This is a genomic window from Bacillus cereus, from assembly GCF_002577405.1.
GTDB classification, from domain to species: Bacteria; Bacillota; Bacilli; order Bacillales; family Bacillaceae_G; genus Bacillus_A; species Bacillus_A cereus_AU.
In genome coordinates this window covers 115,190-172,860 of the sequence record NZ_NULR01000016.1, presented here as the reverse complement: position 1 = coordinate 172,860, position 57,671 = coordinate 115,190, and the positions used below count along the sequence as shown (strand labels likewise).

Here is a 57,671-nt window from a genome sequence, read left to right as displayed (position 1 = left end):
GTCTTTGTTGAAATTATATTATTTATATATTGGAGCAAAGAATAAAGTAACTATTCAATATAATAGGATTATTACTATGAAAAGGAAGCCTCCAATAGTGAAAAGTGTTGATGAAACACTTGACTATATTATAGAGAATAATTGTTCAGTAAGTAGATTTGGTGATGGTGAATTTGCTCTTATAAATGGAGAAAATTTAATTTTTCAGCCGTATTCAAAAGAATTAAAGGATAGACTGGATGAAGTTATTAAGAGTAATAAGATGGACCATTTGGTTTGCATTCCAAATATTTTTGGGAATTTAAATTGGTGCACGGACAAATCAAGAGGATATTGGGAAAAATATTTAGAGTTAAATCGTAGCAGAATTTATAAGAGTATACGTATGAATAAAGAGTATTACGATGCATTAGTTACAAGGCTATATATAGATCATCAAGATAAGAGTATGGTTGGAATTCGCTTTGATAAAATAAAAGATATTTGGAATGGTAGAGAAATAATCATTATTGAAGGGGAAAAAAGTAGACTAGGGATAGGAAACGATCTTTTTAAAAATGTTAAAACCATTGATAGAATAATATGCCCATCGAAAAATGCTTTTGCGAAGTATAGGGAAATTTTAGAGTTAGCAAAGAGTCAAAAAAAATCGAAATTAATATTAATTGCACTAGGTCCAACAGCTACGGTATTAGCGTATGATTTATCTTCTGTTGGATATCAAACGTTAGATATTGGTCATATTGATATAGAGTATGAATGGTTTTTGAAGAAAGCGACAGAAAAACAACCTATAAAAAATAAGTATATCGGTGAAGTAGATGATGGAACTAATGTGAATGCAATTAGTGACTTGAATTATGAGAGTGAGATTATTGCCAGGATAATATAACTTTATTGTTATGAGGATTCTTTCTACTTAGAAATGATCTAGTTAATGAAGGGGATTAATCATGCGAACGATGTATTCAATTAAGAACATAGCAATAAGTATATTTTCTCAAATAGTTATTGTTATTCTAGGATTTATATCTAGGAAAGTTTTTTTGGATAGTTTAGGAATAGAGTATTTAGGGATAGATGGTTTGTTAATTAATGTATTATCCATGTTAGCGTTAATTGAGGCTGGTATAGGAGCGAGTATAGTATACAATTTGTATAAACCATTGGCAGAAAATAATCAGTATAAAATTATAGCCCTTGTTCAATTGTATAAAAAAATTTATCAAATTTTAGCAATCATTATTCTAGTAATAAGTGCTATGATATATCCCTTTTTAAGTTATTTAATGAAAGATGGGGAGTCTATATCGAATATTACGATAATCTATTCGCTATTCGTAGTGAAAAATGTAGTTACCTATTTAAATGCTCATAAGAGGTCTTTAATACAAGCTGATCAAAGAGGATACATATTGGCTAGGGTGGATCTCTTATTCCAAGTGCTAACTACAATATTTAAAATATTTATACTAATGTACACAAAAAATTATATTTTGTATTTAACTATAGAGTTAACTATATATGTAATTCAAAATGTGGTAAACGGTAGGATTGTGAATAAGAACTATCCTTATATAAAGACAAAAAAGAAGTATTCCATAGATAATGATACGAAAGAAAGATTAATTATAAATGTAAAGGCGATGTTTTTGCATAATATTGGAGGATATATTGTATTTGGAACGGATAATATACTGATTTCATCTTTTGTAGGTCTTGCTATGGTCGGGGTATATTCAAACTATACAATGATAATAAATCAATTATCAGCCGTAGTAAATCCTGTATTAAATGGTATTGAAGCAAGTGTAGGAAATCTAATTGCAACTGAGAATAATGACAAAAATTATGCAATATTTAAAGTGACTTATCTAGTGAATTTTTGGGTTTTTTCTTTTTGTACTATATTTTTATTTAATCTGTTAGAACCATTTATAGCGTGGTGGCTTGATAAGAAGTATTTATTAAATAACATAGTTTTTGTAGTGATACTAATAAACTTTTATTTAACAGGGATGCGGACCGCGATAGCTATTTTTAAAAATAAAGCGGGATTATTTGTACAAGATAAGTATGTTCCATTAGTTGAAGCGATAATCAATTTAGTTTTATCCATTCTATTAGCTAAAATGTTTGGATTGATAGGTATATTTATAGGCACGGCGATTAGTACAATTGCTACTGTACTTTGGATTCAACCTTATATTGTATATAAAAATCTTTTTAAGAAATCGGTTTTGAAGTATTTTACAACATATGTATTTTATATACTTTTAACTGTCGTTACAGGTTTCATTACTACAAGTATATGTAATTATTTTATAGAAGGAAGTACCTTTATTTCATTAGTCGGAAAAGGTGTGATTTGTTTATTAGTACCAAATGTAATATACGTTTTAATTTTTTATAAAAGCACAGAATTTCAATATATAAGGAATATCTTTAGTATGATGTTTTTACAAATTAAAAAGAAGCAAAACGTTATTTAGGTATAAAAAAGTATGGATAGTATATTGATTTGAATTATTAAGGAAGTTTAGTGTTGTTGAAGCCTGTTAGTATGAAATGAAACCGGATTTTAATTAGAAAACGTGAATCATTAGCCCTAACATAGTATTTATACAATGCATAGTATTCTATTAAAGGGATACGTATTTAAGCAGAATATAAGATATTTATCCCCATGTACTGATATAAGTTAGAATTTTTAAACAAAATTCAGCTTACATCTTAGATGGAGGTTATATACAAATTATGGCGAAATTTCAGGTGACATGTGTTTTGAAAAGGAATCTTCCTGTGTTAAGCGAAGGGGAATTTTGTTTTTGTACAGATAGCTGTGAATTGTTTATTGGGACGAGAAAAGGAAATGTTAAAGTATCAACAGAGAATAAATTCGAGAGTTTAGTAAGTAAAATCAAAAGTAATACATTGGAGGGATTCTATAACTTTAAGTCTAGTAAATCACTGATTGGAGAAACAGAAGCCGCTAATGTGGTTTCGGGCACGTATTTTCTTGAATTAGAAAGATGGAATGTTAAAAATGATGGAACGGACGCTGATAATACTTCTAAAGGGATTAATAATGCATTATTATGGGCATCTCAACAAGGATTTATAGAAGTTGTTTTACCTATGGGGATATATTTAATTGATGAAAATACTCCAATTGAGCCACAAAGCTTTATGACTTTAAATTTAGGTGGATCAACTTTAAAAATAAGAAGTAATGGATTAGTTAAATATGCAATCGTACGATATCAAAGAAATCAAAAGTTTTCTCGAGTTACAAATGGAAGGATTGAAGGGGATAAAGATACACACGATTATACAACGATTCCTCATACTCATGAATGGGGATATGGAATTGAAGTAGGAAATACGACTCCTGCTGAGGGGAGTAATATGAATTATATTTCAATAGATAATATGGAAATATTAAATTGTACTGGCGATGGTATAGCAATGGAAAGTACATGGGGACAAATTGGAGAATATGATTTTGCTGGTACATTTGAAGTGGGGGGGATTAGTGATGTCAATGGTTCCCTAATAGTAGATGATAATAAAATTAGATCGAATTTAAAAATAGATTTACATCATGATAGCATTATAAAATGGGGATATTTCGGGTTGTATGGAGATGGCTATGGTGGAACTGGTTTAGAGATATACACAGAATTATATGATGTGTTATTTTATAGAGCTGATAATACTTTTGTAACGGCTACTAAGAGAGTAAAGTTTTTTGAAGAAGTGAGTGTTCCAAAAGAAGCAGATTATGCGAAAATAGTTCTTCACCAAGGTACAATACCTACGGAAAACGGTTGTAAAATAACTGTTAGAATTCCGGAATTCTCTAAAAATGTATTTGTTGAGAAGTGTAAAATACATGATTGTAGAAGGCTTGGGGTAAGCGTATCTGGAGCGAAACAAATTTATATTAGAGATTGTGAAATTTACAAAATGAAAGGTACAGCACCTCAGGGAGCAATAGATATTGAAGATGGATATCGATTAAATCAATATATAAACATTGAGCGTAATAACATATATGATAATCAGGGATATAACATTGTTGTAGTCGGTGGTAGGTATATTAATATTATTCAAAATAAATTAGTGAATAATTCATTAGTAGTAGGCGAAAATGTAGAGAAAGTGATTATAAACTATAATCACTTAAGAGAAGTAAACTGTGTTTTAAGCGGGGAAGTAACTTTTACGAATAATCAAATGTATGCTACTCGAGTCACGATAGATCAAGGGGATAAAGAAGCGCTTATTAGTAACTGTATTTTTCATAATAGCGCATTGTTAATGGGAAGAGATAAAGCATATTGTATTCAAGTTAACCAATGTGAATTTTTTAGTGATCAAGATTTATTTCATTCATTTTCACAGTTAGGTTCAATAATTGGTTTCTCAGCAGAACCGCAAACTATATCAGATTGTGTTATTAAAGGAGGGGCTGTAGAGGGTACAAGTTTGACAGGTGTATCACCTGGTATGAAAAATGGATGGAGATTAAATAATATTTCTTTTATAGATACGAAACACCCGCAAGGAATCATTACGAATTTACCACCAGGAGTATATACAGGATGTAATTTTGAGAACAGTGGTACAATATCATTTGTTACAAAAACACCTCAAGCAGAATATGAGTTTAACGGATGTTCATTTAGTTGGGATGCTTATAATCTTTTTACCGTAGAGTCTTCTCAAAGGATAGCGATGTTAAAAGTGAAAAATAGTAATTTTAGAGGGGGAAGATGGGGCTCAGCATTTTTTTTATGGGACATTGGAGGAAGAATAGAATTTAATAATAATGCATTTGAATACCTTAATTCGGAATCGACAGATAGTATAATTAATTTTTGGAATGAAACATTTATGAGTGAGTTTATGTTAATAGAAAATAATATATTTAGGTCAAATAAAAATATGATAGGCATGAATGCAAATCAGATTTCACCCTCAATCACTTTGATTTTTAAAGATAATATTGTGGACACAGTAATTATAAAGTTAAGGGATGAACATATAAAAAAAGATAATTATATTAATGGCGTCTTTGATCCGTACGTGTAAAGTTATAGGAACTAATAGAATAACAGATCCTTCGTAAGTAAATAGTGATACCGCATGGAAATATTCACATGAGCTAGTTATGTTTAAACTATTTGATGAGATAGAATTAATGATAGATGACGTAATTAGACAAAACAAGGGGTAACTAACTTTAGTTACCCCTTGTTTTGTTTAATTACATATAAAGTTTCAAAAGTTACTTAGTGTTAGGAGTATTAAACATGAATGAGTAAGGAGGATAGTACATGAAAAGAATTTTTGATGTATGTATTTCTTTATTGTTATTATTTGTATGTTTGCTTCCTATTCTAGTAGTAGCAATCTTAGTTAGGCTGAAATTAGGATCTCCTGTACTGTTTAAACAACAGCGTCCGGGAATACATGGAAAACCGTTTAATCTTTATAAGTTCCGAACTATGTTAGATAAGAAGGATAGTAATGGGGAATTACTTCCGGATCAAAATAGACTGACTAATTTTGGGGCAATTCTTAGAAAATATAGTTTAGATGAGTTACCGCAGCTTATTAATGTTGTAAGGGGGGATTTAAGTTTAGTAGGTCCACGACCATTATTGATGGAATACTTACCCCTATATTCTAGTAAACAGGCTAAAAGGCATAATGTAAAACCAGGAATTACGGGATGGGCACAAATAAATGGTAGGAATTTGATTACCTGGGAAGAAAAATTTGAATTGGATGTATGGTATGTGGAGAATCGTTCGTTTTTATTAGACTTGAAAATAATTGTACTTACAATATTGAAAGTATTTAAAACAGAGGGAATAAATCATGTAGGGCATGTAACAATGGAGAGATTTACTGGAGGGAAAATAGAAATAAAGGGGGAGGGGAAATGAAAATTTTGATAATAGGGTGTGGTGGGCATAGCAAGGTTGTGAGGGATATAATCTTATCAAATGAAGGATATGAAATAGTTGGTTATTTAGATGATTTGTATACAGGTATAAATATTGTAGATAATCTTTATTTTGGAGCAATTGCAGATGCAAGGGAAATTATCAATAATTTTCATGATGTAAAGCTCGTTATTGCTATAGGAAATAATAAAATAAGAAGGAGAATTGCAGAAATATTAAATCAACAAAGTAGCATATATGCTACTTTAATTCATAAAACAGCCGTTATAAGTTCAAATGCTTATATAGGAAACGGAACGGTAATTATGCCAAATGTGGTTGTTAATGCGGATACTTTCATCGGTAACCATACTATAATAAATACGGGCTCAATAATAGAACATGATAATATAATTGATGATTTTGTTCATATTTCACCACATGCTACACTTACAGGTTCTGTCACTATAGCAGAGGGGTCACATATAGGAGCATCAGCTACTATAATTCCAGGTGTTCAAATTGGTAAGTGGTCGATTGTTGGAGCTGGTTCTGTTGTCATAAATGATTTTCCATCTAATTGTACTGCTGTTGGTATTCCAGCAAAAGTTATTAATGTAGTAAATTAAGAGGAGATGAAGAATGATGATAAAAAATAAGGAGAAAATTTATCTTTCCTCTCCACATATGAGTGGGAATGAACAAAAATATATTCAACATGCATTTGATACAAATTGGATTGCTCCTCTTGGACCGAATGTTGATGGGTTTGAAAGGGAACTTGCATCATTTGTAGGTGTTAAAGGTGGAGCTGCAGTCAGTTCGGGTACTGCTGCTATTCATTTGGCTTTACGATTATTAGATGTCCAAAAAGGAGATATAGTATTTTGTTCAAGTTTTACTTTTGTAGCAAGTGCAAATCCTATTATTTACTTGGGAGCTGAACCGGTGTTTATTGATTCAGAACCAGAAACATGGAATATGTCACCGCAAGCGCTAGCAACTGCGCTACATAATGCTGATAAAGAAGGGAAGTTGCCAAAAGCCGTTATTGTTGTTCATTTATATGGGCAGAGTGCTAAAATCAATGAAATCCTTTCAATTTGTAATCAGTATGATGTTCCTATAATCGAGGATGCAGCGGAATCTCTTGGCTCTACATTTAAAGGAAAAGCAAGCGGTACGTTTGGAAAGTTTGGAATATATTCATTTAATGGAAATAAAATTATTACTACTTCAGGTGGTGGAATGCTAGTTTCTAATGATATGGAAGCGATAGAAAAAGCGAAGTTTTTAGCAACTCAAGCAAGAGATTCAGCACCCCATTATCAGCATAGTCAAGTGGGTTACAATTATAGATTGAGTAATATTTTAGCTGGTGTTGGGAGAGGGCAATTAGAGGTGTTAGAAGATAGAGTGAGGGCTAGAAGATGTATTTTCAAACGGTATTACGAAGAATTATCTCGCATACCGGGATTTTATTTTATGCCTGAATTAGAAAATACGCACTCGAATCGTTGGCTTACAACCTTGATGATTGATGAAAAGGAATCCGGAATCTCTATTGAAAAATTATTGAGAATCTTAGCTGAAGAAAATATTGAGGCACGTCCAACTTGGAAACCGCTTCATATGCAGCCGCTTTTTAAAGAAAGTAAGTATTATTCTCATCAGAAAGATAATGATGTATCTAAAAGATTATTTGAAAAGGGGATTTGTCTTCCTTCGGGGTCCAATATGATGGAGGAGGATCAGCGGAGAGTTATTCAGGCTATTATAAACATTATATAACATGGAATAATTCAAAGAGAAATAAATAGAATAAAAAATGTTGGACTCATATATTTGTTATATTAAAGTTCATTATAATGAACTTTAACGGGGATGTTTTGGTTATAATTACCATTATCAGATTGACGTAGAGAAAATATAATGATAACTTTAACATATCTATACCCCGATTCATTAGTGGATCAGAGAATGTAATCAATTAGGTGTTGAAAAACCTATTTGTTCTTTAAAAAGAACAAATAGGTGAGTTGCATGAAATAAATAAAAAAACATTTGCAGTAACTTGTTGTATAAGAGGAGGGGAAAAATGAGCGCTATAACTGGCATTATTCACTTTAATAATGAACCTGTATCAATTGAACATGGCACACGATTAATGAATGACTTACAAAAGTACCCTGCTGATGATATTCAAATATGGCATAAAGAAAACGTTTTTCTAGGATGTCACGCACAATGGATTACACCAGAGTCAGTTGGTGAACAATTACCCTTCTATAATTATGAAAAACAACTGGCAATTACAGCAGATGCTATTATTGATAATCGTGATGAGTTGTTTGAAAAATTACAAGTGGATTATGCAGATAGAAAAAACATGACAGATAGTGAGTTAATTTTACTCTCTTATCAGAAATGGGGGGAAGCGGCTCCAAAATATTTGGTAGGCGATTTTGCCTTTATGATTTGGGATGAGAAAAAGCAAACCCTTTTTGGAGCCAGAGATTTTTCGGGAAGCCGAACCCTTTATTTTTATCGTGGTGAGGAAAAGTTTGCCTTTTGCACTAATATAAACCCGTTATTTACTCTACCATATGTTGAGAAAAAACTGAATGAGCAGTGGCTTGCTGAATTTTTAGCCATCCCGGTGAATTTTGAATCGATAGATCCTTCTTCAACGGTATATAAAACTATTGAGCAAATCCCACCTTCCCATTCTGTTATTGTGAAAAATGGGAAAGTGAAGTTATCGAGATACAATACACCAATCGTTGGAGAAAGGCTTCAACTCAAATCAAATGAAGAGTATGAAGAAGCGTTTTTAGAAGTGTATCAAAATGCGATAAGATCACGTTTACGTACTCATCATCAAGTAGGGGCTCATTTGAGTGGAGGACTTGATTCTGGTTCTGTAGCTAGCTTTGCTGCACGGGATTTAAGAGCAGCAAATAAACGTCTACATACATATAGTTATGTCCCCGTAAAGGGTTTTGTAGATTGGACACATAGAAGTAGAATAGCTGATGAACGACCTTTTATTCAATCAACTGTACAGCATGTAGGAAATATTAAGGAGCATTATTTGGATTTTGAAGGAAGAAGTCCTCTATCAGAAATAGATGAGTGGCTTGAAATTCTAGAGATGCCGTATAAATTCTTCGAGAATACTTTTTGGCTTAGGGGAATCTATGAGGAGGCACGGTTACAAGGAATTGGAGTACTCTTAAACGGACAGAGAGGAAACTGGACGGTGTCATGGGGCCCAGCTGTGGACTATCAAGCTATGCTTTTGAAAAAGATGAATTTACGTCGCTTTTTGCAAGAACTATATTCGTATAGTAGAAATATTGGTGTAAAGAAATCACGAGTATTTTCAGTAGTGAAAAAAAAGGCATTTCCGTTTTTGAATCGAATATCTTCATCAAAAAATCAAATTGTTTTCCCGAGATTTATTAATCCAGAATTTGCAAATAGAATGAATGTGTTCGATAAACTTCTAGAGCATGATGTTGATATAACAGGAACCTCTATAACAGATGTATATGAAATAAAAAAAAGGCAATTTGAACAGTTATATTATTGGAGCATAACTGGTGCATATGGATCCAAATTATCATTGCGTTATTCTTTATGGGATCGCGATCCAACGAATGATTTACGGGTTGTTCAATTTTGTTTAGCTGTTCCAGAAGAGCAATACGTTCAAAATGGTTTAGATCGGGCACTAATTCGAAGAGCAACAAAAAAATTCTTGCCTGATAAAGTAAGGTTGAACCAGCTTACTAGAGGTGTTCAAGGTTCTGATGGTGTTTACCGTATGGCGCATCAATGGAGTGAATTTATTGAAGAGCTTGAGCAGCTTAGTAAGGATCCTATAATTTCAGAATACTTGGATATAGAGGTTATTAGAACTGCGATTTCTAAGATTAAAGAAGAACCCCATCCAGAATATGCATTTGATTTAGATTTTCGAATTTTAATGCGTAGTTTAATAGTGTATCGATTTATGAAAAAAATTATTTGAAGGGAGGTGACATCATGAAAAAAGATTGGACAATGCCTACATTGGAAGTGCTTGATATCAATATGACAATGGCTGGACCGGGTATTAAAATACCTGATGCTGCCCAACCAGATGTTGATGAAATGATTCACCATAGCTAATTTATCAATTAGGATGCACATTGTTATCCCCTTATACAGTAAAAGTATAAGGGGTTTTTATAAAAATTTTGAAAGCTATTTGGAGTGAGAGAGTTGATGGAAACTACAAATAAAAATGTATATAAAGTTTTTGGGTTAAGAGTGTTGAGTGAAATGAAATTGCCGGAATTACCTCAAATTAATGAACAAGAAGAGAATGTAGAAATTGTAATTCGATTAACTGATTTATCTCAGAAGTGGAGTGAACTTGCTAGCGCAAAACAAAACTTTGTAGTTGATAAAAACGTAGTTATGATTCGTATACCTGATACTGCTATATTTTCTATACAAGGAGGAAAGCAAATATTTGTTTCACCAATGAAGGACGCTTGTGAAGATAAGATCCGTCTTTATATACTTGGAACTTGTATGGGTGCCTTACTAATCCAAAGGGGAATATTACCATTACACGGTAGTGCAATAAATATTGATGGGAAAGTTTATGCCTTTGTAGGTGATTCAGGAGCAGGTAAATCAACTCTTGCAGCGGCTTTTTTAAGTAAAGGATACAAAATTTTGAGTGATGATGTAATTGCTGTGACAGTTTCGTCAGATAAGACTCCAATTGTGATTCCATCTTATCCGCAACAAAAATTATGGGCGGAGAGTTTGAATGCTTTTGGAATGGGAACGGCAAGTTATAATCCATTGTTTGAGCGAGAAACAAAGTATGCTGTGCCTGTACAATCTCATTTTTTCTCTGAACCATTACCTCTTGCTGGTGTTATTGAGTTAACGAAAACAGAGGATGAGAGTGTTGAGTTGATTCGAATTGAAGGACTTGAACGATTGCGCACATTGTTCTTTCACACATTTCGTAAGTTTTTAATTACGCAATTAAAATTGACAGAGTGGCATTTCACTACTTCTACAAATGTGATAAACAAGGTAGATATGTTTCATTTGAAACGTCCAAATAATAGGTTTACAGCGCATGAACTTGTATCAATTATATTGAAAACTATACACGGAGGAGGAGTAATAGATGATGTATACAGAGAGAATTTCTCTAGAGTGTCAGATTGTGCAAAGTGAAGAGAATATTGTGAGTGATATGGATGGGGAAAAAGTAATGCTAAATGTTCAAAAAGGGAAATATTATAATTTGGGAGAAACAGGGGGAGAAATTTGGGAACTAATAAAAACTCCAATTATGGTTACTGAACTCGTCAGTACATTGTTGTCAAAGTACAACATTGAACGGGGCGATTGTGAAGAGCAAGTTCTGTCCTTTTTAGAGTGTTTATTTCAAGAAGGTTTAATTCAAATAAAAGATCAATCTAATAGATAGATTCGTAATTTCAAGAGAACTGTTAGGAAGGGATTAATGAATATTGTGAAAAGGTTAAGGGTATTTTTATCGCTGAACATGGAAACAAAGCTTTTATTTTTAGAGGCTTTTATTTTTTTAGGGTGGGCGCGTGTACTAAAAAGTATTACCTTTTCCAAAGTTGCACCTTCTTTAGGGGATTACATGAACGAAACATCAGTTTCCCAAATTCAGCCACACGGGGATACACTAAAGAAGGTGTCTGAAGCTATTTCTATTATGAGTCGTTATACTTTTTGGGAAAGTCAGTGTCTTGTTAAAGCTATAGCTGGGATGAAAATGCTCGAAAAACGTCACATTGAGAGTACTCTTTATTTAGGAACTGCTAAGGATAGTCATGGGGAATTAATTGCGCATGCATGGTTACGGAGCGGTTCTTTTTATGTTACTGGATCAGAAGGAATGGAGAAATTTACTGTCGTTGGATCATTTGCAAAGAGGCTAAGTGAGGACATTATTAAAGGAGAATAAAATGGAGAAAGATTTTGGTCTTAATGTAGAGTTCATGTCTAAGGAATTGAAACTTCTTTTTGCAATTTTGAAGTTACAAGATGACGAAACAGTGCAAACTTACAGTAATGAATGGTTTTCGGATATTGATTGGGAGGTATTTCTTGAGCAAGCTGTGCATCATCGCGTTTATCCGGTGATATATCAAAAACTTAAACAGGTGGATGAGGAACTAATTCCTTCACATATTGTACAAACCTTGAATAGAAAATATAAAAAAAATACATTTCAAATGCTTTATTTAAGTGCTGAAATGGAACGAATAAATAAACTAAGTAATGAAAATGAGATTCGTATGATTTTTCTAAAAGGACCTGTACTATCTCAGGACTTATATGGGGATATTTCTTTACGAACATCCTGTGATTTGGACGTTCTAATTCCGATGCAAAATTTAGAAAAAGTAGAAATGCTACTTTTAGAGCAGGGGTATGTAAAAGACGATTATATTCAAACGATATTAAATGATTGGAAATGGAGGCATCATCATATAACATTTTTGCATCCAATAAAGCGGATCAAAGTTGAAATTCATTGGAGGTTAAACCCCGGACCGGGTAAGGAACCTGGGTTTGAAGAGCTTTGGGGGAGAAAGAGAAAAAGTACCCTTACGAGTAATTCTGTATATATGTTAGGAAAGGAAGATTTATTTTTATTTTTGGTATCTCATGGTGCTAGACATGGTTGGTCCAGATTACGCTGGTTAGTAGATATAAAAAAAATTGTCGATCAAGAACTTAATTGGAGTGAGATTTATAAGTTAATGAGAAAATATCACATGCTTCATTTAGGAGGACAAGCATTAATTTTAGCAGCTCAATTGCTAGGTGTACGACTAGATGAAAGGATGATGGAATTAGTAGCGAAAAAACATTCAAAGCAGTTAGCTCAAGAGGCGCTGTTTTATTTCAAGCAAATGATAAATTTGCATACCGAACCTGTCCCAGAAGAAGTATTTATCTATCATAGTCGACATTTATTTTCACTAATGTCTCATCGGCAAAAGATTTTATATATTATGAGCCAATTATATCCTTATCCAATTGATGCAAAAACATTACCGTTACCTAAATTTCTTCATTTTTTATATTTTCCTTTACGTCCGTTTTTATGTCTTTGGAGGAAAACAAAGAAGCTTGCTTTGTTATAGGGGGAACATCGATGAATCATATTATATATTTTATGAAGAAATTATATTCTTCAGCGGGAAACATACTGTATGTGAATTTATTTGGTATGGTTTTAATAAGTTTACTTGAAGGGATAGGTATTATTTTATTAATTCCTATGATAAGTATGACTGGAATAATTAATATAGGCGAAGAGACTACTTTTATTGCACCTGTCTCTAGATTTTTGCAGGATTTTCCTAAAACAACAAGTCTAGCTTCTATTTTAGGTATATATATAATAATAGTGTTAGGTCAAAATTTACTACAAAGAAATATAACGCTAAGGGATGCGAGAACGCAACAAGCTTTTGTACGAGAATTAAGAATAGAAACATATAGTATGATTTTAAAAGCAAAGTGGAGTTTTTTTCTAGAGAAAAGGAAAACAAATCTAATAAATATATTAACTACAGAATTAGCTCGTGTAAGTTATGGGGTTAATTTAATTTTACAATTGTTAGCTGCTATTCTGTTTACATTTATACAGGTGGGGATTGCGTTTTTATTATCTCCTCAAATAACTATATTTGTTTTGGTCTTTGGCTTATTATTCTTGGTAGCTTCTCGTATTTTTATAAAAAAAGCACGAATATTAGGCGGTAAGACCTCAGAATTGGCAAAAGACTATCTTTCTGGTATAACAGATCATTTTAATGGAATTAAAGATATAAAGAGTAATACTTTGGAATCATCACGTTTAGATTGGTTACAATCTATAACAGAAAAGATGAGTAATGAGCAAATGGAGTATATGAGAATAAGATCGAACTCTCAATTGTTTTATAAAGTTTCAATGGCTATATTAATTGCATTTTTTTTATTATTATCAGTAAGTATGTTTCAAGCGCAATCCACCCAATTACTATTAATCATCCTCATCTTTTCCAGACTATGGCCGAGATTCATGACAATTCAATCAAATTTAGAACAACTGGCTGCAAGTATTCCTGCTTTTAAGTCATTATGGGAGTTGCAAGAGGAATGTAAGGAAGCGATTGAAATGCAGGATATACATCAGCAAAAACATATAGAGCCGATTTGTATAAAACAAGGTATTGAGTGTAAGGATGTGTACTTTCGTTATAATAAGCAAGAATCTTTATATGCACTTCAAAATATTAATGTGCAAATTCCGATAAATAGTATGACGGCCATTGTGGGGCATTCTGGTGCTGGAAAAAGTACATTAATTGATGTGTTAATGGGATTAATCCAACCAGAAAAAGGTCAAGTATTAATAGATGGTACTCTTCTTACAACTGATAATTTATTGTCATTAAGGCGGGCTATTAGCTATGTACCACAAGATCCGTTCTTATTTAATGCTAGTATAAGAGAAAATTTATTGATGATTGATTCGAATGCAAGTGAAGAACAAATTTGGTCTGCATTAGAATTTGCGGCAGCAACTGAATTTGTACGAATGCTTCCAAATGGGCTTGACACGTTGATTGGAGATCGCGGGGTGAGGCTTTCAGGTGGTGAACGTCAGCGACTTGTATTAGCTCGGGCCATTTTAAGAAAACCGTCGATTTTAGTATTAGATGAGGCTACGAGTGCGTTAGATACTGAGAATGAAGTGAAAATTCAATCAGCAATAGAAAGATTGAAAGGAACGATGACTATCGTTGTTATTGCACATCGCTTATCTACTATACGCAACGCAGATCAAGTTATTGTGTTAGGGAAAGGTGAAATTGTACAAAAAGGTGAATTTAATCAATTGGCTAAGGAGAGAAAAGGTGTGTTTCGAAATTTATTGGGCTCACAAATGGAAGTTGGTTCATAGAGGAGCAAGAGTGAATGAAGTTTTGTGTTCATACAGTTCGAATCGAATAAAAGCCCGAGTAATGGTCAGTTTTATAATAAGATCTTATTCGGGCTTTTATTTGTGTGTTTTCTAAAATTTGGGGATGAATATAATTAAGTACCTTGCAATAAACAGTACCAAGTGGTATATTATGGATAAATTAGGTACCGTGTATTGAACAGTACTGAAATGAGAAAGGGGGATTGTCCTTGAACGTTCAGTTTAAAAAAGGTGTGTTAGAACTGTGTGTATTGGCACTTGTAAAACGTAAGGATTGTTACGGTTATGAACTTGTTCAGCAAATCTCAAATAAATTTTTAATATCGGAAGGATCAGTATATCCTTTGTTACGTCGTTTAACGAAAGAAGGATATTTTCAAACGTATTTAAAAGAATCTACAGAGGGGCCACCTCGTAAATATTATCAATTAACTGGGCAAGGGGAGACGCAACTGCATTTGTTAGTAACAGAATGGCGTGATTTTGCGAAAGGGGTACAAGAAATTATTGAAGGGGTGAATTGGGATGAATAAAGAACAGTTCCTTAAGGAATTATCGAATCAGCTTAGAAAGTTATCGGAAGAAGAGAGACAAGATATTTTATTTGATTATGAAGAGCACTTTCAGTTTGGGATAGAAGAGGGGAAAACTGAATCGGAAATAATAAAAGGGCTAGGTTCTCCGAAAGCAATTGCGAAAGACTTACTTGCGATGTATCGATTTGATGAGATGAAAAAAGATCCATCGACTTCAAATGTGACAAGAGCTGTTATGGCAACGATTGGACTTAGTTTGTTTAATTTTATTATTGTGTTAGGCCCGTTAGTTGCAATTATCGCTTTTATATTTTCCTTTTGGGTCGGTGGTATTGCTAGTGTAGTGACACCGTTTTTCGTTATTGTAAAAGTATTTATGGGCACTTTTATATGGTTAGATCTTTTCGTTAGTATAACGTTTGTTGGAGTGGGTTTGTTGTTATGTATTATCGCTTATTATTGTACGAAGTGGTTTAAAAGGTTATGCGTACGTTATGTAATATGGAACTTCAAAATGATAAAAGGGGAGTAGATGATGAAAAAAATATTGTTAGTAGCTATCGCTTGTATCATTGTTGGAGTAATAGGGATTTCACAAACATATAAAAAAGCAGTAGCAAATGTAGAGGAAGGAAACAAGGAAGAGGTTATTAAAAACGAAGCGTTAAAAAACGTAGAAGTCGATTTGAATGCTGGAGATGTTATTATCCAAAAATCCCCGGATTCCTCTTTTTATGTAAAGCAATCCGGAGATATACGGAAACAGGAAATTCGTATTGCTGAAGATGGTGACGCATTAAAAATTATAGGGGGAAGAGAAAAGGCTGATTCGTTTGATTTTTCATTTTACAATTTCGGATTTCAAACGCCTACATTGACTATATTTGTACCCGAACGTCTTTACCAAGAGATAAAAATAAAATCATCCGCTGGACAAATAGAAATCAGTGATGTGAAAAGTGACCGTGTAAGTGTTGAGACACTTGCGGGAGAAGTCGATTTGAAACATGTAACGGCTAAGAGTGTGGAGGGATCTACAAAAGCTGGTGAGGTGAATTTTAAAAAAGTAATAGGGAAAGTAACAGCGAAAACGGCTAGTGGAGATGTAGATATTATTGATCATGATCCTAAGTATGATGTAGAGGCAAGTTCAACTGCTGGAGATGTAGATATTACTTTATTGGAAAAACCACAAGATGCAGTTATAACTGGACAAAGCGCTGCTGGAGACGTGACGATTTTTAATGAAGAAAATAAAAATATAACAATTGGTAATGGGAGTAAAAAGATTAGCGGTAAAACAGCTGCTGGAGATGTGACGATTGAAACTCGTTAATAAGAAATAGAATGCATGGAAATCTATCAAAATACAAAAAGAAGATAATTACCTTATATAAATGAGGTAATTATCTTCTTTTATTATTTTTAATGTAAATCACGATATACGCCAATTACTTTTCCGATAACTGACACTTGCTTTAGAATGATAGGTTCTAATGAAGAGTTTTCCGGTTGTAGGCGGAAATGGTCTTTTTCTTTATAGAAACGTTTAACAGTTGCTTCGTTATCTTCTGTTAAAGCAACTACAATTTCACCGTTGTATGCAGACTGTTGTTGACGAACTACGACTAAATCCCCATCAAAGATACCAGCCTCAATCATACTATCCCCAGAAATACGTAACATAAACACTTGATCTGATCCAGAAACGATACTAGCTGGAAGTGGGAAGTGCTCCTCTACGCTTTCGACCGCTGTAATCGGTAATCCAGCAGTAACTTTTCCGACGATTGGAACTTGAATAACAGATTGTGTTTCTGTATCGATTCGGTCTACACCTAAAATTTCAATCGCTCGTGGTTTCGTTGGATCACGTCGAATATATCCTTTTTCTTCTAGTCGTGATAAATGTCCGTGCACTGTAGAACTAGAAGCGAGGCCGACTGCTTGACCGATTTCACGTACGGAAGGTGGATATCCTTTTTCTTGTACTTTTAGCTTAATAAAGTCGAGAATGTCTTGCTGGCGTTTCGTTAACTTTTCCATGTTTTCTAACACCTCGTTTTCTTTCATTTTTCTTATTAATAAGTATAACATGTGAAAAAACATTCTACAAACATAAGTTCGAACAAAAGGCGGATTTATGTTACACTAGAGGGAAAATATAGTGAGAAAGAGGGGTTCAAAATGAATGCAATTATTTATGCACGTGTGAGTACAACAAAAGAAGCGCAGGAAACATCATTATTACGTCAAAAAGATGAATTATTGCATTTAGCTGAGCGCTATCAAATGAATGTTATAAAGGTGATTGAAGAGCAAGCTAGTGGATATACAATTGAACGTGACGGTATATTAGAAGTGTTGGATACGATTCGAGACGAACAAATTGATGTGCTACTTATACAAGATGAAACGCGCCTTGGTAGGGGGAATGCGAAGATTGCATTAATGCACTGTTTACATAAAGAGGGAATAAATGTGTATACACATACTCATAATGGTGAATTACAGCTTTCTGATTCTGATTCGATGGTGTTAGATATAATTGGGATTGTGGAAGAGTATCAAAGAAAGATTCATAACTTGAAAATTAAACGTGGCATGCAACGCGCAGTAGAAAAGGGCTATCGTCCAGAAAATAATTTAAAGAACCGTCATTTAAGCGTAGGCCGAGAGAAAAAAGAGGTGCCAATTGAGGAAATTGTGCGCTTACGCAAAAGTGAACTTACTTTCGAAGAAATTGCGGCAACGCTTCGTGGATTTGGTCATAATGTTTCAAAGGCGACTGTACACCGTAGATATGTAGAGTATACAAAGCAATTGCTTGATAAAGAAGAGTAACTATTGTATGATAATAATCAGTTTTGATTAGAAGGGGGATTCGAGATGATTAATCACGAACTCGTTGAACGCATTAACTTCTTAGCGAAAAAAGCAAAAGCTGAAGGTTTAACTGAAGAAGAACAACGTGAGCGTCAATCGCTACGTGAACAATATTTAAAAGGATTTCGTCAAAATATGTTAAACGAACTTAAAGGAATTAAAGTCGTTAACGAAGAAGGTACAGATGTTACACCGACGAAATTAAAAGCTTTAAAAAAGCAAGATAATGCAAAATTAAATTAAAAGATGGGCGAAGCCCATCTTTTTTATTTATTAAATTCGTTATTTAATAACTTTCCAGTTGTTATTGACTGTTGCTTCTATCTTTTTGTGCTTCAATACATAGTTAGCGATAAGTTCAGACATATCTGTTGGTATGTCTTTTACTACCGGCTTATTTTGAAACATAAAGAAATTCCCTCCGCCGCTTGCACGATAATTATTCATAACAACGTCATATTCTTCCTCCAAATGAAGACAAGTACCTTTATACTGTAAAGATTCTACTCTTTCACCAATTGGTTTTGAAATGTTCAATACGTACGAAATCCCTTCCCACATATCATAATTATAGTGTGCAGGCTTTGGTTCTATATATGCAGGGTTAACGATTATATTTCCATCTTCATTTAATATGAAATAGGTAGCAGAGAGTTCGAGAGCATCTTTTATATCTGCTCCAGTCACTCGAATAACTTTTAATGTATTTGGATAAATGTAATTAGAAACGATATCCCGCATTGTTACATGTTTTGGAAAACCTGGAGATGCATTATGAAACAAACTTGTACAAGAAATTGAAACGTTAGCTATATCCATTTGTATTTTATTTATAAATTCAATAAATGGATGGTCTTGCAAACGAGTTTGCATAACATCTGAAATTTGCATGTCCCCATGAATGATTCCAATAGGTTGATCAAGCCATTTTTGTGTATTCTCTTCATAATCAGATACTAAGGAAAGAACAGCTGGATCTGCCTCAATTCCTTGCACCGTCAATAACTTTGAATAACTTTCTTTTTTTACCCACGTCTGTTCCATTTTTTCGAAGGTTACGGTTACTTTTCCAACGGAGTGCCCATTACATCCGGTCTGTAAAACTGTTACACCAGTATCCGTTGTTTGAGCAATTTCTCGGTGTTGGTGGCCTGTTAGTAAAATATCTATCCCTTCAATTTCATGACACATTGCATATCCTTGATTTTCACCTGTTAAAACTTCAGTAGGTTCTCCAGTTTGTAAATCACGTTCAAATCCCCCGTGATAGGATACGACTAGTAAATCTGGTTTCTCATGTTCACGGATGTAAGAAACCCACTTTTTTGTTGTTTCTAATGCATCTTCAAATCGTAAATCTTTAATGTGATGGGGTTGTTCCCAATTTGGGATGTAATGTGTTGTTACCCCTAAAATAGCAATTTTTATATTTGATTCAATATGTTTTATTTTATATGGTTTCCCGAAATAAGGTTCTTTTCCGTTTTTATCTAAAATGTTTGCTGATAGGTACGGGATATTTGCAGTGGAAATAGCATTATTTAGTACATCCATTCCATAATTAAATTCATGATTACCAATAACTGCAGCATCGTAACGTAAATAGTTGACTAATAAGGACATTGGATTTTTCTTATCTTTTTCGTATGTAGCGTAGTGATAAGTAAATGGTGTTCCTTGTATGAAATCACCGTTATCAATTAAAAGAACGTTTGTATTTTGGAAACGTTCTTTTTTTATAAGAGTAGAAATTTTAGCTAAACCAATTTCTGCTTGCGAGTTATCTTGGTAGTGAATTGGATAAACAGTACCATGTATATCACTCGTTAATAGCATGTTTAAAGTTACAATTTGATTTGGATTCAACATCATTCACCTTTTCTATTGTTATCTTCCAATTAATCATATCAAATATATGAAGAGAATTTTAATGCGAGTGTATAGAATGTGTAAAGATTCTGTAAATAGACAATTATTAGTAAAAATGTGTGATATATTTCTTCATGTTTATGGAAGGTTATTTTATGACAATAAAAAATGGAGGCATTAACATGTTGAAAAAAATTTTTGCAATGAGCACAACAGTTGTACTAGCAGCGGGATTATTAAGTGGCTGTGGAACGAAGGAATCAAGTGCAAGTAAAAATGAAGATACGAAAAAAGGATATGTACCAAAGACGTTAAATGTTCAATTTGTTCCTTCTCAAAATGCAGATACGTTAGAAGCTAAGGCAAAACCATTGGAAAAGTTATTAAGTGATAAATTAAACATTCCGGTAAAAGTTAGTATTTCAACGAATTACAATACAATTGTAGAAGCAATGGCATCTAAGCAAGTAGATGTAGGTTTCTTACCTCCAACAGCGTATGTGTTAGCGCATGAGAAAAAGGCTGCAAATGTAATTTTACAGGCGCAACGTTTTGGGGTAGAGGATGAAACAGGAGCTCCGACAAAAGATTTAGTGGATTTTTATAAATCTGAGTTTGTTGTTAAGAAAGATTCTAATATAAATAGTGTAAAAGATTTAAAAGGTAAAAAAATTGGTTATCAAGATGTAACATCATCAGCGGGATACGTATGGCCTGCAGCTGTACTGTTAAAAGAGGGAATTGATCCGTTGAAAGATGTGAAACCTGTTACATTAAAAGGTCACGATCAGGCCCTTATTGCTCTTTTAAATGGTGATGTAGATGCAGCTGTAGTATTCCAAGATGCTCGTAATATTGTAAAAAAAGATTATCCGAATATATTTGATCAAACGAAAATAGTGAAATTCACGGAGAAAATTCCAAATGATACGATTTCTGTACGCTCTGATTTAGATGCAGAGTGGAGTAAGAAATTGCAAGATGCTTTTATCGAAATTGGAAAGAATGAGGAAGGACGCAAAATCATTAAAGAAGTATACTCGCATGAAGGATATGTTAAATCTGATGATAGTAAATTTGATATCGTTCGTGAATATGGAAAGCAAGTGAAAACGCAATAATACATATGGAAATGGCGACTAACTGGAACGTGAGTGATTTCAGTTAGTTTGCCGTTTTTCAGTTGTTGAGAATACATAGAAGGTAGGTAATAGGTTTGATAGAGTTTCGAAATGTTTCCAAAGTGTATCCAAATGGTACAAAAGGATTGAATAATATAAACTTGAAAATTCAAAAAGGTGAGTTTGTTGTCATGGTCGGGCTATCTGGGGCTGGAAAATCTACACTTCTCAGATCCGTAAATCGCCTTCATAAGATTACAGAAGGAGAAATCATTATTGAAGGTGAGTCTATTACTGTTGCAAAAGGAAAAGGATTACGACGCATGCGCCGAGATATTGGGATGATTTTTCAAAGCTTTAACCTTGTGAAGCGATCAACGGTACTAAAGAATGTATTAGCTGGTCGGGTTGGCTATCATTCGACATTGCGTACAACGCTAGGTATGTTTCCGAAAGAAGATTTGGAGCTTGCATTTCAGGCGTTGAAAAGAGTGAATATTTTAGAAAAGGCATATGCACGGGCTGATGAATTATCAGGAGGGCAACAGCAACGTGTATCGATAGCGAGAGCATTGGCGCAAGAAGCGAAAATCATATTGGCTGATGAACCTGTTGCATCGTTAGATCCGCTCACAACAAAGCAAGTAATGGATGATTTGAAAAAAATTAATGAAGATTTTGGAATTACGACAATTGTAAACTTACATTCTATTGATTTAGCTAGACAATATGCTACACGCATTATTGGGTTACATGCGGGGGAAATTGTTTTTGATGGTTTAGTAGAAGAGGCAACGGATGAAAAATTTGCTGAAATTTATGGGAATGTAGCTCAAAAAAGCGAATTATTAGAGGTGGCAGCTAAATGAATGACGTGACGATATATTCGAAATCGATACCGAAGCCACCAAGTAAATTGAAACATATGTTAACGGTTATTCTCGTTATTGTACTGTTGTGGGGCAGTAGTGTGCAGGTGGATGCATCATTTTCAAAACTAGTAGCTGGTTTTCCAAATATGATGGATTTATTGAAGGAAATGGTGCCGCCAGATTGGAGTTATTTTCAAGTTATTACAACAGCAATGTTAGATACAATCCGTATGGCGATTATTGGGACGACTTTAGGAGCGATTTTAGCCGTTCCACTTGCACTATTTGCTGCAAGTAATGTGTTTACTAGCGCATTTTTGTACAGTCCAGCTCGATTGATTTTAAATTTTATACGAACGATACCAGATTTATTATTAGCGGCTATTTTTGTAGCGATTTTTGGGATAGGACCATTACCAGGTATTTTGGCTCTTACATTTTTTTCGGTTGGACTCGTAGCAAAATTATTGTATGAGTCTATTGAATCAATTGACCCAGGTCCATTAGAAGCGATGACAGCTGTAGGAGCGAATAAGGTGCAATGGATTGTTTATGGGGTAATTCCGCAAGTAAAAGCGCACTTTGTCTCCTATGTACTCTATACATTTGAGGTGAATGTACGTGCAGCAGCTGTTCTAGGTTTAGTAGGAGCAGGTGGCATTGGGTTGTATTATGATCGTACACTTGGATTTTTACAATACCAACAAACGGCTTCTATTATTATTTATACACTTGTTGTTGTATTGCTAATTGATTATATAAGTACATTGTTGCGGGAGAAATTATAATGAGTAAAACGACGATAATCGTGCCAAAACCGAAGAAACCAAGTGTATATCGCTGGTTTATTTTTATAGCACTTACAGTTATCTATGTATGGGCCTTTTCAGGAGTACCACTAGAGGGAATAAAGGATACAGCAGGTGAAATTACAAAAGCAATTATGACAGGGGTATTGAACCCTGATTGGTCGTATGTCTCTTTGCCAGATGGTGAAGATTTATTACATGGTTTAATTGATACGTTAGCAATTGCGATATTAGGTACATTTATCTCTGCCTTTTTATCTGTACCATTTGCATTTTGGGCAGCAACAAATATGAGTACAGGAAAATTGACTTCTGGAACAGGAAAATTTGTACTAAGTTTTGTCCGTACATTTCCAGAATTAGTTATGGCTCTTTTATTTATAAAAGCTGTTGGTCCAGGATCTTTTGCAGGAGTACTAGCTTTAGGGTTACATTCTATTGGAATGCTAGGGAAACTATATTCGGAAGGAATTGAAAATATAGATAAGGGACCGACAGAAGCGTTGATAGCAACAGGAGCGAATCGTTTTCAAATACTGTGGCATGCAGTATTACCACAAGTATTACCAGATTTTTTGTCATATACGTTATATAGGTTTGAAATTAATGTACGCTCCGCTTCAATTTTAGGAGTTATTGGAGCAGGCGGAATTGGTACACCCTTAATTTTTGCACTAAGCTCACGAAATTGGTCGCGTGTGGGAATTATTTTATTAGGCATCATTTTCATGGTAATTATAATTGACTTTATTTCAAGTTCGATTCGGAAGAAACTCGTATAAATTATTTTAGAAGCACCTATAGAAGGTGCTTCTTTTATATAATAAGAGTAATTAATATGTAAATCATTGAATAACAGGGGGGATACCTTGGCTTTACAGCATGAATTTGTATTTGTTTCATATGAAAAAAAAGGTTTGGATCTTAAAGGTGTGAATTGGATTGAAGATTGTTTTTTGTATAAAGAAGAGGCCACGATAGATGAGTGTGTTGTATTAAGTGATGAGATCATCGTATATCTATTAGATTTTATCCATTGGATTCCAGTCTATCATCCAGCAAAAAGAGCAGAAGGATTTGGAATTCATTATTATGGTATTACAAAAATTGAACAAAAAGGGGCAGTGGTAGCAGAACGGTTATTTGGTTTGCTAGTTAGTATGTTTTCTCTAGCGCCAGAAACAATTGAACTGACGGGACGGTTTCAATGGGAAAATGATAATAATACTGATGGGGAATACGAGAGATATGTAATTAATCGAGATAAATTATGCCGGGAATTAGAATTTTTTATTCGATTGCTTCGAAGAGTGAAAAAAGGGGAAGGATATATTTTGCATTATGGAATTTGAAAATGATGAATAAATATACAGACAATTCCCTTTCTTTCTAAAATAAAAATAATAAAAATAATAAAAAAGTATGTCATATTGAATGCCCATACATTCCCGGAATCATTGGTTTTTTTTATGGGGAATCAAAAAAACATCAACATATTTGTCGATACATGTTGTATAATCTTGCGTGGGAAGCTATCATATAAATGTATAAAACGTTTACTAACATACGCGAAGGGAAGAATAGCATGTCACATTCAATCGAACAACTTTCTATCAATACGATTCGCACATTATCCATTGATGCGATTGAAAAAGCAAACTCTGGTCACCCAGGAATGCCGATGGGTGCAGCACCAATGGCTTATACATTATGGACTCAATTTATGAAACACAATCCAAATAACCCAACGTGGTTTAACCGCGATCGTTTCGTATTATCTGCAGGTCATGGTTCAATGTTATTATACAGCCTACTTCACCTATCTGGTTATGATGTAACAATGGATGACTTAAAGAACTTCCGTCAATGGGGAAGCAAAACTCCAGGACATCCTGAGTACGGTCATACAGCAGGTGTAGACGCAACTACTGGTCCACTTGGACAAGGTATTGCAACTGCTGTAGGTATGGCAATGGCTGAAAGACATTTAGCGGCTAAATACAACCGTGATGCGTATAATGTAGTAGATCATCATACATACGCTATTTGTGGTGATGGAGATTTAATGGAAGGCGTTTCTGCTGAAGCATCTTCATTAGCTGCTCATTTACAATTAGGTCGTCTTGTTGTGCTTTACGATTCAAACGATATTTCATTAGATGGCGATTTAAATCGTTCATTCTCTGAAAGCGTAGAAGATCGTTACAAAGCATACGGATGGCAAGTAATCCGTGTTGAGGATGGAAACGATATCGAAGCAATCGCAAAAGCAATTGAAGAGGCGAAAGCTGACGAAAAACGCCCAACGCTAATTGAAGTAAGAACGACAATTGGTTTCGGTTCTCCAAACAAATCAGGAAAATCAGCTTCACACGGTTCTCCACTTGGTGTAGACGAAACAAAATTAACGAAAGAAGCATACGCTTGGACTGCTGAACAAGACTTCCATGTAGCAGAAGAAGTATATGACAACTTCCGTAAAACAGTACAAGATGTTGGTGAAACGACGCAAGCTGCGTGGAACACAATGTTAGGTGAATATGCACAAGCATATCCAGAATTAGCAAATGAACTGCAAGCAGCAATGAACGGTCAACTTCCAGAAGGTTGGGAGCAAAACTTACCAACTTATGAATTAGGATCTAAAGCAGCAACACGTAATTCTTCTGGTGCTGTAATTAATGCAATTGCAGAGTCTGTACCATCATTCTTCGGTGGATCTGCTGACCTTGCTGGTTCTAACAAAACATATATGAATAACGAACAAGACTTTACAAGAGATGATTACAGCGGTAAAAACATTTGGTACGGTGTACGTGAGTTCGCAATGGGTGCAGCAATGAACGGTATCGCACTTCATGGCGGTTTAAAAACTTACGGTGGTACGTTCTTCGTATTCTCTGACTACTTACGTCCAGCAATTCGTCTTGCAGCATTAATGCAATTGCCAGTAACGTATGTATTCACACACGACAGTATTGCTGTTGGTGAAGATGGTCCAACACATGAACCAGTTGAGCAATTAGCAGCGCTTCGTGCAATGCCAAACGTTTCTGTTATTCGTCCAGCTGACGGTAACGAATCTGTTGCAGCTTGGAGATTAGCTCTAGAATCTACAAAAACACCAACTGCACTAGTATTAACTCGTCAAGATCTTCCAACATTAGAAGGTGCAAAAGACGATACGTATGAAAAAGTAGCAAAAGGTGCGTATGTAGTTTCTGCAAGCAAGAAAGAAACTGCTGATGTAATCCTAATTGCAACTGGATCTGAAGTAAGCTTAGCAATCGAAGCGCAAAAAGCTCTAGCAGCAGACGGCGTTGATGCAGCTGTTGTTAGTATGCCATCTATGGATCGCTTTGAAGCTCAAACTGCTGAGTACAAAGAATCTGTATTACCAAAAGCAGTAACGAAACGTTTCGCAATTGAAATGGGTGCTACAATCGGATGGCACCGTTACGTAGGTCTTGATGGAGATGTATTAGGTATCGATACATTCGGTGCTTCTGCTCCTGGTGAGAAAATTATGGAAGAGTATGGATTTACTGTAGAGAACGTTGTTCGTAAAGTAAAAGAAATGCTTTAATGATTTTAGAAAAATCTCTCCAGCATGGGGAGATTTTTCTATGTAATTGAGTTTTTTCGACAGAAAAAGTTTTTTCTCTCTCCGCAGTCAGACAATCATTGCAAATTTTCTTTTATATAATGTAGGGAAAAGGTTGTCCAGATCGGGAGGGGAAAAATGAAAACGTATGAATTGTATTTAATTCAAGAGGATATTGCGAAAACTTACTTTGGTCGTGAATATTTGTTTTTTGATTTATTTGCTCGATTTTCAGAATCTGGGTCCCTTTCGGAGAAAAAAGTGTTATATAAGCAAATGATGTATATTACAATGCCATTACAAGTAATGAAAATTCATCATAAATTAGAACAAGCTTTGCGAGCTCTTGGTAAATATGATAGAGCACATCATACACATACACTTTATACAGGATCGGAATACGGCGAAATAATGGTGAAACCACACTATATTCGCATGAATACCTCTGGGAATGTATCCATGGAAACAACTTTCTTTGAGGTGTTAAGAAAGTGTGAATTAACATTTTTAGCTATGGATTATGAAAATAAAAAGTACGGTTGGTTAAATCCTCTCAAACAAGTACGAACATATGTGTAAAAAATGTCGAATTGTATCTTGTCTTATTGAAAAGGTTTTAGTACACTGTAAGGTAGACAACATGAAGGAGGAAAATATATGCCAATTTGGTCAGGTGTTCTAGTGGGCGTATTAGCACTAGTAGCAGGCGTGGCGTTAGGATTTTTCATTGCCCGCAAATATATGATGAATTACTTACAAAAAAATCCACCAATTAATGAACAAATGTTAAAAATGATGATGATGCAAATGGGACAAAAACCTTCCCAAAAGAAAATCAATCAAATGATGAGCGCGATGAACAAGCAACAAACAAAATAAGCGCTAAAAGACACTCGCTAAGAGTGTCTTTTCTTTTTTATGTTGCAAGTTTTGAACCTTTTAAAAATTCTGTATTTTTGGTAAACTGAAAACATCGCTCATTTTATGGAAGGAGGAGAAAAATGAAGGTATTTATTAATTTAGCGTGGTTTTTTAAACAAGAAAAACGAGCGTACATAATCGGAATTATTATGTTATTTGGTGTCGCGCTTCTTGAGCTTGTAGCCCCAAAAGTACTAGGTATTGTAGTAGATGAAATTAATAATGGAACATTAACGTCTGAAAAATTGCTGAAGTGGGTTATTCTGTTAGTAGTTGTAGGGATTACTATGTATATATTACGTTATTTATGGCGTATTATGATTTTTGGATCTTCGTTAAAAATAGCCCGTCAATTACGAAAAAATTTATATGAACATTTTACAAAGATGAGCCCATCTTTTTATCAATCACGCCGTACGGGTGATTTGATGGCGCATGCGACCAATGATATTCAAGCGATTCAGCAAACTGCTGGATCGGGTGTTTTAACACTAGTTGATTCATTAGCTGTTGGAGGGTGTGTACTCGTAGCGATGGGTTTTACAATTAGCTGGAAGTTAACATTGTTAAGCTTAATTCCTATGCCGATTGTAGCGATTTCGACAAATTATTATGGAACTTTATTGCATAAAAGGTTTCATAAAGCGCAGCAATCGTTTTCGGAAATCAATGATAAAGTACAAGAAAGTATGAGTGGGATGAAGGTAATTCGCTCACTTGGACAAGAGAAAGAGGATTTACAAGCGTTTCGCAAAAAATCAGAAGATGTCGTACATAAAAATATGTTAGTTGCACGTATCGACTCGTTATTCGATCCAACGATTTCTCTTATTGTCGGATTTTCCTTTTTAATCGCAATTTGTTACGGATCATTATTAGTCGTACGAGGTGAATTAACTGTAGGGGAATTGGTAACATTTACAACATACTTAGGGACTCTTGTGTGGCCAATGTTAGCCTTTGGGTGGTTGTTTAATATTATGGAGCGTGGACGTGCTTCGTATGATCGTGTGGAGAAAATACTTTCACAAACTTCAGATGTAGTGAATAAAGAAAATGCTATACATACTATAGCAAGTGGTGATGTTTCGTTCGCTGTTGATTCGTTTTCTTATAAAAAGAATGAACAATTAAACTTAAACGATATTTACTTTAATTTAAGAAAAGGTGAAACGTTAGGAATTGTAGGACGTACCGGTGCAGGGAAGACGACGTTGTTAAAATGTTTAATTCGAGAGTATGATCACTTTAATGGTGAATTAAAAGTTGGGGAGCGGGATATTCGAGATTTAACACTTCACGGTGTGCGTTCTGCCATTTCATACGTACCACAAGATCACTTTTTATTTTCAGCGAGTATTGGAGAGAACATTGCTTTTGGAAAGGCCGATGCTACATATAAAGAAATTAGCAGGGCCGCTGAGATTGCTTGTATTCATAATGATATTATTCAATTTTCGGAAGGATATGAAACGGTAGTAGGTGAAAGAGGGGTTTCGCTATCAGGAGGCCAAAAACAGCGGATTTCAATTGCACGTGCGTTATTAACGAATGCTGAAATTTTAATTTTAGATGATTGTTTATCAGCTGTAGATGCAAAAACAGAAGAAACTATATTAACTGCATTGAAACGAGAAAGGGCAGAGAAAACGACGATTATTACTGCGCACCGATTAAGTGCCATTCAGCATGCAAATCTTATTCTTGTTATTGATGAAGGTAAGGTTATGCAGCGAGGAACACATGAACAACTAATGAACGAAAATGGTTGGTATAAAGAAATGTATGAAAGCCAGCAGTTAGAGGCGTTGGTAGAGAAAGGAGGCGTATGATGGCTGAGAAAAAGCGGAGTGATTTAAGGAGATTGCTTTCTTATATGAGACCATATAAAGGGTTATTAGCGTTAGCATTTTTATTTCTAGTTGGTGCAACTGTAACTGAAATGATGGGTCCTTTTTTAATTAAACAATTTCTTGATGAACACTTAGTACCACGTAACTTTGAACAATCAGCACTTGTTACTCTATTTGTAGTGTATATTATTGCTCACTTATTAAAAGTATTATTTACGTATTTAGACTTATTGTACTTTCAAAATATCGCTTTTAAGATTGTTCAAGATATGCGAGTTGAAGTGTATGAACATGTTCAAAAATTGTCATTAAGTTTCTTTGATCGTACGCCGATTGGTACACTTGTATCTCGTATAACGAATGATACGGAAGCGATTAAGGATTTTTATGTTAGTGTACTATCAACATTCGTGAAAAATGTAGTCTTTTTAGTAGGGATTTTAGTAGCGATGTTTTTATTAGATGTAAAATTAGCATTATTTTCTCTCATATTAATTCCAATTATGTTTGCGATTATGGTGCTGTATCGCCGGAAAAGTGCCGCTTTTTATTTAGAGGTACGTAATCAACTGAGTGTATTAAATGCAAAGTTAAATGAGTCCATTCAAGGAATGAATATTGTTCAAGTGTTCCGGCAAGAAAAGCGGATGAGAAAAGAGTTTGAAGAAGTGAACAACAAGCATTATAGTGCTGGACGTCGTACATTGAAATTAGATGCATTACTTTTACGTCCAGCAACAGATCTTGTTCATATTGTAGCAATTGCGTTAGTTCTTGGTTTATTTGGAATTGACGCTTTAAAGAGTCCTGTTGAAGTAGGAGTTTTATATGCTTTCGTTAATTATATACATCGTTTCTTCCAGCCAGTAAATGAGATGATGATGAAACTATCTTTCTTCCAACAAGCGCTCGTTTCATCATCGCGTGTATTTCATTTAATGGATGATAAAGATTTAGCTCCTGCTCAAATGGGGAGTGAAAATCCACGAGTAGTTAACGGGGAAATTCAGTTTAAAGATGTTACTTTTTCATATGATGGAAAGCGTGACGTTTTAAAAAATGTATCTTTTCACGTAAAGCCGGGGCAAACGGTTGCTTTCGTTGGACACACTGGTAGTGGTAAGAGTACAATTATGAATTTATTAATGAGATTCTACACTATTAAATCAGGTAATATTGTAATAGACGGAGTGGGTTTAGAGAAGTTTGAAGAACAAGAAATTCGAAAGAAAATTGGTCTTGTGCTGCAGGACGCATTTTTATTTGCTGGAAATGTAAAGCAAAACATTCGTATGTATAATGAAGAGATAACGGATGAAGAGATAGAAGAAGCAGCGCGATTTGTGCAAGCGAATACGTTTATTGAAAAATTACCAGAGAAATATGATACAGAAGTAGTCGAAAGAGGAGCTGCGTTTTCTAGTGGTCAAAGGCAATTAATTGCTTTTGCTAGAACGATAGCAACTAATCCGAAAGTATTAGTGTTAGATGAAGCGACGGCAAATATTGATACAGAAACAGAGGAGGCTATCCAAACGGCATTGCAGCAAATGCGAAAAGGTAGAACAACGATAGCGATTGCACACAGATTGTCAACAATCCAAGATGCGGATCAAATATTTGTTATGCATGAAGGGGAAATTATTGAAAGAGGAACACATCAAGAGTTACTTAGTAAACAAGGACTTTACTACAATATGTACTTACTACAAAATAAGGGAAGTTTACAAAAGGCCTTGTAATTACGGGGCCTTTTTTATTAAAAACACATATTTTTTACAAAATACATATTGATAACATAGTATAATATAATTGATATATGTTTGGAAATAATCGAAAATGAAATAAAGGAGTCATTATATGGATTATGTGCTAATAGGTATGATTTTACTATTATTAGCTGCTGTATTCGTGCTGTTCTATAAAAATAAACAGTTAGAATCAGAGAGTCAGCAAGTAGAGTTTGAAAAGAAGCAAGCAATTGAAACGTATGAAAACGAAATTGCAGCTACGGTTACAGAGCATAAAGAACAACAAAATACGTTGAAAAATATGGAACAGAAAAAATACAATGATTTACAAGTAAGTGCAAATAGAGAACTTGAAAATATGCGTATGATGAAAAATCAATTAGCTATGCAGCATAGTAAAGAACGTAGTGAAATGCAAGATAAACATAGTAACGAAATACATATGTTTCAAAAGTTAATTGTAGATTTACGAGAGTATACTAAAAATGGCGCTGAAGTGAACACACACGAAACATTACATTATATGAAGCGAGGTTTTATAGAGCAAGGAATAATACTAGATAATGAATTTCATATTATGCCGAATGTTTTTATTAGAAATAAGCGTGGAGGAAACGATTTTCGAATTCATCATCTCATTTTATGTAAAACTGGTATTTATCTACTTGAGACGAAAAAGTGGACAGGAAAATTAATTCATGGTGTAACGAAAGAAAATGCTAGTATATATTCATTTATGATTGATGAAATTGGTAAGTATCAACAAGAAGTTGAGAAAGAAGAGACGTTTGAATACATTACAGGTGAAGATTCATTAACGATACAAGTGAAAAATGAAGGGAATCCAGTATATAGAGCGAAGAAACTATCTTACATTCTATACAATTTTTTGAAAGAAATGCAAGTTGATATTGTAAAAGAAAACGTAAAACCTATTGTATATTTTTATAATGAGAGTGGAAAAGAAGTGCTAGATCTTTCTGAAGAAAAAACGCCGAGATTAAAAGATAGAGAGCAAATTGTAACGTTCTTCAGAAATGAAATCTTAACAGGGAAAGTAATATATACAGATCAAGAATTAGAAAAACTTCGAGAAATCATTAGCCGGATGAATTATATAATGAATTAAAAAGGGGGGCTTTCTGAGCGCTATGTTGCGGGGGATTTTGTATGTGTATTTTTGTTTGTATATAGTAATGTATCTTGCGTTTATTTTCATTATTGATATAGTTCATGTGTCATTAAGTGTAAAGAGTGTTTTTGTAGTAGTCGTGCCATTTATTTTATTAGTCATGATTCAAAAGTTCGTCTTACATGTTTCTGTAAATCGTAATAAAGAAAAGAAGCAAATGCTAGGTGTAATGATAGTAGGTTGCATTCTATTGTTAGTGTGCACAGGGCAATTAAGTATGAATAAATACACTTCAAAGTTTAATCAAAATCGGTGGTTAAATGCTGAAGAGAAACGGGTACATATGGTAGATGATCTATTACAAAAATATAAATTAATAGGGAAATCAAATGAAGAAATTACAAAATTGTTAGGAGCTCCTACTGAAACAAGAAATTTAGAAATGGGGGCTACCACTTCGTACTACCTTGGAAATGAACGTGGTTTTATTTCAATAGATAGTGAACATCTTATTTTGCAATTTGATAATGAGGGGAAAGTTGTAGAGTATAAAGTGCAAAGAAATTAAAAAGATTTAGAAAGAAGCTATATATTATAGCTTCTTTTTTATATTCCAATATAGTAAATGTAGGCAAATAGTAGTTATTCCTATCTATACGAATGGGAATGAGTCTGTTATATTGTAAATGGTTACTTAGTTTAATAGTTTGCTAGATAACCTATATTTTGGTTGGGGAGGGGAAATTAACACGAATTTAATTATGTGACGTGTTAAGTATTATGATAAAAAAAGGATTTTATAATGTTTTAGCTGCATCAATTGTATTTAGTGTGGTAACGATTCCAAGTTTTTCCTATGCGGACACAGTAGAAAAGACCGTAACAATTTCAACTGACGAGCAAGCATTAAAAAGTATTGAAAACCATATGAAAGATGAAGATGGACGTGGAGAGAGCAAAGGAATAACAAATGAAGCGCAAGGAGATTTTCTTGTACATATAATAAGTTCAGCATCTTTATTTGATTCTGCTGATTTACAAAAAGCGACAGGTGTTCAGCTTTCTAATCAAGTAGTAAAAGCCGAAAAACGAAAAGGAAACGCTTACTATGTACAAACAGAATCTGGAGCTGGTTGGATACAAAGTAGTGAAGGAAATGTAGAGGTTAAGGAAGTTTATCACTTGTCAAACGAAAAGTTAGTAATTAATGAAGAGACCGCTACATATTCCGCACCATTTAATTCATATAAAGAAGAGAAAGTGTTACAACCGCAAACAATTATTGCAATTGGACAAGTTGAAGAGTGGTTCCAAGTCCAAGTAGATAATGAGGTGAAATGGATTTATGCACCTTCAGCAAAATTTGAAGGGACGAAGGCTTCGCTTATTCAAGACACAACACCAACACGTACAAAACGTGCAGCCGTTATGTATGCTGCACCAATAGAAGAGAAAACAACGGATATTTATGGTGTAACTTTAAAAGAAATGATTGTACCGAAAGGAAATGAAAATATTCGTCCAGGCTATGCGATGAAGCCGAAATATATTACAATTCATGAGACGGATAATTATAGTGTTGGGGCAAATGCTAGAAACCATGCACTATATTTATATAATCAAGCAACGGGAACGGAAGATCGTTCAGCGTCTTGGCATTTTACGGTAGATGATAAAGAAATCTATCAACATCTACCATTAAATGAAAATGGTTGGCATGCTGGAGATGGAGCAGAAGGAACTGGTAATAGAGAATCAATTGCAATTGAAATTGCTGTCAACCAAGATGGTGATTATAATAAAGCTGTGGAAAATGCTCGCAAACTAGCAGCCTATTTAATGGGGGAATTAAATATTCCTTTAGAAAATGTGAAAAAACATCAGTTTTGGAGCGGAAAGAATTGTCCGGCCATTATGATAAAGAATAATGCGTGGGAGCCATTTTTACAGGGAACCAAAGTTTATTATGATACGAATCATAAAGATGATATAACTGGCGGTTGGTATGAAGCAGATATTCGTGAATTAGATAAAAGAGGTATTATGGTTGGAGATGGAAATGGTTCTTACTGGCCGGAACGTCTTGTAACACGCGGCGAATTTGCGAATTTAGTTTCAAGATCATTGCAATTACCAGAGGGGAAATCGAATTTCAAAGATTTAAGCACAGCCCATCCATCGTTAGTAGATGGTATTAATCGTGCAGCTAGTGCTGGGATTATAAGTGGACGAGGAAATGATATGTTTGCTCCGAATGATACGATTAAACGTGATGAAGCTGTCATTATGATTGATCGTGCATTGCAATACAAAAATATAAAAGGTAATTTAGTTCCATTACCATTTACGGATCAAAATTTAGCGTATGATAAACAGGCTGTTCAACGTGTTTATGGGTTAGGTATCGTAAAAGGGAATGAGAATAATGAGTTTATGCCAAAAGGTTCTGCAACACGTGGGGAATCGGCAGCATTTATTAATAGAATGTTACAAGTAATAGAGAGTAAATAATGGAAAGGCATTCGCTTTGGCGAGTGCTTTTTTATTTTTCAATATGTTATAGAAAGGGGATGTGAATTTTGACTGGAATAAGGAATGAAAGTGGAGGTGATGCATATATTTAGAGGCATTGGGTAGTTTTTGTAATTTCGTATAAAATGAAAAGGAGGTAGGACGGTGAAATCAATACCGACTGAAGTCCTGAGTAAGGAATTGATGGAAAGAGAAGGGGTTATATCTATTACAGTGATGGAATTTGAAAAGATAGAAGTGGCCGGAGTAGTTGTTTCTGGTCCCGCTGTTATTTTGATTAATCAAGAGTAAGTACATATTATCAATATAGAAAAGTCGAAAGAGCATCCATTTAGGGTGCTTTTTGTTTGTATAGAAGTACGCATATGATAGATAATTGGAATATTGGAGGGGGAATATGTGGCAATTATTATAACTATGTTATTAATGGGAGTTTTATTAGGATTTGTTGGAGCAGGGGGAGCTGGTTTTATTATCGCGATACTCACTGTAGTATTCCATATTCCTATTCATGTTGCGCTTGCAACATCTTTAACGGCTATGGCATTTACAACGTTATCTGGGGTTATAAGTCATTATCGTGAAGGAAATGTTGTACTTACTATAGGCGGGATTGTTGGCGGATTTGGAGCATTGGGTTCTTATATCGGTTCTAAGTTTGGTTCACTTATACCAGCGCATCTTCTTCATTGGTTTACAGCTGGGATGTTATTTTTATCGGCAATTTTTATGTTTATTAAATTGATTATGTTTCGAAATAGGAAGCAGCTGTTTTTAGGTGGACAAAAAGAACTTTCAATAAACAGCTTGATGAAATGTGTATGTTTAGGGTTAGTTACTGGAATTTTGGCTGGCTCATTCGGAATTGGTTCAGCCCCGTTTATACAACTTGGACTAATGGTTCTTTTAGGACTAACGATTCAGCAATCTGTAGGGACAACAATGCTTGTTATATTACCGATTGCAGTTGGAGGTGGGCTTGGATATAGTTCGGAAGGGTATTTAGATTATATATTGTTATTGCAAGTATTACTTGGGACGATGTTAGGGGCATATATTGGTGCGAAGTTTACAAATTATGCACCACGCATGCTTTTGAGGTTTTCAATGATTATGACACCGGTTTTAGCTGGATGTATGTTACTGATGGAATAAAAATAATATAGCAAACTAATATATTTTACGAATGAATTATGTAAGTAATTCATATTTCCAATATAAAAAGATTTGTTTTAATATTATGAGTGTAAAGTTCGAGTATTCGAAGTACTACTTGAATTATATCCCTATCCCTTTTCTAAAAATGCGAACAAGTTTTGCCCTATTCTATTCAATAATAAATTGTATAGAAATATATTGTTCGATGCCCATTATGGAGCGTACATAATGGAAAAATCCCGATTCTTAAAGAGGATGCCCCTAATCTTCATGTGAAAATATGATCGGATAAGAAAGCTGACCAATAATGGTCAGCTTTCTTTTGGTTCAAAAACTATTTCTTCTTTAATTTCTGTTTGCAATAATAGAGTTTTTCCGAAGCGCCGTTTACATTCATCCCGTACCTTTTGGATTGCTAGTAGTTGAGAAGTGGCGGGCACTGTGACGATGGCCTGCCGAGGTTTTCGATTTTCTTCACAAAAGACACATTCCACAACATATTTAGAAATCATAATTCCACCCTTTCGGTTTGAATTTCTAAGAAGGGACTGCTCATGAAGTTGATGTAATCTTTCGTCATTATTTTACTTCTTTCCTCTTTTTTTCAAGGAGAAAATAAAAAAGAAGGCGAATTTTACTAGGGGAGGGATGTATATGGAGAGATGGATAGGTACGGCAGCTATATGTGTAAATGAAAGAAATGAAATTTTAATGGTTTTGCAAGGAAAAGTAGGTGAAGACAAAAGGTGGTCTGTCCCAAGTGGAGGGCTTGAAAAGGGAGAAACGTTAGAAGAATGTTGTATACGGGAAGTTTGGGAGGAAACAGGTTACAATGTGGAAGTTGTAAATAAAATATACGAAAAAGAAGGTATTACATACGGAGTTCCCGTGTATGTCCACTATTATTTTGTTAAACAAATAGGTGGTTATATGAAAATTCAAGATCCTGATGAGTTAATACATGAAATTGATTGGAAAGGGATACATGAAGTTAAAGAATTATCTTTGGCTTTTCCAGAGGATTATGAAATAATATGCCAATATATAAATAAGGAAGCAAGTATTTAAGTACTTGCTTCCTTATTGTATCCAAGATAAGAAAAGCGGAACGATAACCAAACTAGCTCCAGCTGTTAAAAGCATTGATAAACTTGCAATTGTTCCTTCTACAGGACCGATTTCAAATGCTTTTGATGTTCCGGTTCCGTTCGCGCTAGTACCTAGCATTATACCTTTTGCGAGTGCTGTTTTAATGCGGCATATGCGTATGAAGGTAGGGCCGAGTAATGCTCCAGTTAAGGCAGTTAGTACGACGAAAACTGCTGTTAATTGTGACATGCCGCCAATCATTTCTGAAATAGCCATTGCGATAGGTGTCGTTACAATGTGCGGTGCTAGACTTTGTTCTATTGATGAATCGATTTGAAAAAAATTAGCTAGTAGTGCTGAAGTAATAACTGATAGAAAAGAACCGACAATGACATTAATTAAAATAGCAGTTCCGTGTTTCTTTAATAAATCAAAATACTTATAGATTGGCCATGCGAAAGCAACTGTTGCAGGTTTTAATAATTCTGTTAGCCATTGACCACCTGTTTCATATGTTTCATAAGGTGTGTCTAATCCGAGTAATAAAGCAATTAAAATGATGGGGCATACAAGAAGAGGAGAAAGTAAGCTCCAATTCCAGCGTTGATACATTTTCTTCGATATCCAATATGTGAATAGTGTTAATAGTAAACAAAGAAAGCCAATCATTGCACTGATCCTTTCCGCTTTATTAGCAATTCTGTTAATAGTCCTGTTACGAGAGTAACGCAAAGAGTACTAATCACGATAATTAAAATGAGATCGATTCCATATTGTGATAATGTATCTTTGTAGCGAATGACAGCGACTGCAGAAGGGATAAAAAATAAAATAAGTTCTTTTAATAAAAAGTCTGCACCGTCTTGTATCCATTCTTTTTTTACTATGTTAAATTTTAATGATATTAATAATAAAAAAATACCGATTATACTTCCTGGAACTGGGAGGTGTGCCTGTTTTGTGATCCATTCACCTGTCCAAGCGAAACAAAATAATAATAAAATTTGTCCACTTAATTTCCACCATTTCATACAGTAATCACCTCTTTCTTTTTTTACATGAAAATTGTAAAAAAGAATTAACAATTTCTACTATACGTTTATTTAAAATGTTTGTCTAATATATAAATTGTATGTTATTAATATATTAGATGTATTAATTGAAGAGGAAAAGGGTGTCCAAAATGGAATTACGGCATTTGCAATATTTTGTTGTTGTAGCAGAGGAGTTACACTTTGGACGAGCAGCTGCTCGTTTACAAATGACACAACCACCGCTTAGTCAACAAATTCAGCAATTAGAAAAAGAAATGGGAGTTATGTTATTTTCAAGAACGAAGAGAAAGGTTGAATTAACAGAAGCAGGGGAAATGTTTTTAAAAGAAGTAAAAAAAGCGTTTGAACAAATTGAAAAAGCAGTAGAAGTCGCACAAAGTGCGCAAAGGGGAGAAGTTGGATCACTTTCAATTGGTTTTGTAGGTGCAGCGATATATGATATTTTACCGTCAATCGTCAGGGAGTATAGAAAGAAATTTCCGAGAGTGTCTGTAGCATTGCATGAATTGTCAACACCGGATCAGGTGCATGCACTTCATGATAATCGAATTGATATTGGATTTTTACGTCCACCAATTCCAACGCAATTACTTGAGTTAGAACCAATTCAAAAACTTTCGTGTACGTTATGTTTACCGAAGGCACATCCGCTTGCTGAAAAGGACGAAATACATATTGAAGATTTAAGGGATGAACCGTTCGTATTTATTACGAGACCAGTATGGCCAGCGTTATATGATACAATTCTATCACTTTGCCGCGATGTAGGTTTTAGTCCGCACATTGTACAAGAAGCAACGGAGTATCAAACTGTCATGGGTCTTGTAGCAGCCGGGATTGGAATTACGGTAATACCTGTATCAGCAAATAAATTGTATAAAACAGAAGTTGTATATAAAGAACTATGTGATTCTAATTTTGTTGCAGAAATGTCAGTGGCTTACAAAAAAATGAATAATAACCCGGAGCTTTTAGAGTTTTTGAAAATTGCAAGAGAGAAGAAAAGAATAGAAGTGGAGGATGAGAAGGATGCATAGTAATGGTGAATGTATATAATTAACATAAATGAAAGTTCACCTGATTAAACACTAAAGCGGAAATGCACTTAAATTGCATTTCCGCTTTAGTGTTCTTTTTTTAGCTCGATACTAAAGAGATAAACATGTTCATTTTCTTGTAATAGTTGGTCGATAGCTGTTTTTTCATCAAGCATTGGAACTCTTACGGTTTCTTTATTTGTTTTGATTATAGCAGCTAAAGTCGTTTTGTGATTATATTTTAAGTTTATAACAGATTGAATGGAAGTGGATGAAGAGCTATTTACGCTTGGCGATGCTTCTTCAGGAACAAGCATTGAACTACCTTCAATATTAACATACCAATATTTCTTTTCTTGTACATCTTTATCAAATTGGAAATGTGGTGGTATAAAAGAAAGCTTCACTTTCTTTTTTTGAAAATATGAGGTAGCTATGTGAGCAATTTCTTTTTCTTTTTTGCCATTTTGATAATAATCAATTGTAGCATTTATTTCATCTTTATCATTTATAAGCGTAACGTTATAAAACATGCTATTTCCTTCTTGAATAGGAGTCATTTGTAAAATAGAAGATTGATCTTTTGTTAACTTGTACGGTTCTACAGAAGCACCTTCGTCATTTTTTAGTGGGCTACAGCTAGTAAGCAATAGAAAAGATAGGATAAATAATAACGCAAAACGCATACAATCCCCCCTTTTTTTTACAATTATAGTATTATTATGTTTTGATTTCCATTTATTTTTCTAGGACTAAAGACTTAGAGGAGATTCCGATTGTAGTGCGATGTGTGTAATGTCATATTTTTATACACTGGTAGTATGGAATGAGTATGTTATGAAGTGAGGTAGGGGAAGAATTTATGTCTTTATTTCGGTTAGCGAGAAAAAATATACAAAAGTTTGCTACCAGAAGGTTGAAACAATTTATATGGATTGCTATGAGTACTATGATTTTATTTTTTATGATATCGCTACAATTTAATGAAGTAGTAATGGATAAAGTAGGGGATATACGTATATTTGAAATGTGTTTTTATACTATATTTATTTTATTGATTTTTATATGTCTGTTTATTACATATAAAACGACGCATTCTCTTTTGCGGGTGAGGAGAGAAGAGTTTAAATCTTATGAAGTAAAGCATATGAAAAGAAATGAAATGCTATGTTTATTATGTCAGGAGCAATTATCCATTTATGGAGCGGCGTTTGTTTTCGGCTTAGTTCATGGGATGTTATTTTTGAAATTATTTACGGTTATCTTTATGAAAATAGTAGGGATACAAGGGATAAATAGTGCACCGATTACAATATATGCAATAGTAGTTGTTATTATAATTATGATGGTTGTTGTCTTATTATCGATGATGCAATGCTGTCGTTTTGTTCGAAGTTTAAAAGATGAAAATTCGTTTCGTTTCAAGAAAAAGGCATGATTTCTCATGCCTTTTTTCATTTTATGTTAATTGCTCAAGAGCTTTTTCAGCTAGCAAAGCGAAGTATTCTGCACTTATAGGTAATGCTTGTTCATCGATAGTGAAAGAGGGATGGTGCCATTCATGTGTACCACTTGTTCCCATAAAGACGAAAAATCCTGGTATGTGTTGTTGGTAAAAGGAGAAATCTTCTCCAGCCATGGAAGGAGAAGGCGTAATCACGTTTAGAGCCATTTCCTCCGCAATTTGAGTGCATAAACCAGTAAGATTTGCATCATTTTGAACGGCAGGAGGCCCTGGGTAAAAACGGAATTCTGTTTTTACACCTAATGCCTCAGAAACGCCCTTAATAATGCGTTCCATTAAAGCTGGTATCTTTTCACGTGTTTCAGCTTGGAAAGTGCGAACTGTTCCTTCTAATGTTGCTTTTTCAGGAATAACGTTCCATGTATTTCCTGAATGAATATTTGTAACACTTACAACAGCATTATGAGATGAACTTATATTTCGGCTTACAATAGTTTGCAATGCCATAACAATTTGAGAGGATGCGACAATAGGGTCTACCCCAGCATCTGGCACAGCTGCGTGTGTACCAACTCCGTGAATTTCAATTTCAAAGCGATCGACTCCGGCCATTAGTGGACCATCTTTAATACCAATTGTACCTACTGGAAAATCAGGTTTATTATGCATGCCGAAAATAGCCTGTACATTTTGTAAATGTCCAGCATCAATAACCTTGCAAGCACCATTACTGCTCTCTTCAGCTGGCTGAAATATAAAGCGAACAGTCCCGTTTAGGGAAGATTCTCTTTCTTTTAATAAAAAGGCTGCACCTATAATAGCAGCTGTATGAAAATCATGCCCGCAAGCATGCATTTTACCATGGGTTTTTGAAGCGTATGGTAAATTTGTTTCTTCCTGAATAGGAAGGGCATCAATATCAGCGCGGATTGCTACAACTGGACCGTTTTTATTACCAGAAATTTCAGCGATAACTCCTGTTTCTAAATTGGAATTAATAATAGTAAGATTTGCTTCTTCTAGCCAATTTTTTATCGCTTTTGTTGTTTCAAACTCTTCATATGATAGTTCTGGATACTCATGTAAATGTCGACGAATAGAAATAAGTTTTTCTGTAAATTGATTTGGAATAGATGCCACGTAGTATGCCTTCTTTCTTAAGCAAAGTATTTACCATAAGTATACAACAATAAAAGAGAGGATTCTCAAATGAAAATCCTCTCTCGTTTATGCTGCCAATTTTTTATGTGAATGCTGTTTTTGATAACGTCCACGCATTGCGTAGGCAATTTGCGGGATTGCGATACCAACTAAAATAAGTGATACACCGACCCATTGTGAAGATAGTACAGCTTCTTTTAAAACGAATACAGACATGATTGTTGTAACTGGTAGTTCCGCTGCACCAAGAATAGTCGCTAAGCCAGAACCGATTTTTGGAATACCGATTGTAAAGGCGATAGACGGGATAACGATACTAAATATCCCTAGTCCTAATCCGTATTTCCAAAGGCCTTGAGAAATAGCCCCGTTAAAAATAAAGGTTGGCGGGAACACGATCATGACTAATGTTAAAGCACCAGCCATTAATAGGACACCACGTGGTAAGGAAGGAACCTCGACAGCAACTTTACCACTTACGAAAATATATGTTGCAAACGTAACAGCAGATAATAAACCTAAAATGATTCCAGTCATATCGAAATCACCTGCTGTTTTTTCTAATAAACCACTTGATAAGAACGTACCTATAAGTAAGAAAATAACCGAAATCACTTTTTCTCTTGAAGGTAACGTTTTTGTTGCTACAGCTTCAATGATAATTCCGACCCAAACGAATTGGAATAAAAGAATAATGGCAATAGATGCTGGTACTGTTTTTAATGAAGCATAATAAAACATTCCAGTAAAGCTTGCAGATGTTCCTGCTACGAATAAAATTAACGCTTGTTTTAAAGGAACGCGGTGTCTAGAAAATAGAAGTGTAATAGCAAGCAAAATAATCCAACCGAACAAATATTGGCTGCCAATTACCTCTCCAAGTGAAAAACCTTCTGCATACGCAAGCTTAACGAAAATAGCTAAAATTCCATAACTACACGCTCCTAATAAAACTAAAAGAGAATAACGAAGCATGAAAAATTCCTCCCATCTGTATGAAATAGTTCCGTAACGAAAATATATCTAGAGGGAAGTATACAAAATTAAAAATAAAGGGTCAAATAAAAGAAAAGTGCGACATTTTATAGAATAATAATAAAAGTATGATATTTATGCATAATCTTGAAATTATTAATAATAGAAGTATTGTAATAACAGCTTTGTATTGTATAAAGATAGCATTTGAAAAAAAATTTTTATCAATATATATGTAGACGTACTTGTAGCGTGCTAATCATTTGAGAAACTACGTTACCTTTGTTATGTTAATAATAATTAGAGGAGTTTCATAATCTAATTGAGGTTTTTCTATATAATAGAAGGAAATGAAAACGTTTTATTTGAAACAGTGTGAAAGGGTAGTTTTTCTTATTGTCACGTTGGAAAAGTGATTTCACGAATTGTTCATAGTATTTTTATGTGTTTTTGCTACAATATGTAAGGAGAGGAGTGGAACAATGCAAGATATTAGTATTTTTTTAGCGTTTGGCGCAGGATTTTTATCATTTATTTCCCCATGTTGCTTACCGCTTTATCCGGCATTTTTATCGTACATAACAGGTATGTCGGTTTCAGAGTTGAAAGAAGAAAATGCAATGCTTCGCAAAAGAAGTATGATACATACAGCGTTTTTCTTACTTGGATTTTCAATTATATTTATTGCAATTGGATTTGGTACAAGTTTTATCGGGGGCATTTTTACAGATTATAAAGATTTAATTAGGCAGCTAGGTGGTATATTTATCATCGTGTTTGGTCTTATTATTGTAGGTGTATTTAAGCCGAAGTTTTTAATGCAAGACCGTAAATTTACATTTAAGAATCGTCCGAGTGGTTATGTTGGATCAGTATTAATTGGACTGGCCTTTGCAGCAGGATGGACTCCTTGTACAGGACCTATTTTAGTGTCCGTAATTGGATTAGCAGCAACGAACCCAGAATCAGCAATGATTTATATGATTGCATACATACTTGGATTCGCTATCCCGTTCTTCGTACTATCATTCTTTATTACGAAAATGTCTTGGATTAAAAGAAATAGTATGAAGTTCATGAAAATTGGAGGATACGTTATGATTGTCATGGGTATCTTCCTGTATTTTAACTGGATGACAAAGATTATCGTATATTTCTCAAGTTTATTTGGTGGTTTTACCGGCTTTTAGTATTATTCTGTGAAAATGTTGGAAATACTAACGGAAAAGCATATAATGAAAGTATATTTTGCATATAGCCACAAAAAAGGATGAGAAAATATGAACATAGTTGTTTTATCAAGTATCGTTGCCGTTTGTATGGCTGTCGGTGCGATGTTTATTCGTTTAAAAGCAGCTAAGAAACCTGCGACATTGAAAAAAATTATACTCCCACCATTTTTTATGAGCACGGGAGCATTGATGTATGTTTTTCCAGAATTTCGATTAACTCCAGCAGAAATATTAGAAGCAATTGGCGTTGGTTTGTTTTTCTCTATTTTTCTTATTAAAACATCTAAATTTGAAATTAGAGGACAAGAGATTTATTTGAAGCGTTCAAAAGCATTTGTTTTTATATTAATTGGGTTACTTGTAGTACGGATTGTATTTAAAACATACTTAAGCCAATCTCTTGATTTAGGACAACTTAGCGGTATGTTCTTCTTGCTTGCGTTCGCGATGATTGTATCATGGAGAATTGCAATGTACCGTTCCTTTACGAAATTACAGAAGGAAATGGAAAAAGAAGATGATTTTTATAATGAAAAAGATATGAAATTAACTTAAAACTGTATATGCATCAAATAAAAAAGACAGCGTCAAAGGCGCTGTCTTTTTTATCGAAAATAATGTGAAGTTACTTTGCGAGTAAAGATTTATAGTTCGAATAATCAATCTCTTTTTCTTGCAGTTTTTTAACTAAAAATTTATGGTCGCGCTTTGGTGTGGCAACGATATATCCTTTTATAATTAAATCTTGTGTAATTTTTGTAGCGTTTTCCTTTATTGCAAGTTCACCAATTTTACCAGCAATCTTTGATTTGGCAACGTCACGAAATAGCTCAGGAACGGGACTTACGAGCTCTTCTAATAATTGTTTTTGTTCGTCATCCCATAAATGTCGTGTTTTATTAATATAGTGCTCTTCCCAATCTAAAATGGACATACCATCTTCTTTTGGTAACCGTTTTAAAAATTTTCTGAACATAAAATATCCACCGATAGACATAAGTCCTAATAAAATAACCGTCCACAATACAATGAACCAACTAAACCATCCTTCGAGCAAGTATATCCCCCCCTTAATGATTACGGTTTTCTTTTATTCATATTATAAACAGTGAGATTCATAGAAAGCAAGAACGCTTGGCTATTTTGACCAAGCGTTATCATTTAAACGAAGTATAGTTGTTCAACACATAAATTATTATTATCGTCTTCAATGTACTCAATAATAAGTGTGCCAACTTTACGATCTTTATCTTCAGTTGTGAAAATAGAGTAAGAAGTAAAACGTGCTGTTGATAAGCCGCTTATATGTGTAGGTAAAGAAATGTAGTCGTTATCGCGGAAGAATTCCATTAGTTCAATATCCTCAAATTCTTTTCGGTCAACTTGTTTGTTTGTATAGCGGCGTTGAAGTTGTTTTAAAGATTCATTCCAAGAAATTGCTTTTGTGTCGTATACCATTGTTATATCTCCTTACTGTATGTAATCGTTAAGAACATACGTTCTAATCTAGTATACTCTTTTTATTAGAAAAGAGAAAGCAAAAAATAATGTAAGCTTGGGTCTCCAAGCTTACATTATTGATGCGTCCGTCATGATCTCTATTTTTTATTATAAGTTACATAAGAATAAGAAACAAGATGATATATATAATGTTGATAGTTTTCAAAATTCTGTATATTATAAGTGTACTAAAGTGCAAGGGAATGAGAGGGATGACATATATAATTTCACTCCAAGGACCGATGGCAAGCGGAAAAACAACATTGGCTAAAAGATTAGAAGAGAGAGGATATTCGGTTATATATGAAAATCCTTATCCAATTGTAGAAAAGCGAAAACAATTAAAGTTGGATATGAAGTCAAAAGAAGGGTTTATTCTAAATCAAAAAATGTTTATGGAAGCAAAAATAAAGGAGTTTCAAAATGTGAAAGATTCAGTTGTAATTTTTGATCGTGGACCAGAAGACATTGAGTTTTATACACTTTTTTATCCAATGATTATAGGGGAAGAGTGGGATATAGAAACTGAATTGAAAGATGAATTATATAAATTAAGAGAATGCCGTTCGGATGCGATTTTTTATTTAGATGTTACGAAAAAGAATGTATACGATAGAAAAAATAATGATAGAACAAGAAACAGAAGTACATTTGCGGAGCAATTTAAATTAGTAGAAACTGAAAAAGATTGGTATAAACAATTTCCGGTAACTTATGTGGACACGAATAAATTAACAGTAGACGAATTAGAGGTATATTTTATGGGTTGGTTAAATATGTATAAAAGCTAGCGAATGCTAGCTTTTTCTTTTTGACATCGATAAATTGCTAATGTTTTTGGATCACGCCATATACCGTTGTGAAGTGATAATTCATTTTCTATTTCTGCTTTTAGCCATTCTTTCATTTCGGCGTGAAGGTATGTATTATCAGGTATATTTAGCGACGGAAACATGCTAGAAATATAGTTTGAAATCGGAGTAGCCTGATGAAAAATGAGAGCGTTATGAATAATTGTTTCTTCAACAGTTGGAAAAACAGATTGTAATATCTCTTTACCGTTTTCTAAACAAAATGGAGTGACTGATGATGTTGTTTTCGGAAAATCAAATGCGTCTAACATGCGGTTGCACATTTCAACTATACGGGGTAATGTAACGTTAGAATTTGTTGTAGCTAAAAGTGAGCCACCAGGACGAAGTACTTTATGGAATCCTTGAATTGCTTTTTTGACATTTTTCATGTGATATAACATATGTCTTGCGACGATCCAGTCATAGCAATTAGCTTCGAAAGGAAGTTTACCAGCATCACCTAGTCTCCATTCAATTATGCTATTCTTTATGGCTGCTTCAGAAAGCATCGTTTTCGATTGATCAAAACCGGTTAGTCGTCCTGTATGACCGTTAGTTTGTAATAGGGAAAGAAAATTTCCATTAGCGCACCCAACCTCTAATATTTTTTCGTCTCCTTGAAGTTGTAAATGTTCCATGACGACTTCATCTAAATTCACTTGTTTTTCTTCGTAATGTTTATGCGTATCGATACGTGTTTGTAAATGGTTACTTACGTTGTATTGGCGTTTTACATCATTCATTTTTTCGCATTCCACTTTTGTGCAAAATTGCTGAATCGCATGTGTTAATACGTCGGTTTTCTTTAAACCTTCGTAATGGAGTGCCGATTCAAACCTTTCAAGTAATGTTTCTTCAATTCGAAAATGAATATCTTTTCGCTTCGTCATTGAAATCTCGCCCCTTTACATCTGTTAGTGAGACTATAGCACGCCTGAAAAATTTGTGTAAATCATTTGTGTACACAAATGGAGGAGATGAAAAAAATGTTTGAATATGATTTTAAACTATTGACGATTTAACCGTTTTCATATATTCTTAAATTAAGTAATATTCAAATAATTCAAAAGAAATGAGAGAGTCACATGCTTCTTCAAGGAACACATCGAATTGGTCGTATGGCCATGCTGTTGGCACTTGCGGATGAGAATGAAAGCCCTGTATTATCTATTCCAAAAGGTTGGAAATATTGTACGGGGAAAGTGGGTTCGATGAATTCGCAAAAAGTTGTAGCAGCAATGGAAACAGCGGCTAAAAGCAACCAAGTTATTGAAACAGACGTTTACAGAGAAACACATGCACTTTATCATGCAATTATGGAAGCTTTGTACGGAGTGACGAGAGGTCAAATTCAGTTAGCAGACGTTCTTCGTACAGTAGGACTTCGTTTTGCGATTGTGCGCGGTACACCATACGACGGAAAAAAAGAAGGCGAATGGGTTGCTGTTGCATTATATGGAACGATTGGTGCACCTGTAAAAGGATCTGAGCATGAGGCGATTGGTTTAGGAATTAATCACATATGATTTGCCCATAGTCTATTAGTTAGAAGGGGGCCTTACTTTTTTAGGACAGAAGTCTGTCTTAAAAAGATAAGGTCCCCTTTTGCCTTTTTAAGGAGGAAAAAAGAATGATTACGTTAACAGGACATACATTGACAGTTGAAGAAATGAAGAGGTTGTTACTTGAAGGAGAAGGTGTAACAGCTTGTCCAAATAGTATGCAAAAGGTAGCGGAATGCCGTGAAGTAGTTGAGAAAATCGTAGAAGACGGAAAAGTCGTTTACGGTATTACAACTGGATTTGGAAAGTTTAGTGATGTGCTTATCCATAAAGATGATGTAAAGGCACTTCAGCACAATTTAATTCAGTCACATGCATGTGGGATAGGCGATCCATTCCCAGAAGAAGTATCACGCGGTATGTTAATTTTACGAGCGAACACGATGCTTAAAGGAGTATCTGGTGTTAGACCACTCGTTGTAAATATGCTTCTTGAGTTTGTAAACCGTAAGATTCATCCAGTCGTTCCGCAACAAGGTTCACTTGGTGCGAGTGGTGATTTAGCACCTTTATCTCATCTTGCTCTCGTTTTATTAGGTGAAGGTGAAGTGTTCTATAAAGGAAAACGAGTTCATGCGATGGTTGCTCTTACAGAAGAAGGTCTTGAGCCAATTGAACTCGAAGCAAAAGAAGGTCTTGCGTTAATTAATGGTACGCAGGCGATGACAGCGCAAGGCGTACTGTCTTATATAGAAGCGGAAGCAACGGCTTATCAAGCTGAATTAATTGCATCTATGACAATTGAAGGATTACAAGGCATTATTGATGCATTTGATGAAAATGTTCATAAAGCACGCGGTTATAAAGAGCAAGTGGAAGTAGCGAGTAGAATCCGTGACATCCTTCATGATAGTAAGTTAACAACAAAACAAGGAGAACTTCGTGTACAGGATGCATATTCACTTCGTTGTATTCCGCAAGTACATGGTGCTTCTTGGCAAGTTTTAAATTATGTGAAAGAAAAATTAGAAATTGAAATGAATGCAGCGACAGATAACCCACTTATTTTCGATGGCGGAGAAAAAGTAATTTCAGGTGGTAATTTCCACGGTCAACCGATTGCATTTGCGATGGACTTCTTAAAAGTTGGAATGGCAGAACTTGCAAATATTTCAGAGCGCCGTATTGAACGCTTAGTAAATCCGCAGTTAAATGACTTACCACCATTTTTAAGTCCAGAACCAGGACTTCAGTCTGGTGCAATGATTATGCAATACGCTGCGGCGTCACTAGTTTCTGAAAATAAAACGTTAGCACATCCGGCGAGTGTTGATTCAATCCCGTCATCAGCTAACCAAGAAGATCACGTAAGTATGGGAACAATTGCTTCACGCCATGCACATCAAATTATTCAAAATGTAAGACGTGTTCTTTCTATTGAAATGATTTGTGCGATGCAAGCAGCAGAATATCGCGGTATTGAAAACATGAGTACAGTGACGAAGAGTTTCTACCATCAAGGTCGTCAGCAAGTACCTTCTATTACAAATGATCGCATCTTCTCAACGGATATTGAAAATATTACGCATTGGTTAAAAACGAATTATTCGATAAAAGAAAGATTAGATGTAAACGCAGCACTATAAAATGAGAAAAGGGAGAGATTGAAATGGAAAAAGTAAAACAAACAATTCGTGCGCCAAGAGGTACTGAGCTACAAACGAAAGGGTGGGTTCAAGAAGCTGCACTTCGTATGTTAATGAATAATTTAGACCCTGAAGTTGCTGAAAAACCAGAAGAGTTAGTTGTATATGGTGGAATTGGCCGCGCAGCTCGTAACTGGGAAAGCTACAATGCGATTGTAGATTCATTAAAAACGTTAGAAAGTGATGAAACGTTACTTGTTCAATCAGGAAAACCAGTTGCCATTTTTAAATCACATGAAGATGCACCACGTGTTCTTTTAGCGAACTCAAACTTAGTACCAAAGTGGGCGAACTGGGATCACTTCCGTGAACTAGAGAAAAAAGGTCTTATGATGTACGGACAAATGACAGCAGGTAGCTGGATTTATATTGGAACACAAGGGATTTTACAAGGAACATATGAAACATTTGGTGAAGCGGCACGTCAACATTTCGATGGTTCATTAAAAGGTACATTAACACTTACTGCTGGTTTAGGTGGTATGGGTGGTGCACAACCTCTTGCTGTAACGATGAATGGCGGTGTTGTCATTGCTATTGATGTTGATAAGCGCAGCATCGACCGTCGTATTGAAAAGAGATACTGTGATATGTATACAGAATCATTAGAAGAAGCGTTAACTGTTGCGAACGAGTATAAAGAGAAGAAAGAACCGATTTCTATTGGCTTATTAGGAAATGCAGCAGAAATTTTACCAGAGCTAGTGAAGCGCAATATTACGCCAGATTTAGTTACGGATCAAACATCTGCTCACGATCCATTAAACGGCTATATTCCAGTAGGTTACACATTAGAAGAAGCGGCAAAACTTCGTGAAGAAGATCCAGAACGTTACGTACAATTATCAAAAGAAAGCATGACAAAACATGTAGAAGCAATGCTTGCTATGCAAGAAAAAGGTGCGATTACATTTGATTATGGAAATAACATTCGCCAAGTTGCTTTCGATGAAGGCTTGAAAAATGCTTTCGATTTCCCAGGATTCGTTCCAGCATTCATTCGTCCATTATTCTGCGAAGGAAAAGGACCGTTCCGCTGGGTAGCACTTTCTGGTGATCCAGAAGATATTTATAAAACAGACGAAGTTATTTTACGTGAATTCGCTGACAATGAGCATTTATGTAACTGGATTCGTATGGCTCGTCAGCAAGTTGAATTCCAAGGTCTTCCATCACGTATTTGTTGGCTTGGTTACGGTGAACGCGCGAAATTTGGTCGCATTATTAATGAAATGGTTGCAAATGGTGAATTATCAGCACCGATCGTTATTGGTCGTGACCATTTAGATTGCGGATCAGTAGCTTCTCCAAACCGTGAAACAGAAGCGATGAAAGACGGCAGTGATGCAGTAGCTGACTGGCCAATTTTAAATGCATTAATTAATAGTGTAAACGGTGCGAGCTGGGTATCTGTTCACCACGGTGGTGGCGTTGGTATGGGTTATTCACTTCACGCTGGAATGGTTATCGTTGCAGACGGAACAGAAGCGGCAGCAAAACGTATTGAGCGCGTATTAACTTCTGACCCTGGAATGGGTGTTGTTCGTCACGTGGATGCAGGATATGACTTAGCGGTGGAAACTGCGAAAGAAAAAGGCGTTAACATTCCGATGATGAAATAAGGAGGAGAAAACATGCTGGACACTTTACTAATAAATATCGGTCAATTACTAACAATGGATCAAGAAGATGGCTTGTTAAGACGGGAAGCGATGAACACGCTTCCTGTTATTGAAAAAGGTGCGGTTGGAATTGAAAACGGCGTAATTACTTTCGTTGGAACAGCGGAAGAAGCGAAAGGATTACAAGCGAAAGAAGTTATTGATTGCGGCGGGAAAATGGTTTCTCCTGGTCTTGTTGACCCGCATACTCATCTTGTATTTGGTGGATCTCGTGAAAATGAAATCGCACTAAAATTACAAGGAGTTCCGTACTTAGAAATTTTAGAACAAGGCGGAGGTATTCTTTCGACTGTAAATGCAACGAAACAAGCATCGAAAGAAGAACTAGTTCAAAAAGCGAAATTCCATTTAGACCGCATGCTATCTTTCGGTGTGACAACTGTAGAAGCGAAGAGTGGTTACGGATTAGATGATGAGACAGAGTGGAAACAATTAGAGGCAACTGCACAATTACAAAAAGAGCATGCAATCGATTTAGTTTCCACATTTTTAGGTGCTCATGCAGTTCCGAAAGAGTATAAAGGTAGATCAAAAGAATTTTTACAATGGATGTTAGACCTACTACCAGAAATGAAAGAGAAGCAATTAGCTGAATTCGTTGATATTTTCTGTGAAACAGGTGTGTTCTCTGTAGAAGAATCAAAAGAGTTTTTATTAAAAGCGAAAGAGCTTGGCTTTGATGTGAAAATTCATGCAGATGAAATTGACCCTCTTGGTGGTGCGGAGGCAGCGGCTGAAATCGGTGCAGCATCAGCGGACCATTTAGTTGGCGCTTCTGATAAAGGAATTGAAATGCTTGCGAACTCGAATACAGTCGCAACATTATTACCAGGAACAACTTTCTATTTAAATAAAGAAAGCTTCGCTCGCGGTCGTAAAATGATTGATGAAGGTGTTGCGGTTGCGTTAGCTACAGACTTTAATCCAGGTAGCTGTCCAACTGAAAATATTCAGCTTATTATGAGCATTGCGATGCTAAAACTGAAAATGACACCAGAAGAAGTTTGGAATGCGGTAACAGTTAACTCATCTTATGCCATTAATCGTGGTGAAGTAGCTGGGAAAATTAGAGTGGGTCGCAAGGCAGATTTAGTTTTATGGGATGCTTACAATTATGCTTACGTACCGTACCATTACGGCGTAAGCCATGTAAATACAGTATGGAAGAATGGTAATATCGCATATACAAGAGGTGAACAATCGTGGAGCACGGCCACTATTTAAAGAAAAATGCAAAATTTATCGATCGTGAAGTGACGAAATGGAGTGAGATGATTAACGATTGGGAGGAAGGTGTAGAAATATTCGGTGCTGCCTTAATTGGAGCACCCCTTTCTAAACCATCTATTAGTCATTCAGGAGCATGTTTTGCGCCAAAAACAATTCGTGCGATGTTAGATGCATATAGCACATACGCAATTACAGAAGAACACGATATGAAAGAAAGTGTCTTGTATGATTGCGGTGATATTACGATGCATGTGACAGATATAAAAGAAAGTCATAACCGAATTGCGAAAACAGTTGGTCACTTAACGAAAGTAAATCCAAAAATGATACCAATCATTCTTGGTGGTGACCATTCGATTAGTTTCCCGAGTGTAACAGGTTTTGCAAATAGTAAAGGAAAGGTCGGTATTATTCAATTTGATGCCCATCATGATTTACGTAATTTAGATGATGGTGGTCCATCAAATGGTACACCGTTCCGTAGTTTACTAGAAAATGATGTCATTACAGGAAAACAACTCGTTCAAATTGGAATTCGCAACTTTTCAAATGCACGAGCATACCATGAATATGCAAAAGAGCATGGCGTGGCAGTGTATACAATGAAAGATGTAAGAGAAAGAGAAATAAAAGATATTATCGCGGAAAGTATTGAAGTATTAAGAAAACAAGGTGTGACGTCTATTTATATTTCTCTTGATATGGACGTACTAGACCAAGCGTTTGCGCCAGGTTGCCCAGCAATTGGCCCTGGAGGAATGGATAGCGCAACTTTATTTGATGCGATCGAATTCCTTGGCAAAGAACCGCTCGTTCAAGGGATGGATATAGTAGAAATTGATCCAACTCTTGATTTTAGGGATATGACGAGCAGAGTAGCAGCGCAAGTGATTATGAGTTTTCTTTTAGCGAGAGAAACGATTAGTAAACAGGTTAGTATATAAGCGAAGGATCGTGTGTGTCTTTCATTAAATAAAACACATCACTACTTATATGTAGTGATGTGTTTTTTGTTTTATAAGATATATAAAATCGGAGGGGGTGGGTGTGAAAAGGTAACAAAATCGCGGGTTTTTTAGTGTTTTTTTACAGATTGAATTTTTCTGTTTAAATAAATTGACATGGAAAATAATTTTGTGATATTATAAAAATTTTGCTAAAAAAATGAATGTGTGTTAAGATTGAGAAGGTTACCATATATGGAGGTGGATTATTTGTTTCAAATTGGCGATAACATTGTTTATCCAATGCAGGGAGCAGGTATAATTAAAGCCATAGAAGAGAAAGAAATCGCAGGAAAAAAACAACAGTATTATGTTATAAAAATGTCGGGGAGTAATATGGAAATAATGATTCCTGAAGGGAAAATATTGAATTCAAATATACGACCAGTCACGGATATAAAGGCATTAACACACATAATAGATATTTTTCAGCATGGAGAATCAGATAGATTACTTACGTGGAAACAAAGATATAAAGTGAATACAGATAAAATAAAGACGGGTAAAATACAAGAAGGTGCTGAAGTTGTGCGTGATTTATTACGTATGCAGAAAGAAAAAGCACTTAATGCAAGCGAAAAGAAAATGTTAGATAACGCACATGAATTTTTGATTAGTGAACTGGGATTAATTGAAGGTATCACAGAAAATCAAATAAAAAGCTTTTGTTAAGATTCATTACAAATAATGTATTATATCCCAAAAAAGATCTTGGATTTTTTGGGAGTATAATTATAGAGAATCAATCATTTCAAAGACATTCAACTCTTTCAAACCACTTTTAGAGCATTAACCACTTTTGTTATTACTACAATCAAATCCATTTTTATTTTTTAATTTCTTTTACGAATGTTCGAAGTTTAATTCAATACTTCGATAAAATAGTTACTTAATTTTTGCAATCCTGATTCACACTGGCACGGACAAGGAGCCGTAAGGATGAAAGAGAGGTAGGGCTTTCATTGTTTTAGGTATATAAGTTATTATTTTTAGAAGAACACTGAACCACTTTCACTTCTATTGATAAGGGATTTTATTATATGTGAATATATAATCATTGTGTATATTCTGTCTATAAAAGAGATAAACGAATTGACAGCCATATATGGTCAACTAAAAAAGGTTTCCTACTTAGGGAACCTTTTTAATTTTATTTATAGCATTCTATTTTTTTGATATTCGAATGTTTTATGGTGAAGTCGTATAAATTGACATTACTATCTAAAAGTAAGTATGATGCGATTATAGTTAGATTTTTTAGGGGGAAGAAAAATGACAAGTGCAAATAATAAAGCGGCAAGTATTTATGAAGGAACAAATATAAACGCTTGGGGGTCTTTTGAAAATATTGAAGAAACGAAGTTGTTTGATTCGATTCAAATTGGATCTTGGTCTCTTCGTAATCGCATAGCAATGGCGCCGATGACAAGATGTTTTGCAAATATTGAGACTGGAGTAGTTGGTGCTGATGTAGTAGAGTATTACCGGAAGCGTGCTGCAGATGGTGTTGGATTAATTATTACAGAAGGAATTGTTATTAGTCCGAGAGCGAAAGGAAACCCAGGTGTACCAGGTATTTATACACAAGAACAAATCGATTCTTGGAAACCTGTTACAGAGGCAGTACATAAAGAAGGCGGGACGATTATTGCTCAAATATGGCATGTTGGACGTATGAGTCATCATGAAATAATTGGTGGTCAATTGCCACAAGCACCGTCTGCAATCGCTGCAGAAGGGAATGTTCCACGTTTTCGTAAACCGTTTGATACACCAGAAGCAATGACGTTAGAAGAAATAAAAGAAGTTATCGGTCAATATGCACAAGCTGCGAAAAACGCAATCGAAGCTGGATTTGATGGAGTAGAAATTCACGGTGCACATGGATATTTAATTGATCAATTTACTTATGAGTTTGCGAATAAGCGTACAGATAAATACGGCGGTGATTTAAAGCAAAGGTTAACATTTATGAAAGAAGTAACTGAGGCTGTAATAGAAGCTGTTGGAGCTGATAAAACACTTCTTCGTTTCTCTGCCTTTAAAGGTGATAACCCTACTTATATGTGGGAAAACCCAAAACTTGCGATTGAAACATTCGTAAATATGTTTAAAGAAGTTGGATTAACGATGATCCACCCTTCAACGATGAATTATAAGCAAGTTATTGCTGACGGAAAGAATTTTCATCAATTAGTAAGGAAGTATTGGGATGGTACTATCGTAGGAGTAGGTAACTTGAATCCGAAAGAGGCAGAAGAAGCATTGCAAGAAGGAACAATTGATGTAGCGGCATTCGGAAGACCGTTAATTGCGAACCCAGACTTTGTTCATCGAATTAAACATGCTGAAAGTTTAGTTGAATATGATGCGAAAGAGCATCTTGTAACATTAGTGTGAATAAAGATAGAAGGAGAACACATTGAGTGTTCTCCTTTTATTATGGGATTTCATAGGGGGAAGCGGGATGAGTGAAACGCTACTCGTTATTATTAGTATATTACTATTTTTAATGTTACTTTTAATTGTCTTTTTTATCATTACATTTTTTATAAAAAAACGGACGCATCATTCTATTTTAAAACTACATCCATACTTAGGGAGGATGCGCTACTTATTGGAAAAGATAGGGCCTGAATTTCGGCAATATTGGTTTGATCACGATACGGATGGAAAGCCGTTCTCGCGTTATGACTTTCAAAGTGTTATGTTTTTAGCGAAATATCGCTCTGAAATACTTGGTTTTGGATCAAAAAGAGACTTTGAAGCTTCTGGCTATTATATTGCTAATACATTGTTTCCGATATTAACTGAGGAGTTAAGTGTGAATCTTTTGCAAGAGCAAGAAGGTAAAAAGTATGTGATTCATAAAGAAGGATTATTTTCAAGAAGAGAAAAATTGACAGCGGATACAACAAATCTTTGGTTATATGAAGATGACGATGCAATTATAGTTGGTGAAAGTCGTAAATACCCATGGAAACTACATGGCATGTTTGGAGCATCAGCGACATCTTACGGCGCGATTGGAGAAAATTATATTTTAGCAAGTGGTTTTGGGGCAAAAATGGCAGGAGGATCGTGGATTAATACTGGGGAAGGGGGCGTAATTCCAGAACATGTACATACAGGTGCAAATATCGTTGCACAAATTGGCCCAGGGTTATTTGGATATCGTGATGAGGATGGTAATTTTTCAATGGAAAAATTTATGGAGAAGGCGAAAGAAAGTAATATTAAAGCATTTGAATTGAAATTTGGGCAAGGTGCTAAAATACGTGGTGGTCATTTAGAGGGACAAAAAGTAAACGAGAAAATCGCTTCTGTTCGAAATGTACAAGAAGGAGAGACAATTAATTCACCGAATCGATTTTCATTTTTAAATAATGCAGCAGATACACTTTATTTTATTCAACAGTTGCAAGAGAACGGTGGTAAACCAGTCGGGATGAAAATTGTCATTGGGCAGCAGGGGCCTTTGGAAAATTTATTAAAAACAATGAAAGAATTAAATATCTATCCAGATTTTATTACAATTGATGGTTCAGAAGGTGGATCAGGTGCAACGTATAAATCGATGGCAGATAGTATGGGGATTCCGCTTATTCCAGCATTACTTACATTTATTGATACAGCAAATCAGTATGGTGTCCGTAATAAATTCAAAGTGTTTGCCTCTGGAAAATTAATTACACCAGATAAGGTGGCAATTGCTTTAGCGATTGGAGCAGATGCTGTAAATTCAGCGCGTGGTTTTATGATGGCAAGTGGTTGTATTATGGCGCTTCAATGTAACTCAGGTCAGTGTCCATCTGGAGTTGCGACGACGAATCCGCATTATCAAAAAGCGTTAGATCCCTATGAAAAGAAATGGAGGGTAATGAATTATATAATAAGTATGAGATATAGCTTGTTTGCATTAGCAGCAGCGGCAGGAGTAAAGAGCCCACGTCATTTAACGAGAGAGCATATTGTGTTTAAAGATGAAATGGGGAGGGTAGTTCCTCTTTCGGAATTATTCCCTATAAGTAAATAAAATGAACGCTCAGGATATCATACTTGTTAATAATCTGTATCAATCGGGATAAAAAGTTAAAGATATACTTTAAAGGTCATACGTTTGTTTGTATGACTTTTTTAT

The 57,671-nt window shown here is 34.8% G+C and carries 58 protein-coding genes and 1 pseudogene (1 of these 59 cut by a window edge); 48 read left to right on the top strand and 11 right to left on the bottom strand.

The features are described 5' to 3' along the window. The 16 genes from COC96_RS20810 to COC96_RS20740 form a co-directional block, all read left to right on the top strand. Nucleotides 1–892: the 3' portion of an SP_1767 family glycosyltransferase gene (locus COC96_RS20810; protein WP_098769289.1), read on the top strand. Its footprint begins 8 nt before the window's first position; the window shows 892 of its 900 coding nt (coding positions 9–900); its start codon lies beyond the left edge, outside the window; the stop codon is at nucleotides 890–892. A 61-nt stretch (nucleotides 893–953) separates the two neighbouring features. Further along, on the top strand, nucleotides 954–2,492 hold the full coding sequence (locus tag COC96_RS20805) for a lipopolysaccharide biosynthesis protein (protein ID WP_098769288.1): 1,539 nt from the start codon (nucleotides 954–956) through the stop codon (nucleotides 2,490–2,492). A gap of 265 nt (nucleotides 2,493–2,757) precedes the next feature. Next, on the top strand, nucleotides 2,758–5,097 hold the full coding sequence (locus COC96_RS20800; RefSeq protein ID WP_098266978.1) for a right-handed parallel beta-helix repeat-containing protein: 2,340 nt from the start codon (nucleotides 2,758–2,760) through the stop codon (nucleotides 5,095–5,097). Nucleotides 5,098–5,342: 245 nt separating this feature from the next. Next, nucleotides 5,343–5,957 carry a sugar transferase gene (locus COC96_RS20795; protein ID WP_098769287.1) on the top strand — a complete coding sequence of 205 codons (615 nt, stop codon included), beginning with the start codon at nucleotides 5,343–5,345 and terminating at the stop codon, nucleotides 5,955–5,957. After that, the gene (locus tag COC96_RS20790) at nucleotides 5,954–6,586 is read left to right on the top strand and encodes an acetyltransferase (protein WP_098769286.1); all 633 of its coding nucleotides are present in this window, start codon (nucleotides 5,954–5,956) and stop codon (nucleotides 6,584–6,586) included. The genes COC96_RS20795 and COC96_RS20790 overlap by 4 nt, the downstream gene beginning before the upstream one ends. Before the next feature lie 16 nt (nucleotides 6,587–6,602). Beyond that, nucleotides 6,603–7,748, top strand: a complete 1,146-nt coding sequence (locus COC96_RS20785; protein WP_098267140.1) for an aminotransferase class I/II-fold pyridoxal phosphate-dependent enzyme — start codon at nucleotides 6,603–6,605, stop codon at nucleotides 7,746–7,748. 307 nt (nucleotides 7,749–8,055) lie between these two features. Further along, nucleotides 8,056–9,993 (top strand): lasso peptide isopeptide bond-forming cyclase, encoded by a 1,938-nt coding sequence (locus COC96_RS20780; RefSeq protein ID WP_098266981.1) that lies wholly within the window; start codon nucleotides 8,056–8,058, stop codon nucleotides 9,991–9,993. A 14-nt stretch (nucleotides 9,994–10,007) separates the two neighbouring features. Further along, nucleotides 10,008–10,133, top strand: coding sequence for a paeninodin family lasso peptide (locus COC96_RS27310; RefSeq protein ID WP_141536099.1), 126 nt, complete (start codon nucleotides 10,008–10,010; stop codon nucleotides 10,131–10,133). Nucleotides 10,134–10,226: 93 nt separating this feature from the next. Continuing rightward, nucleotides 10,227–11,207: an aldolase gene (locus COC96_RS20775; protein ID WP_098266982.1), complete on the top strand. Its 981-nt coding sequence runs from the start codon at nucleotides 10,227–10,229 to the stop codon at nucleotides 11,205–11,207. Further along, nucleotides 11,158–11,463: a lasso peptide biosynthesis PqqD family chaperone gene (locus tag COC96_RS20770; protein ID WP_002199629.1), complete on the top strand. Its 306-nt coding sequence runs from the start codon at nucleotides 11,158–11,160 to the stop codon at nucleotides 11,461–11,463. The genes COC96_RS20775 and COC96_RS20770 overlap by 50 nt, the downstream gene beginning before the upstream one ends. A gap of 36 nt (nucleotides 11,464–11,499) precedes the next feature. Next, nucleotides 11,500–11,973 carry a lasso peptide biosynthesis B2 protein gene (locus COC96_RS20765; RefSeq protein ID WP_098266983.1) on the top strand — a complete coding sequence of 158 codons (474 nt, stop codon included), beginning with the start codon at nucleotides 11,500–11,502 and terminating at the stop codon, nucleotides 11,971–11,973. Between the two features lies 1 nt (nucleotide 11,974). Further along, entirely contained in the window at nucleotides 11,975–13,162 is a 1,188-nt protein-coding gene (locus COC96_RS20760) for a nucleotidyltransferase domain-containing protein (protein WP_098769285.1), read from the top strand. Between the two features lie 11 nt (nucleotides 13,163–13,173). Further along, complete coding sequence (locus COC96_RS20755; RefSeq protein ID WP_098769284.1) at nucleotides 13,174–14,973, top strand: ABC transporter ATP-binding protein; 1,800 nt, start codon at nucleotides 13,174–13,176, stop codon at nucleotides 14,971–14,973. A 230-nt stretch (nucleotides 14,974–15,203) separates the two neighbouring features. After that, entirely contained in the window at nucleotides 15,204–15,527 is a 324-nt protein-coding gene (locus tag COC96_RS20750) for a PadR family transcriptional regulator (RefSeq protein WP_141536100.1), read from the top strand. Continuing rightward, nucleotides 15,520–16,062, top strand: a complete 543-nt coding sequence (locus COC96_RS20745; protein ID WP_098266987.1) for a DUF1700 domain-containing protein — start codon at nucleotides 15,520–15,522, stop codon at nucleotides 16,060–16,062. The genes COC96_RS20750 and COC96_RS20745 overlap by 8 nt, the downstream gene beginning before the upstream one ends. Continuing rightward, nucleotides 16,063–16,866 carry a DUF4097 family beta strand repeat-containing protein gene (locus COC96_RS20740; protein WP_098266988.1) on the top strand — a complete coding sequence of 268 codons (804 nt, stop codon included), beginning with the start codon at nucleotides 16,063–16,065 and terminating at the stop codon, nucleotides 16,864–16,866. 89 nt (nucleotides 16,867–16,955) lie between these two features. Here the strand turns inward: COC96_RS20740 and lexA are convergent, their stop codons facing one another. Next, entirely contained in the window at nucleotides 16,956–17,576 is a 621-nt protein-coding gene (gene lexA / locus COC96_RS20735) for a transcriptional repressor LexA (protein ID WP_141536102.1), read from the bottom strand. A 141-nt stretch (nucleotides 17,577–17,717) separates the two neighbouring features. Here lexA and COC96_RS20730 point away from each other — a divergent pair, with 141 nt between their 5' ends. Then, complete coding sequence (locus COC96_RS20730) at nucleotides 17,718–18,374, top strand: YneB family resolvase-like protein (protein ID WP_097902832.1); 657 nt, start codon at nucleotides 17,718–17,720, stop codon at nucleotides 18,372–18,374. Nucleotides 18,375–18,419: 45 nt separating this feature from the next. Further along, on the top strand, nucleotides 18,420–18,659 hold the full coding sequence (locus COC96_RS20725) for a DUF896 domain-containing protein (RefSeq protein ID WP_000607015.1): 240 nt from the start codon (nucleotides 18,420–18,422) through the stop codon (nucleotides 18,657–18,659). A gap of 39 nt (nucleotides 18,660–18,698) precedes the next feature. On the opposite strand, the gene COC96_RS20720 is transcribed toward COC96_RS20725, so the two are convergent. After that, complete coding sequence (locus tag COC96_RS20720; protein WP_098266989.1) at nucleotides 18,699–20,282, bottom strand: bifunctional metallophosphatase/5'-nucleotidase; 1,584 nt, start codon at nucleotides 20,280–20,282, stop codon at nucleotides 18,699–18,701. A gap of 185 nt (nucleotides 20,283–20,467) precedes the next feature. On the opposite strand from COC96_RS20720, the gene COC96_RS20715 reads away from it, so the two are divergent. From COC96_RS20715 to COC96_RS20645, 15 genes are all read left to right on the top strand, one after another. Then, the gene (locus tag COC96_RS20715; protein ID WP_141536161.1) at nucleotides 20,468–21,406 is read left to right on the top strand and encodes a phosphate/phosphite/phosphonate ABC transporter substrate-binding protein; all 939 of its coding nucleotides are present in this window, start codon (nucleotides 20,468–20,470) and stop codon (nucleotides 21,404–21,406) included. A 95-nt stretch (nucleotides 21,407–21,501) separates the two neighbouring features. After that, nucleotides 21,502–22,275: a phosphonate ABC transporter ATP-binding protein gene (gene phnC / locus COC96_RS20710; RefSeq protein ID WP_098769283.1), complete on the top strand. Its 774-nt coding sequence runs from the start codon at nucleotides 21,502–21,504 to the stop codon at nucleotides 22,273–22,275. After that, nucleotides 22,272–23,066, top strand: a complete 795-nt coding sequence (phnE, locus tag COC96_RS20705) for a phosphonate ABC transporter, permease protein PhnE (protein ID WP_098266991.1) — start codon at nucleotides 22,272–22,274, stop codon at nucleotides 23,064–23,066. Before phnC ends, phnE (COC96_RS20705) begins: the two co-directional genes overlap by 4 nt. Beyond that, a complete protein-coding gene (gene phnE / locus COC96_RS20700; RefSeq protein ID WP_097902827.1) occupies nucleotides 23,066–23,869 on the top strand; it encodes a phosphonate ABC transporter, permease protein PhnE in 804 nt (267 codons plus the stop codon). Before phnE (COC96_RS20705) ends, phnE (COC96_RS20700) begins: the two co-directional genes overlap by 1 nt. Before the next feature lie 87 nt (nucleotides 23,870–23,956). After that, nucleotides 23,957–24,439 carry a coproporphyrinogen III oxidase gene (locus tag COC96_RS20695; protein WP_098266992.1) on the top strand — a complete coding sequence of 161 codons (483 nt, stop codon included), beginning with the start codon at nucleotides 23,957–23,959 and terminating at the stop codon, nucleotides 24,437–24,439. Between the two features lie 233 nt (nucleotides 24,440–24,672). Continuing rightward, the gene (tkt, locus tag COC96_RS20690) at nucleotides 24,673–26,673 is read left to right on the top strand and encodes a transketolase (protein ID WP_098769282.1); all 2,001 of its coding nucleotides are present in this window, start codon (nucleotides 24,673–24,675) and stop codon (nucleotides 26,671–26,673) included. A 156-nt stretch (nucleotides 26,674–26,829) separates the two neighbouring features. Then, a complete protein-coding gene (gene sirA, locus COC96_RS20685; protein ID WP_097902824.1) occupies nucleotides 26,830–27,270 on the top strand; it encodes a sporulation inhibitor of replication protein SirA in 441 nt (146 codons plus the stop codon). Nucleotides 27,271–27,348: 78 nt separating this feature from the next. Next, nucleotides 27,349–27,570: a YneF family protein gene (locus COC96_RS20680; RefSeq protein WP_097902823.1), complete on the top strand. Its 222-nt coding sequence runs from the start codon at nucleotides 27,349–27,351 to the stop codon at nucleotides 27,568–27,570. Nucleotides 27,571–27,692: 122 nt separating this feature from the next. Beyond that, nucleotides 27,693–29,444, top strand: a complete 1,752-nt coding sequence (locus COC96_RS20675; protein WP_098769281.1) for an ABC transporter transmembrane domain-containing protein — start codon at nucleotides 27,693–27,695, stop codon at nucleotides 29,442–29,444. Continuing rightward, on the top strand, nucleotides 29,444–31,207 hold the full coding sequence (locus COC96_RS20670) for an ABC transporter ATP-binding protein (RefSeq protein WP_098769280.1): 1,764 nt from the start codon (nucleotides 29,444–29,446) through the stop codon (nucleotides 31,205–31,207). Before COC96_RS20675 ends, COC96_RS20670 begins: the two co-directional genes overlap by 1 nt. Before the next feature lie 118 nt (nucleotides 31,208–31,325). Next, the gene (locus COC96_RS20665) at nucleotides 31,326–32,345 is read left to right on the top strand and encodes a nuclease-related domain-containing protein (RefSeq protein WP_098266996.1); all 1,020 of its coding nucleotides are present in this window, start codon (nucleotides 31,326–31,328) and stop codon (nucleotides 32,343–32,345) included. 22 nt (nucleotides 32,346–32,367) lie between these two features. Continuing rightward, nucleotides 32,368–32,916: a hypothetical protein gene (locus COC96_RS20660; protein ID WP_098266997.1), complete on the top strand. Its 549-nt coding sequence runs from the start codon at nucleotides 32,368–32,370 to the stop codon at nucleotides 32,914–32,916. Nucleotides 32,917–33,131: 215 nt separating this feature from the next. After that, nucleotides 33,132–34,859 carry an S-layer homology domain-containing protein gene (locus tag COC96_RS20655; RefSeq protein ID WP_098769296.1) on the top strand — a complete coding sequence of 576 codons (1,728 nt, stop codon included), beginning with the start codon at nucleotides 33,132–33,134 and terminating at the stop codon, nucleotides 34,857–34,859. A gap of 165 nt (nucleotides 34,860–35,024) precedes the next feature. Then, on the top strand, nucleotides 35,025–35,171 hold the full coding sequence (locus tag COC96_RS20650; RefSeq protein ID WP_000836278.1) for a BC1881 family protein: 147 nt from the start codon (nucleotides 35,025–35,027) through the stop codon (nucleotides 35,169–35,171). A 108-nt stretch (nucleotides 35,172–35,279) separates the two neighbouring features. After that, nucleotides 35,280–36,035, top strand: coding sequence for a sulfite exporter TauE/SafE family protein (locus tag COC96_RS20645; protein WP_098769279.1), 756 nt, complete (start codon nucleotides 35,280–35,282; stop codon nucleotides 36,033–36,035). A gap of 314 nt (nucleotides 36,036–36,349) precedes the next feature. Here COC96_RS20645 and COC96_RS20640 read toward each other — a convergent pair whose 3' ends face one another. Next, nucleotides 36,350–36,550, bottom strand: a complete 201-nt coding sequence (locus COC96_RS20640; RefSeq protein ID WP_097902817.1) for a DUF3903 domain-containing protein — start codon at nucleotides 36,548–36,550, stop codon at nucleotides 36,350–36,352. 142 nt (nucleotides 36,551–36,692) lie between these two features. On the opposite strand from COC96_RS20640, the gene COC96_RS20635 reads away from it, so the two are divergent. After that, entirely contained in the window at nucleotides 36,693–37,106 is a 414-nt protein-coding gene (locus COC96_RS20635; protein WP_098266999.1) for an NUDIX hydrolase, read from the top strand. Between the two features lie 12 nt (nucleotides 37,107–37,118). Here COC96_RS20635 and COC96_RS20630 read toward each other — a convergent pair whose 3' ends face one another. After that, nucleotides 37,119–37,796, bottom strand: a complete 678-nt coding sequence (locus COC96_RS20630) for an LrgB family protein (protein WP_098769278.1) — start codon at nucleotides 37,794–37,796, stop codon at nucleotides 37,119–37,121. Continuing rightward, nucleotides 37,793–38,158, bottom strand: coding sequence for a CidA/LrgA family holin-like protein (locus COC96_RS20625; RefSeq protein WP_098769277.1), 366 nt, complete (start codon nucleotides 38,156–38,158; stop codon nucleotides 37,793–37,795). The genes COC96_RS20630 and COC96_RS20625 overlap by 4 nt, the downstream gene beginning before the upstream one ends. Before the next feature lie 152 nt (nucleotides 38,159–38,310). On the opposite strand from COC96_RS20625, the gene alsR reads away from it, so the two are divergent. After that, nucleotides 38,311–39,219: an acetoin biosynthesis transcriptional regulator AlsR gene (gene alsR / locus COC96_RS20620; protein ID WP_097902813.1), complete on the top strand. Its 909-nt coding sequence runs from the start codon at nucleotides 38,311–38,313 to the stop codon at nucleotides 39,217–39,219. An 86-nt stretch (nucleotides 39,220–39,305) separates the two neighbouring features. On the opposite strand, the gene COC96_RS20615 is transcribed toward alsR, so the two are convergent. Then, the gene (locus COC96_RS20615) at nucleotides 39,306–39,905 is read right to left on the bottom strand and encodes a histidine kinase (protein ID WP_098267002.1); all 600 of its coding nucleotides are present in this window, start codon (nucleotides 39,903–39,905) and stop codon (nucleotides 39,306–39,308) included. Nucleotides 39,906–40,081: 176 nt separating this feature from the next. On the opposite strand from COC96_RS20615, the gene COC96_RS20610 reads away from it, so the two are divergent. Beyond that, nucleotides 40,082–40,657, top strand: a complete 576-nt coding sequence (locus tag COC96_RS20610) for an FtsX-like permease family protein (RefSeq protein ID WP_098769276.1) — start codon at nucleotides 40,082–40,084, stop codon at nucleotides 40,655–40,657. Between the two features lie 21 nt (nucleotides 40,658–40,678). Here the strand turns inward: COC96_RS20610 and COC96_RS20605 are convergent, their stop codons facing one another. Then, a complete protein-coding gene (locus tag COC96_RS20605; protein ID WP_098769275.1) occupies nucleotides 40,679–41,824 on the bottom strand; it encodes a M20 peptidase aminoacylase family protein in 1,146 nt (381 codons plus the stop codon). A gap of 87 nt (nucleotides 41,825–41,911) precedes the next feature. Beyond that, nucleotides 41,912–42,820, bottom strand: coding sequence for an EamA family transporter (locus COC96_RS20600; protein ID WP_098769274.1), 909 nt, complete (start codon nucleotides 42,818–42,820; stop codon nucleotides 41,912–41,914). Between the two features lie 322 nt (nucleotides 42,821–43,142). On the opposite strand from COC96_RS20600, the pseudogene COC96_RS28555 reads away from it, so the two are divergent. The 3 genes and pseudogenes from COC96_RS28555 to COC96_RS20585 all read left to right on the top strand — a co-directional run bounded on the left by COC96_RS28555 (nucleotide 43,143) and on the right by COC96_RS20585 (nucleotide 44,607). Next, nucleotides 43,143–43,286, top strand: a pseudogene (locus COC96_RS28555) (peptidase T). 16 nt (nucleotides 43,287–43,302) lie between these two features. Beyond that, nucleotides 43,303–44,010, top strand: a complete 708-nt coding sequence (gene ccdA / locus COC96_RS20590) for a cytochrome c-type biogenesis protein CcdA (protein ID WP_097902809.1) — start codon at nucleotides 43,303–43,305, stop codon at nucleotides 44,008–44,010. A 90-nt stretch (nucleotides 44,011–44,100) separates the two neighbouring features. Further along, nucleotides 44,101–44,607 carry a CcdC family protein gene (locus COC96_RS20585; RefSeq protein WP_098267005.1) on the top strand — a complete coding sequence of 169 codons (507 nt, stop codon included), beginning with the start codon at nucleotides 44,101–44,103 and terminating at the stop codon, nucleotides 44,605–44,607. A 70-nt stretch (nucleotides 44,608–44,677) separates the two neighbouring features. On the opposite strand, the gene COC96_RS20580 is transcribed toward COC96_RS20585, so the two are convergent. Both COC96_RS20580 and COC96_RS20575 read right to left on the bottom strand, forming a co-directional pair. After that, the gene (locus COC96_RS20580; protein ID WP_098267006.1) at nucleotides 44,678–45,109 is read right to left on the bottom strand and encodes a DUF2621 domain-containing protein; all 432 of its coding nucleotides are present in this window, start codon (nucleotides 45,107–45,109) and stop codon (nucleotides 44,678–44,680) included. A gap of 104 nt (nucleotides 45,110–45,213) precedes the next feature. Then, nucleotides 45,214–45,510, bottom strand: a complete 297-nt coding sequence (locus COC96_RS20575; protein ID WP_070806699.1) for a hypothetical protein — start codon at nucleotides 45,508–45,510, stop codon at nucleotides 45,214–45,216. Nucleotides 45,511–45,764: 254 nt separating this feature from the next. On the opposite strand from COC96_RS20575, the gene COC96_RS20565 reads away from it, so the two are divergent. Beyond that, nucleotides 45,765–46,343 (top strand): AAA family ATPase, encoded by a 579-nt coding sequence (locus COC96_RS20565; RefSeq protein WP_098267007.1) that lies wholly within the window; start codon nucleotides 45,765–45,767, stop codon nucleotides 46,341–46,343. Here COC96_RS20565 and COC96_RS20560 read toward each other — a convergent pair. Further along, nucleotides 46,340–47,296, bottom strand: coding sequence for a class I SAM-dependent methyltransferase (locus COC96_RS20560; RefSeq protein WP_098769273.1), 957 nt, complete (start codon nucleotides 47,294–47,296; stop codon nucleotides 46,340–46,342). The genes COC96_RS20565 and COC96_RS20560 overlap by 4 nt on opposite strands. Nucleotides 47,297–47,491: 195 nt before the next feature. Here COC96_RS20560 and hutP point away from each other — a divergent pair, with 195 nt between their 5' ends. The 8 genes from hutP to COC96_RS20520 all read left to right on the top strand — a co-directional run bounded on the left by hutP (nucleotide 47,492) and on the right by COC96_RS20520 (nucleotide 57,566). Further along, nucleotides 47,492–47,932, top strand: a complete 441-nt coding sequence (gene hutP / locus COC96_RS20555; RefSeq protein ID WP_000926516.1) for a hut operon transcriptional regulator HutP — start codon at nucleotides 47,492–47,494, stop codon at nucleotides 47,930–47,932. A gap of 104 nt (nucleotides 47,933–48,036) precedes the next feature. Next, nucleotides 48,037–49,554, top strand: coding sequence for a histidine ammonia-lyase (gene hutH, locus COC96_RS20550; protein ID WP_098267009.1), 1,518 nt, complete (start codon nucleotides 48,037–48,039; stop codon nucleotides 49,552–49,554). 23 nt (nucleotides 49,555–49,577) lie between these two features. Beyond that, nucleotides 49,578–51,236, top strand: coding sequence for a urocanate hydratase (hutU, locus tag COC96_RS20545; protein ID WP_059303522.1), 1,659 nt, complete (start codon nucleotides 49,578–49,580; stop codon nucleotides 51,234–51,236). 12 nt (nucleotides 51,237–51,248) lie between these two features. Beyond that, complete coding sequence (hutI, locus tag COC96_RS20540) at nucleotides 51,249–52,520, top strand: imidazolonepropionase (protein ID WP_098769272.1); 1,272 nt, start codon at nucleotides 51,249–51,251, stop codon at nucleotides 52,518–52,520. Then, the gene (gene hutG / locus COC96_RS20535) at nucleotides 52,499–53,470 is read left to right on the top strand and encodes a formimidoylglutamase (RefSeq protein WP_098769271.1); all 972 of its coding nucleotides are present in this window, start codon (nucleotides 52,499–52,501) and stop codon (nucleotides 53,468–53,470) included. Before hutI ends, hutG begins: the two co-directional genes overlap by 22 nt. Before the next feature lie 270 nt (nucleotides 53,471–53,740). Next, a complete protein-coding gene (locus tag COC96_RS20530) occupies nucleotides 53,741–54,202 on the top strand; it encodes a CarD family transcriptional regulator (RefSeq protein WP_170933751.1) in 462 nt (153 codons plus the stop codon). A gap of 600 nt (nucleotides 54,203–54,802) precedes the next feature. Then, the gene (locus tag COC96_RS20525; RefSeq protein WP_098267012.1) at nucleotides 54,803–55,930 is read left to right on the top strand and encodes an alkene reductase; all 1,128 of its coding nucleotides are present in this window, start codon (nucleotides 54,803–54,805) and stop codon (nucleotides 55,928–55,930) included. A gap of 67 nt (nucleotides 55,931–55,997) precedes the next feature. Then, on the top strand, nucleotides 55,998–57,566 hold the full coding sequence (locus COC96_RS20520; RefSeq protein WP_098769270.1) for an FMN-binding glutamate synthase family protein: 1,569 nt from the start codon (nucleotides 55,998–56,000) through the stop codon (nucleotides 57,564–57,566). Nucleotides 57,567–57,671: the final 105 nt, after the last annotated feature.

Bases quoted from the DNA above. Each gene is read 5' to 3' on its own strand.
- COC96_RS20805 (WP_098769288.1), top strand. From the start codon at position 954: ATGCGAACGATGTATTCAATTAAGAACATAGCAATAAGTATATTTTCT.
- COC96_RS20800 (WP_098266978.1), top strand. From the start codon at position 2,758: ATGGCGAAATTTCAGGTGACATGTGTTTTGAAAAGGAATCTTCCTGTG.
- COC96_RS20795 (WP_098769287.1), top strand. From the start codon at position 5,343: ATGAAAAGAATTTTTGATGTATGTATTTCTTTATTGTTATTATTTGTA.
- COC96_RS20790 (WP_098769286.1), top strand. From the start codon at position 5,954: ATGAAAATTTTGATAATAGGGTGTGGTGGGCATAGCAAGGTTGTGAGG.
- COC96_RS20785 (WP_098267140.1), top strand. From the start codon at position 6,603: ATGATAAAAAATAAGGAGAAAATTTATCTTTCCTCTCCACATATGAGT.
- COC96_RS20780 (WP_098266981.1), top strand. From the start codon at position 8,056: ATGAGCGCTATAACTGGCATTATTCACTTTAATAATGAACCTGTATCA.
- COC96_RS27310 (WP_141536099.1), top strand. From the start codon at position 10,008: ATGAAAAAAGATTGGACAATGCCTACATTGGAAGTGCTTGATATCAAT.
- COC96_RS20770 (WP_002199629.1), top strand. From the start codon at position 11,158: ATGATGTATACAGAGAGAATTTCTCTAGAGTGTCAGATTGTGCAAAGT.
- COC96_RS20765 (WP_098266983.1), top strand. From the start codon at position 11,500: ATGAATATTGTGAAAAGGTTAAGGGTATTTTTATCGCTGAACATGGAA.
- COC96_RS20760 (WP_098769285.1), top strand. From the start codon at position 11,975: ATGGAGAAAGATTTTGGTCTTAATGTAGAGTTCATGTCTAAGGAATTG.
- COC96_RS20755 (WP_098769284.1), top strand. From the start codon at position 13,174: ATGAATCATATTATATATTTTATGAAGAAATTATATTCTTCAGCGGGA.
- COC96_RS20745 (WP_098266987.1), top strand. From the start codon at position 15,520: ATGAATAAAGAACAGTTCCTTAAGGAATTATCGAATCAGCTTAGAAAG.
- COC96_RS20740 (WP_098266988.1), top strand. From the start codon at position 16,063: ATGATGAAAAAAATATTGTTAGTAGCTATCGCTTGTATCATTGTTGGA.
- lexA (WP_141536102.1), bottom strand. From the start codon at position 17,576: ATGGAAAAGTTAACGAAACGCCAGCAAGACATTCTCGACTTTATTAAG.
- COC96_RS20730 (WP_097902832.1), top strand. From the start codon at position 17,718: ATGAATGCAATTATTTATGCACGTGTGAGTACAACAAAAGAAGCGCAG.
- COC96_RS20725 (WP_000607015.1), top strand. From the start codon at position 18,420: ATGATTAATCACGAACTCGTTGAACGCATTAACTTCTTAGCGAAAAAA.
- COC96_RS20715 (WP_141536161.1), top strand. From the start codon at position 20,468: ATGTTGAAAAAAATTTTTGCAATGAGCACAACAGTTGTACTAGCAGCG.
- phnE (WP_098266991.1), top strand. From the start codon at position 22,272: ATGAATGACGTGACGATATATTCGAAATCGATACCGAAGCCACCAAGT.
- phnE (WP_097902827.1), top strand. From the start codon at position 23,066: ATGAGTAAAACGACGATAATCGTGCCAAAACCGAAGAAACCAAGTGTA.
- tkt (WP_098769282.1), top strand. From the start codon at position 24,673: ATGTCACATTCAATCGAACAACTTTCTATCAATACGATTCGCACATTA.
- sirA (WP_097902824.1), top strand. From the start codon at position 26,830: ATGAAAACGTATGAATTGTATTTAATTCAAGAGGATATTGCGAAAACT.
- COC96_RS20680 (WP_097902823.1), top strand. From the start codon at position 27,349: ATGCCAATTTGGTCAGGTGTTCTAGTGGGCGTATTAGCACTAGTAGCA.
- COC96_RS20675 (WP_098769281.1), top strand. From the start codon at position 27,693: ATGAAGGTATTTATTAATTTAGCGTGGTTTTTTAAACAAGAAAAACGA.
- COC96_RS20670 (WP_098769280.1), top strand. From the start codon at position 29,444: ATGGCTGAGAAAAAGCGGAGTGATTTAAGGAGATTGCTTTCTTATATG.
- COC96_RS20665 (WP_098266996.1), top strand. From the start codon at position 31,326: ATGGATTATGTGCTAATAGGTATGATTTTACTATTATTAGCTGCTGTA.
- COC96_RS20660 (WP_098266997.1), top strand. From the start codon at position 32,368: ATGTTGCGGGGGATTTTGTATGTGTATTTTTGTTTGTATATAGTAATG.
- COC96_RS20640 (WP_097902817.1), bottom strand. From the start codon at position 36,550: ATGATTTCTAAATATGTTGTGGAATGTGTCTTTTGTGAAGAAAATCGA.
- COC96_RS20635 (WP_098266999.1), top strand. From the start codon at position 36,693: ATGGAGAGATGGATAGGTACGGCAGCTATATGTGTAAATGAAAGAAAT.
- COC96_RS20630 (WP_098769278.1), bottom strand. From the start codon at position 37,796: ATGATTGGCTTTCTTTGTTTACTATTAACACTATTCACATATTGGATA.
- COC96_RS20625 (WP_098769277.1), bottom strand. From the start codon at position 38,158: ATGAAATGGTGGAAATTAAGTGGACAAATTTTATTATTATTTTGTTTC.
- alsR (WP_097902813.1), top strand. From the start codon at position 38,311: ATGGAATTACGGCATTTGCAATATTTTGTTGTTGTAGCAGAGGAGTTA.
- COC96_RS20615 (WP_098267002.1), bottom strand. From the start codon at position 39,905: ATGCGTTTTGCGTTATTATTTATCCTATCTTTTCTATTGCTTACTAGC.
- COC96_RS20610 (WP_098769276.1), top strand. From the start codon at position 40,082: ATGTCTTTATTTCGGTTAGCGAGAAAAAATATACAAAAGTTTGCTACC.
- COC96_RS20600 (WP_098769274.1), bottom strand. From the start codon at position 42,820: ATGCTTCGTTATTCTCTTTTAGTTTTATTAGGAGCGTGTAGTTATGGA.
- ccdA (WP_097902809.1), top strand. From the start codon at position 43,303: ATGCAAGATATTAGTATTTTTTTAGCGTTTGGCGCAGGATTTTTATCA.
- COC96_RS20585 (WP_098267005.1), top strand. From the start codon at position 44,101: ATGAACATAGTTGTTTTATCAAGTATCGTTGCCGTTTGTATGGCTGTC.
- COC96_RS20575 (WP_070806699.1), bottom strand. From the start codon at position 45,510: ATGGTATACGACACAAAAGCAATTTCTTGGAATGAATCTTTAAAACAA.
- COC96_RS20565 (WP_098267007.1), top strand. From the start codon at position 45,765: ATGACATATATAATTTCACTCCAAGGACCGATGGCAAGCGGAAAAACA.
- COC96_RS20560 (WP_098769273.1), bottom strand. From the start codon at position 47,296: ATGACGAAGCGAAAAGATATTCATTTTCGAATTGAAGAAACATTACTT.
- hutP (WP_000926516.1), top strand. From the start codon at position 47,492: ATGCTTCTTCAAGGAACACATCGAATTGGTCGTATGGCCATGCTGTTG.
- hutH (WP_098267009.1), top strand. From the start codon at position 48,037: ATGATTACGTTAACAGGACATACATTGACAGTTGAAGAAATGAAGAGG.
- hutU (WP_059303522.1), top strand. From the start codon at position 49,578: ATGGAAAAAGTAAAACAAACAATTCGTGCGCCAAGAGGTACTGAGCTA.
- hutI (WP_098769272.1), top strand. From the start codon at position 51,249: ATGCTGGACACTTTACTAATAAATATCGGTCAATTACTAACAATGGAT.
- COC96_RS20525 (WP_098267012.1), top strand. From the start codon at position 54,803: ATGACAAGTGCAAATAATAAAGCGGCAAGTATTTATGAAGGAACAAAT.
- COC96_RS20520 (WP_098769270.1), top strand. From the start codon at position 55,998: ATGAGTGAAACGCTACTCGTTATTATTAGTATATTACTATTTTTAATG.